A 56078-nucleotide genomic window follows, 5' to 3' on the forward strand; every position below is an offset into this window, starting at 1 on the left:
CTGAGTTCCGGCACGACTGCATCGCCGACCTGCACGGTCATCGCTGCGAGCACGACACCGATCACCGCTGCCGCCGTCGAGGTACCGATGGACCGCATCAGCGTGTTCAGACTGTTCGCCGCCGCGGACTCGTGGAGCGGGACGGAACTCATGATGAGCGCGGGCATGGCCGCGTAGGCGAGACCCACACCGGCTCCGATGACCATCGATGCCGCGATGATGTGCCACAACTCCCGGTGCAGCAGATACGCCGTGAGATAACCGGCGCCCACGAAGACCACGCCGCAGGCGAGGGTGACACGCGGGCCGAACGTGGTGGTGATCCGTGCCGACACGGGGGACAACGCCATCATGACGAGTCCGCTCGGCGCGAGGGCCATACCGGCAGCGACCATCGTCTGCCCGAGTCCGTAGCCGGTTTCGGGTGGCGCCATGAGCAATTGGGGGAACGCGAGGACGTTCGCGTACATCGCGAAGCCCAGCGCGATCGACGCCAGGTTCGTCATCAGAATGGGACGACGGGCGGACAGTCGCAGATCGACCAGCGGCCGGTCCACGCGCAACTCGTACCAGCCGAATCCCAGGAAGACCAGCAGCGCTCCGCCGAGCATGGCGAGGGTGGCCGGCTCCGCCCAACCCCACGAGTTTCCCTTCGTCACCGGAACGAGAAGGAGAATCAGGGCGGCCGAGAGCAGACCCGCTCCCAGGAAATCGAACCGGCCCGGGTTGCGTCGCGGTGATTCCGGGACGAACTTCCATACCGCGGCGATACCGACCGCGCCGAGCACCAGCGAGGCCACGAACAACATGTGCCAGTCGGTGAGCTGTGCGACCAGTGCCGCGAGGGGCAAGCCGATTGCTCCGCCCACACCCATGGTCGCGCTGATCGTGGCCATCGCGCCGGGAACCCGTTTGGCCGGAAGCTCGTCGCGCAGGATGGCGATGCCGAGGGGGATCGCGCCTACGGCGGCGCCCTGGAGAGTCCGACCGATCACGAGGGGCAGGAGTGTGTTCGCCATCGCGCACACCGCGGAACCGAGCACCATCATGCCGAGGCTGACGAGCAGCATCCGGCGTTTGCCGAACATGTCACCGAGCCGGCCGCTGATCGGGGTGACGACCGCACCGGCCAGAAGTGTCGCGGTCACTGCCCAGGACGTGTTCTCCGGAGATGCGTTCACGAGGAGCGGCAGCCGGGGCAGGATCGGCACGATCAGGGTCTGCATGAGGGCGACGCTGATCCCGCACATGGCCAGGACCGCGACGATCCCGGAAGGAGCGGGTTGCTCCCGCGTCGGGATCGGAGTTTCGACGGCCATGCCTCTCCTCGCTCAGGGGCCGGCGAGATCGCGGCCGAAAACTTTAGTGCGCCATATCAACTAGTTGGTCCACCGTGTCTAGCACGGGGATACCGCCGATGCACAACCGGTTTCGGTCCAGCGCACCGGACCGAAGCTCTGTACAGACACGCGAAGACCGCCGGGAAGAATCCCGGCGGCCTTCGGTTGTTCTGTTATCGGTGTCCGTCAGGGCACGGACACTAGGCCCAGGGTGGGGAGGAAGGTGCACGAACGCGGGTCCGCGCCTTCCTTCTGGGTGGTGATGCCACCCGAGACGACCGCTACGACCTGGCCGGCGCCGGTGTCGGCGATGGCGGTCAACGTTGCGGGACCGTCCGGGTTGATACGTGCCTCGTTGGTGAGCGGCTGGGTGCCGCTGCGGCCGTTGGAGACGTTGATCCAGCTCAGGGTCAGGTCCTGTTCGCCAGCGGTAGGCGCGGTGCCGAGCGCGGTGAAGACGAATCCGACCTGACCGGCGGCCGGGCCCGGGGGCGGCAGCTGAGCAGGACCGGCCACTGCGAGCGCGCTGCCCACGGAGTCCTGTCCGTCACCGATGCAATCCTGGCCGAGCGTGGGGTACAGGAACTGCGAGATCACGACCGTGCCCGGTGCCGGAATGTCGGGGCCACCACCGCCGCTGCCGTCCAGGAAGGTGATGACGCGCTGAAGGGTGCCCTTCAGGGACTCCGGAAGCTCGGAATTCGCGAGCAGTTCCTTCGCCTGTGCGAGCAGGTCGTTGCTGCCGTCCGCGACGTCGGCAACATCCGACGGCCCTGCCGCAGCTCCGACGATGGCGGGAGCGAGCGATGCGAGTGCTTCTACCTGCTCGGGGTTCGCCTGGATTTCGGGGATCAGACGTGTCAACGACTCGATGGACAGGTCGGCCGGGACCTCGAACTGCGGGAGTTCGACGAACTGGGTCAGGTCGGGCAGCGCCGGGGGCGCCGGTTGCGCGAAGGCGTGCGACGGCACCGCCAGTCCCGCAGTGGCGGCAAGTGCGCACGCTGTGAGCGCACGCCGCATTCCTCGAGTACGAAGCACTGTTCCCCATCCTTGTCGTTGAAGCACCTGGTAGGCCTGGAAGACCAGCCGGTACTGACGGCTCGAGGCGACACTCTATGGAGTCCCCTCCCGCAGGACAACCCACCGTGCCGAACCCGGGTTGGCGGTTGCCTTCGGGGGAGTGTAGCCACAGTTTGTTCCGAATGGCGGTACCCGGTAGACGGTAACGTGTTTCCTTTGTGACTGTTGTGAGTAGAGATGAGATTGTTACCAGAGTGAATCAGGGTTTCGGAGGGCTGGGTGTTCGCCGGTAGTCTCTAGAGCCGAAGGTCCGGACATCCGGGCCAGGGAACGACGGGAGGCTGCACCGCGGTGCCACGACGAGTTCCTTCGTATCCGGTGCGGTGGTGCGCGGCACTGCTGGTGGTGTCCGTCGCGGCACGACTCGCCTGGACGTTGTTCACGCCCAACGGGATGAACCTCGTCGACCTGCATGTGTATGTGGACGGCTCCGCCGCTCTCCTCGACGGCGACCTCTACAACTTCACCTACAGTCGCTACACCCCGGACTTCCCACTGCCCTTCACGTATCCGCCGTTCGCAGCGCTGGTATTCCTCCCGCTGCACGTAGTGCCGTTCGCGGTGCTCGGCGTGGCGTGGCAACTGCTCACGGTCGCGGCCCTGTTCTTCGTTGTGCGTATCGCTTTCGAACTTGTGATCGGGCCCGAAGCGCGCACGCGGCGGTGGACCGGGGTCGCCCTCGCGTGGACGGCCGTCGGCATCTGGACCGAACCGCTGCGCACCACCCTCGACTACGGACAGATCAACGTCTTCCTGGTCCTCGGCGTCATGGTTGCGGTGCGCAGTTCCCGGTGGTGGCTTTCCGGCGGCCTCGTAGGAATTCTCGCCGGAATCAAGCTGACGCCCGCCATCACGGGCCTCTACTTCCTTGCACGGCGTCGATGGCGGGAAGCCGTGTTCTCTGCCGTCGCGTTCGCGGTGACCGTCCTGGTCAGCGTGCTCACGCTCGGCGAGCAAGGACTGACCTACTTCACCACCCTGTTCGGCGACGCCGACCGGATCGGTCCGGTCGGATCGGTGTGGAACCAGTCGCTCCGCGGCGCGCTGAGCCGCATCGTGGGGGAGGACGTCGAGACCGGACCGCTGTGGCTCGTCGCTGTCGTCGTGTGCGCCGCACTCGCGTTCGCCGCGTGGCGTTCGCTCGGAAAGGACGATCTGCTCGGGACCCTGCTCGTGGTGCAACTCCTCGGTCTGCTGGTTTCGCCGATCTCGTGGGCCCATCACTGGGTGTGGGTCGTTCCGATGCTGATCTGGCTCCTGTACGGCCCGCTGGCCGGGCTCACCGGCACTCGTATCCTCGCCGCGTTCTGGGCCGTCGTGACGCTCGTCGGCGTGCCGTGGGTGCTCAGCAGTGCGCAGGACTCGATCTGGACGGTGGGGCGGCCCGCGCCCCTGGCGTGGCTGGGCACGGTCTACGTCGCCGGTGCGGTCCTCGTCTACGTCTGGATGATCGTGGGCGCGCGGAAGTTGCGGGCCTCGGAGACTGAGCACGCCGCGACGGTTACCGTCGCAGAAGAAGCCTCCGACGCCGCGACCCCTACAGACCGACCGTCTGAGCCAACTGATCGATCCGGCGCGCCATCTCCGCGTCCGATTCGGTGATCCCCCCCGAGGAGTGCGTGCACAGCGAATAGGTCACCTTCCGCCATCGGATGTCGATATCGGGATGGTGGTCCGCCTCTTCGGCGGCCTCCGCGACCTTGTCGACCAGCGCGATCGCGTCGGGGAACGTCGGAGCCTCGATCGTTCGGATCAGGGACGCACCTGCTCGTCGCCAGTGCGGGAGTTCGGACAGTGCCGCGTCGATCTCGCCGTCCGTCAGTAACTGGGCCATGAACCATTCTGGGACGATGCACGGCATGACCGCAACGACACCGCCGACGGGACACGTCGTCGCCGGGGCTGTAGTCCGTGACGGGCGCGTACTCCTCGCTCAGCGGACCCGGCCGCCCGAACTCGCCGGCCAGTGGGAATTGCCCGGAGGGAAGGTCGAACCAGGGGAGAGTGCCGAGGAGGCGCTTCGCCGCGAACTGCGCGAAGAACTGGGTGTCGAGGTCCGCGGCGGAGAACGTTTCGGCGCCGAAGTTCACCTTCGCGGCGGTCTGGTGATGTGCGCGTACCGGGTGCACCTGCTCGACGGAGAACCCCGCGCGCTCGAGCACGCCGCGGTGCGCTGGGTCGATGCCGGTGAACTCGACGACGTGGACCTCGTGGCAGCGGACCGGGTGTGGCTGCCGGACCTGCGGGCGCTGCTCGCCGGCTGAGTTCAGGCGGCGCGCGCCTTCTCCAGGTGCTTGCGGAGTTCTTTCTTGCTCAGGTCGTCGTTCGCGACCTTCTTCATGCGCATGATGACCACGGGGCACTTCACGCAGCGGGTCTTCTTGCGGCAGCACTTCTTCTTCGGCTTCAGGCCGGCGACCTTGCTCGGCTTGATCTTCTTGCCCATGAATCGTCCCGCCCTCGTCGCAGCATCCGGGTGTCAGGTTAGCGTGCCCTTACGGGAACGCAAGAGGCGGTTGTAGACCTCCTGGGAGGGCTGTAACGCTCGCATAACGGCGTCCTCGCGTGGTGAATCTCACGTTCCGGCGTCGTGACCTGGCATTACGGGGAGGGGCCGGAGCAGGCGCCCCCGGAAGAGCGGTAGGATGTTCGTGGCCGCAGTGCCTGCTCGGGCCGTCTCAGGCCGGGTGTGGGCGTATCGCAATCGCGTAGCGGCTTCGAACAATATGCGCCGTACGGGCGAGGTGCCGACCGGGTCCAGTGCCGTGTGGCCGCGGACAACAGCCAGGAGAGCCATCGCGTGAGCACCGCTGATTTTCGGAACGTCGCCATCGTGGCGCACGTCGACCATGGAAAGACCACCCTCGTCGACGCCATGCTGCGCCAGTCGGGCGCGTTCGCCGAACGTGCGGAACTCGTGGACCGGGTCATGGACTCCGGTGACCTCGAGCGTGAGAAGGGCATCACCATTCTCGCGAAGAACACCGCGGTGCACCGTCACCACCCCGACGGCAGCGTGACTGTCATCAACGTCATCGACACCCCCGGCCACGCCGACTTCGGTGGAGAGGTCGAGCGCGGCCTGTCCATGGTCGACGGCGTCGTGCTGCTCGTCGATTCCTCCGAGGGACCGCTGCCGCAGACCCGGTTCGTGCTGCGTAAGGCACTCGCCGCGTCGCTGCCGGTGATCCTCGTGGTCAACAAGACCGACCGTCCCGACGCCCGCATCGCCGAGGTCGTCGAGGAAAGCCAGACCCTGCTGCTCGACCTCGCGTCCGATCTCGACGACGAAGCCGCCCAGGCTGCCGAACTCGCGCTCGGACTTCCGGTGCTCTACGCATCGGGCCGTGAGGGCAAGGCGTCGCGGAAGCAGCCCGAGAACGGCCAAGCGCCCGACGCGGAGAACCTCGACGATCTGTTCGACGTCCTCATGGAGTACGTGCCGGCGCCGAAGGGCGACGTTGCGGCACCGCTGCAGGCGCACGTCACCAACCTCGACGCGTCCGCGTTCCTCGGTCGTCTCGCGCTCGTCCGCATCCACAACGGTGAGCTCCGCAAGGGCCAGACCGTGAGCTGGATGCGCGAAGTCGACGGCGAGCCCGTCGTCACCCGCGCGAAGATCACCGAGTTGCTCGCGACCGTCGGTGTGGAGCGGCATCCCGCAGAGTCCGCCATCGCCGGTGACATCGTCGCCGTCGCAGGTTTCCCCGACATCATGATCGGCGACACCCTCGCGGACCTCGAGAACCCCGTGGCACTGCCCCGGATCACCGTCGACCAGCCCGCGATCTCGGTGACGATCGGTACCAACACGTCCCCGCTGGTCGGGCGCGTCAAGGGCCACAAGCTCACCGCACGCATGGTCAAGTCCCGCCTCGACGCGGAACTCGTCGGCAACGTGTCGCTGAAGGTGCTCGACATCGGCCGTCCCGATGCCTGGGAGGTCCAGGGTCGTGGCGAGCTGGCGCTGGCCATCCTCGTGGAGCAGATGCGCCGCGAAGGCTTCGAGCTGACCGTCGGTAAGCCCCAGGTGGTTACCAAGCAGGTCGACGGCAAGCTGCACGAGCCCTTCGAGGAGCTCACCATCGACACCCCCGAGGAGTACCTCGGTGCCATCACGCAGTTGCTCGCCAACCGCAAGGGCAAGATGGTGCAGATGACCAACCACGGTGCGGGCTGGGTGCGGATGGAATTCCTCGTCCCGTCCCGCGGCCTGATCGGTTTCCGCACCGACTTCCTCACGGAAACGCGCGGCACCGGCATCGCCAACGCCGTGTTCCACGGCTACGCCCCGTGGGCCGGCGAGATTCGCGCCCGCCATACCGGCTCGCTCGTCTCCGACCGGACCGGCACCGTCACGCCGTTCGCGATGATCCAGCTGGCCGACCGCGGCACGTTCTTCGTCGAGCCCGGTGCGGACACCTACGAGGGCATGGTCGTGGGCATCAACCCGCGTCAGGAAGACCTCGACATCAACGTCACCCGCGAGAAGAAGCTGACCAACATGCGTCAGTCTTCCGCCGACGTGATGGAGACGCTGGCCAAGCCCATCGAGCTGACCCTCGAGGCTGCTATGGAATTCTGTGCCGGCGACGAGTGCGTCGAGGTCACCCCCGAGATCGTGCGCGTCCGCAAGGTGCACCTCTCGGCGACCGACCGGCAGCGCGCGCGGTCGCGCGAGAAGGCCCGTAACAAGTAGTAAGGATGTGGCGGTCCCGGCGAGCAGTGTGCTGGCCGGGACCGCCACGTACCGTCTGGTCGACGGGAAGGAAGCCGGAGTGTTGCGTACGCGTGTCCGTCGCCGGTGGCGAGCCGGAGTCCCGGCGCTCCTCGCATCGGCGGTCCTGGTGCTGACGGCGTGTACCGCCGATCCGCCGCCGCCCATCGAACAGGCCGAGCCGACGACTCCTCCGGCTCCGACGCGACCCCGCAGCACCGTGGTCGTGGCGATCGACAGGGTCGATACCGGCTTCAATCCGCATCTGCTGTCCGACCAGTCGCCCGTCGCGAACGCTGTCGCGGGCCTGGTACTGCCCAGCGCGTTCCGGGCCGTGCCCGATCCGCAGAATCCGGCGGCGACGCTGTGGGTACCGGACGAGACCGTGCTGATCTCCGCCGAGGTCACCGAGCAGGATCCCTTCACCATCACGTACCAGGTGCGCGACGAGGCGCAGTGGTCCGACAGCGCCCCGATCGCGGCCGAGGACTTCCGGTACCTGTGGCAGCAGATGATCACGCAGCCGGGAGTCGTCGATCCCGCGGGCTATCGGCTCATCGACGACGTGCGTTCGTCGGGCGGAGGCAAGACTGTCACCGTCACGCTGCGCGAGCCGTATCCGGCCTGGCGCGAATTGTTCACCGACCTGCTGCCCGCACATCTCGTCAAGGACACCCCCGGCGGGTTCCTGAGCGGACTGTCCGAAACGATTCCGGTCTCGGGCGGCAGATTCCACGTCGACGCCGTCGACCGTGGCCGCGGCGAGGTGCTCCTCGAACGCAACGATCGGTTCTGGGGCACTCCCGCTGTGCCCGACGAGATCCTGATGCGCCGCGGGGGCACCGACTCCCAGTTCGCCGAGTCTCTGCGCAGCGGTGACGCTCAGGTGGCACAAGCGCGGGGCGGGGCGGCGTTGCTCGCCCAACTCGACGCGGTGCCCGGCGTCCGCACCGGCGTCCAGTTGCAGCCGCGCACGCTCGACTTCACCCTCAACACCCGTGCGGACGAACTTGCCGACCTGCGCGTGCGCCGGGGGATCCTCGGTCTGCTCGACCCGGAGCTACTCGCACTCGTCGGTGCGGGGACTCAGACCAGCGTCGTCCCGGCACGCGCCCAGGTGCTGGCGCCGTCCGATCCCGGATACGCGCCCACGATGCCGCCGCGACCCAGCAGGGAAGAGGCACTCGGTCTGCTCGCGGAAGCGGGATACATGCCCGTCGCTCCGGAACCCCTGCCCGAGGAACCGCCCGCCGGCGCCGACGGTCCGTCTGCCGACCCGACGTCGTCACCTACCGGCGCACCGCCCGCCCCGGAAGCGGACGACACTCTCCTTCTCCGCAACGGCGAACCTCTGAACTTCGTGATCGGAGTGCCGGAAGACGCCGAGACCACCCTCGCGGTCGCGCGCACGGCGGCCGATGTCCTGCGCGACGCCGGTATCGCCGCGACCGTGACGGAGCTACCCCCGGACGAGTTGTACGGCGAGTCGCTGGTCGACGGCAGCGTGCATGCGGTCCTGGGATGGATGCGGGTGGGGGACGATCCCGCGACCGCAGCGCTGTCCCGGTTCGGGTGTCCGCCGGTGCTGCCCGTCGTCGAGGGCGCTGCCCGCGCCACCGATCCGCCGAAGGCAGAAGGCGGGGACTCCACGAACCCCGGTGCCGAAGCCACGGAGGCCGCCCCCACTACCGGCACCTCCGCGTCGACCGGTGGAAGCTCGGACGACGAAGAAGACGAGATACGGGCAATGCTCGATGCGCCGAGCAACCTGTCCGGGGCGTGCGATCCCGAACTCGAGGAGAAGTTGCTCGCTGCGGTGCGCGGCACCGCAGACCCCCGCGAGGTCATCACCGCCGCGCAGCCCGCCCTGTGGGCGCTCGCCGTGAACCTCCCGATCCTGCAGGATCGCACCGTGGTCGCGGCCGGGCCGGAGATCGACAACGTGTCGCTGGCCGGTTCGGTTCCCGCCGGCATCGTCGGAGACGCACATTTGTGGTGGAGGAGTACACCGTGACAACAGATTTCGTTCAGACGCCGAACGTTGCGGATCGTCGGCTGCTGCTGGTTCACGCCCATCCCGACGACGAGTCGCTCACCACGGGCGGCGTGATCGCCCGCTACGCCGCAGAAGGTGCCGAGGTTACCGTCGTGACCTGCACGCTCGGCGAGGAAGGTGAGGTCATCGGGGACCGCTGGGCGCAATTGGCCGCTGATCAGGCCGACCAACTGGGCGGGTACCGCATCCTCGAACTCGGTCGCGCTCTTGCGGCGCTCGGGGTGGACGGCCCGCGTTTCTTGGGCGGTGCAGGCCATTGGCGCGACTCGGGCATGGCCGGGACACCCTCGGCCGAGAACCCGAGGGCGTGGGTGAACGCCGACGCCGACGAGGCGCTGGAGGCGCTCGTCGCGGTGATCCGGGAGACCCGCCCACACGTCGTCGTCACGTACGACCCGCGCGGTGGGTACGGGCATCCCGATCACATCGCGGTCCACGACCGCGTCACCGCTGCCGTCGAAGTGTCCGGCACCGAAGACTTTCCGGAGGCGGGTGCGCCCTGGACGCCCGCGAAGGTGTACTGGACCGTCACCGAACGCTCGGCTCTGGACGCGGGAATCGCCGCTTTGGACCACCTGCCCGAAGGCTGGCGCATGCCGGAAGCGGACGAGCTTCCGAGTGTGCCCGACGACCAGGTGACCACCGTCGTCGACGTCAGCGGTGTGCTCGACGCGAAACGTTCGGCGATGGCCGCCCATGCGACCCAGGTCGTCCTGGCTCCCGGTGGGGGCGCGTTCGCACTGTCGAACATGGTGGCGCAACCGGTGTTCGCCCAGGAGTACTTCGTGCTGGCCCGGGGGGAACGCGGTCGCGTCGACGACACCGGTCGTGAGGATGACCTGTTCGCCGGCATCGGCTAGTGTGACCTGGGTCATAGATACTGCGGTCCTGGCGCCGCGGTCATAGGTACTGCCGCGCGGGGGCGGCCTCACCGCAGGGGGTTCGATGTACAACTGGTCCGTGCAAAACCAGATCGTCGCGTTCGTGGACTCGCTGCGGCCCTACGCAGGCGAGATCCGCGCGGAGTACTACGACGCCCTCTACCACTTCGCCGATCAGCAGAGTGCCCTGCTGACGATGCTCGGCTACCCGCCCGTCCCGTGATCGCACAGGACCCGGTTGCGCCGCTCGTGGCCGTGTGGCGCACTATCGTGTCATGACGGTCGATCCCGCAACCGGGCTGTCCGGTGGTCCCGCGTCCGTATCCGAACCCGCACCGCGCAGGGGCGTAGTCGCCCTGCTCGTGATCAGCGGCGGGCTGTGCGCCGTACTGTCCGTGTTCTACCTGGGCCTCTATCTCGGCGGGGTGCCGTTCCCCATTGTCATCGTGCTGGCCGCCGTGCTGAATCTTCTCCTGGTGGCAGCGATGCGCACCGAGACGGGATCGCTGGGCCGCGCCGCGCTTCCGCTGGTGGCGTGGGGCGTCGTGTTCCTGCTGTGCCTGGCGGGCGGTCCCGGCGGCGACCAGGTGGTCGTCGCCGACTGGCGCATCCTGCTCCTGCCGGTCGCGGCCCTCGCGCCGGCGGGTGTGTACCTGTTCTCGGTTCGCATCAAGGAGATTTCACGGGCAGTCCGGCCGCCCGAGCAGCGTCCCTGAGCACCGTCGCCACCATGTCCTGCGTCAGCCGCCCGGTGAAGGTGTTCTGCTGGCTCACGTGATAGCACCCGAACAGGTGGAGGGGCTGCCGCGCGTCCGAGACCGGGTCCAGGACGACGTGCGCCCCGTGGGTGAACTTCGGCCGTGGCGTGGGCACCGTCCATCCCGCGGAGGCCAGTACCGGCAGCAGCGACTGCCACCCGAACCCGCCCAGTACGACCACCGACCGCAGGGTCGGTGACAGCAGATCGAGTTCTTGTTCGAGCCAGCGGCGGCACGTGTCCCGTTCGAGGACCGTCGGTTTGTTCGCCGGCGGAGCACAGTGCACCGGTGAGGTGATGCGCGTTCCGAACAGTTCGAGACCGTCGCCGCGGTGCGTCGCGACCGGCTGCGACGCCAAACCCGCCTCGTACAGCGCCCCGTACAGCACGTCACCCGAACGATCGCCCGTGAACATCCGCCCGGTGCGGTTTCCTCCGTGCGCCGCAGGCGCGAGCCCGACGATCAGCAGGGACGCGTCGTCCGGCCCGAAGCCGGGCACCGGCCGTCCCCAGTACTCCTCGTCGCGGAAGGCGGCACGCTTCTCCCGCGCGACCTGCTCGCGCCACGCCACCAGCCGCGGGCACGCCCGGCACTCGACGAGTTCGGCGTCCATCTGTTCGAGGTTGTCCGGTTGCGGGCCGGGCAGCGGGCCCCTCATCGCCGCGTCCAGGTGTCGGCGCAGCCGGGGGTGACCGCCTCGACCAGCGACCATGCGAGTTCCTCGGGAATGTCGATCACCTCGTAGTGTCCTGCCCCGGCCGGCGTCGCGGCGACGACCGTGGCCACGCCTGCCCGGCGCTGGAAGAAGGATTGCCGCACCGTCCAGCCGATGATCCCCTCGGCGTCCAGGCTCACGCGTTGCCGGTCCACTGATCCGCTCCGCGTCACGAGACGACCGGGCACGACGGCGTGGCCGAGTCCGCGATAACGGTCCCATGCGAGTGCGCATGCCCCCGCGAGGAGTCCTACGGCTACCGCGACCGTTGCCGGAAGTGGTAACGAGCGCCCGGTCACCGCCAGAGCGCCGATCACGGCGGCGGCGACAAGACCCGCAGGGACGAGTGCTCGCGTGTACCGACGGCGACGCGCCGCGGGACCGTGGGCGAGCAGCGGCACGTGTACGGGGAGTGGATCGGTGAGCACCTGTGCGGCGACGCGGTGCACGTCGCGTTCCGGCGCCGACGGCAGTACCAGCGACGATTCGCCGCTTTCCGCGGCGACACCCGTCATGATCGCGTCGAGACGCGCGCCGCCGGCGAGCCGGAGAGCGAGCGGCTCACGCAGGTTGACGCCGCGCAAGCGCTCGCGATCGAGGGTCGAATGACGGACCTTCACGAGGCCGTGGCCGATGCGCAGCATGCGCCCGTCGTCGGTCACCCGCAGGTTTCCGTAGAGCAACACGTAACGCACGCAGGCGCCGATACTCGCGATCAGCAGCACGACCAGCGTGAGGACCGCGACCGAGACCGCCACACCGGCAGCCTCGAATGCCGCGACACCGCGTTCGACGCTGCGGGACTCGGCGAGACGCTCGCCCAGCCCGTACTGGAAGGCGATGCCCACCACGGCAGCGATACCGATCAGGCCGGTCGCGGAGAAAGGGGCGTACCGAACCCAGCGCGGATCGAACCGGGCGATCTCGATTTCGGGCGACGTTTCCGCCGAAGGTGCCGTCGCCGCTGCGTCGGCATCGCCGGAGTCGGTGCGCGCCGACCTGTCGCCGAGCAGGGCGTCGCGCAGCGCCGGAACGGAGTCGGCGGCGAGCCCGTTGAGTTCGAACCGGTTGCGGTCGCGGCCGGCGCCGGCGGACTGGCCGGTCCCGATCTTCACGACGGCGAGACCGAGAAGCCGGTGCAGGACCCGTTGCTCGACGTCGACCGACCTGATCCGGCTCCGCGGGATCGACAGTTCCTGTCGCTGGAGCAGCCCGCGCCGGAGTTCTACGTGGACAGGTCCCACGCGGTACGTCGTCGTGAACCACCGGGACAAGCCGATCACCACGAGCACCGCGGCGGTTGCGAGTCCCCAGTACGGGTTACCGCTGCTGCTGCCGAGCACGACCGTGCCGATCAGCACGGGCAGCAGGCGCAGGATCTCTTCGACCGGGTGGACGAGCAGCATGCGCGGGTCGAGCCTCGACCACGATGCCGGCTCGTCGGTCCGGTCGGGCGCGGACACCGCGGCGACCCGGTCCTGGTCGGGGTGCGGATCGGTGGTCACGTCGCGTCGACCCCGTCGCGGCCGGCGATGTCGGTCAGTCGCGCGACTGTCTCGTCCGCGACGGCCACGTCGAGTGCGGTGATCTCGACGGCACCCGCGGACGACGCGGTGGTGACGGTGACGGTGGCCAGGCCGAGCCGGCGGTCGATGGGGCCGCGCTCGGTGTCGACCGTCTGGATGCGCGAGATGGGCGCGATGCGCCGTTCCTGGGTGAACCATCCGGACCGCGTGTACACGGCTGTATCGCTGATCTCCCAGCGGTGGACGCGGTACCGCCACTGCGGCACCACCGCGATGTGCAGTCCGCCGACGACGACGGTCGCCGCAGCCGCGGCGACATGCCAGAGCGTGAGACGGGGATCGACGACCCACCACACGATCTGCGCGACGACGACCGGCACCCACAGCAGAGCGGCGTTGATCGACCACAACAAGCGTGCCTTGTCGCTCGGGCGCCACGCCGGGTCGGCCATTCGAACCGGTGACACCGGCGCCTCGGCCCGCGGCGGCGTCTGTTCCACCGGAGGTTCCGAACGCACCTCGGCATCGCTGTTCACTATGGCCCTCCCATACTCGCCGGGGCCTGTGACGGCGGCCCGACATCCGTGTCGGCATCCAGGCTAGGCTGATGCCGGAACACGAGCCCGGCCCGTCCGGGCCGGAATCGCACAAGGAGGATCGCCATGACCGAATCGTCGGACGCTCTCGACATCGACATCCCTCAGGGTGACGACTCCGAAGCCGATCGCATCGATCAGGCTATTCCTGTCGGTGAGGAACCCGCAGACGTGCCGCCCTCCGACGTGCCCCTCGAAGCCGACCCCGTCGACACCTACGAACAGCACCGCGAAGTGCCGTCGGACGACGACTACCCGCGGGAATAGACCCCGAGGTGGCATGGGCGCCGGGTGAGGCGGATGATCGGCCAATGACCGATTCCGCAGACGACACCGCGCAGTCCGCGATGCTCCCGACGCCCGCCGTGCGTCCCGGGGCGGTACCGCCGCCGGCGCCTTCCGCGATGCGTCGGGCGTTGCGCCGGGCGCGCGACGGCGTCACGCTCAACGTCGACGAATCCGCAGTTCTGTTGCAGGCACGCGGATCCGATCTCGAGGACCTGTGTGCCTCCGCGGCCCGGGTGCGTGATGCGGGTCTGCTCGCCGCCGGACGGCCCGGTACCGTCACCTACTCCCGCAAGGTTTTCGTGCCGATCACCCGGCTGTGCCGGGATCGCTGCCACTACTGCACATTCGTGACGGTGCCGGGAAAACTCCGCGCCGAAGGCCGCGGAATGTACCTCGAACCCGACGAGATCCTCGAGATCGCGCGCCAGGGCGCCGAGTTGGGCTGTAAAGAAGCCTTGTTCACGCTCGGGGACCGGCCCGAGGAGCGCTGGCCCGAGGCTGCGCAGTGGCTCGAAGAGCGCGGCTACGACTCGACGCTGGACTATGTGCGCGCAATGTCGATCCGGGTGCTCGAGGAGACCGGCCTGCTGCCGCATCTCAACCCCGGTGTCATGAGCTGGGCCGAGATGTCGCGGCTCAAGCCGGTCGCGCCGTCGATGGGCATGATGCTCGAAACCACCTCGGAGCGACTGTTCACCGACAAGGGACAGTGCCACTACGGCAGCCCCGACAAGGATCCCGCGGTGCGCTTGCGCGTGCTCACCGACGCCGGGCGTCTGTCGGTGCCGTTCACCACGGGAATTCTCGTGGGTATCGGTGAGACCGTCGCCGAGCGTGCCGACTCGATCCACGCGATCCGGAAGACGCACAAAGCCTTCGGCCATATCCAGGAAGTGATCGTCCAGAACTTCCGCGCCAAGGACGACACCGTGATGCGCGACGCGGACGACGCCGATCTCGGCGAGTTCCTCGCGGCGGTCGCTGTGTCGCGGCTGGTCCTCGGACCGGGCATGCGTATCCAGGCGCCGCCCAACCTCGTCTCGCTCGACGAGTGCCGCGCTCTTCTCGGCGCCGGCGTCGACGATTGGGGCGGAGTCTCGCCGCTGACCCCGGATCACGTCAATCCCGAACGGCCGTGGCCGAACCTCGACACGCTCGCCGCGGTGAGCGCCGACGCGGGTTACGTCCTCACCGAGCGGATCGCAGCCCAGCCGCAGTACGTCCTGGCGGGGCAGCCGTGGATCGATCCCCGGATCACCACGCACGTGCGCGCCCTCGCCGACCCGGAGACCGGACTGGCCCGCGACGTGCTGCCGGCCGGCCTGCCGTGGCAGGAACCCGACATCGACTGGGAGTCGTCCGGCCGGGTGGACCTCAACTCCGAGATCGACGTGAGCGGACGCAACACCGAGTATCGCTCCGACCTGGGCAGTGCGTTCGGTGACTGGGAAACCGTGCGCGAACAGGTGCTCGCCCTCGGTGAGTCGGCTCCGGTCCGGCTCGACAGCGACGTGCTGGCCGCACTTCGCTCGGCCGAGCGCGATCCCGCGGGATGTTCGGACGACGAGTACGTCGCGCTCGCCAACGCGGACGGAGCCGGTCTCGAAGCGCTGGTCGCGCTCGCCGACCAGTTGCGCCGCGACACCGTCGGCGACGACGTCACCTACGTGATCAACCGGAACATCAACTTCACCAACATCTGCTACACCGGTTGCCGCTTCTGCGCGTTCGCGCAGCGCAAGGGCGACGCGGACGCGTTCACGCTGTCGGCCCAGGAGGTCGCGGACCGCGCCTGGGAGGCGCATGTCGCCGGCGCCACCGAGGTCTGCATGCAGGGTGGTATCGACCCCGAGTTGCCGGTGACCGGGTACGCCGACCTGGTACGGGCGGTCAAAGCACGTGTTCCGTCCATGCACGTGCACGCGTTCTCGCCGATGGAGATCGTCAACGGCGTGGCACGCAGCGGTACGTCGATCCGCGACTGGCTGATCGATCTGCGCGAGGCCGGACTCGACACCATCCCCGGAACAGCCGCCGAGATCCTCGACGACGAGGTCCGGTGGGTGCTGACGAAGGGCAAATTGCCGGCCGCCGAGTGGGTGGAAGTCGTCACCACCGCGCACGAAGTGGGTCTGCGTTCGAGTTCGACGATGATGTACGGGCACGTCGACCAGCCGCACCACTGGGTCGGGCATCTGAACGTGCTTCGCGGCATCCAGGACCGCACGGGCGGATTCACCGAGTTCGTGTTGCTGCCCTTCGTCCATCAGTCGTCGCCGCTGTATCTGGCAGGCGCGTCGCGCCCCGGGCCGACGATGCGCGACAACCGGGCCGCGCATGCGCTGGCCCGCGTGATGCTGCACGGCCGGATCGACAACATCCAGACCAGCTGGGTCAAGCTCGGTGTCGCCGGAACACGCGCGATGCTCGAAGGCGGCGCCAACGATCTGGGCGGCACGCTGATGGAGGAGACGATCTCCCGGATGGCCGGTTCACAGCACGGCTCGGAGAAGTCGGTCGAAGAACTCGTCGCGATCGCCGAGGGCATCGGCCGTCCCGCCCGTCAGCGCACCACCGCGTACGCGCCCCGGGGGCTCGACGTCACCGTTCGGTAGCCTTTCGGAGTCCGGGTACTCGCGGGTACACGTCGCCGGGTCAGGGCACCCTAATGCACAGGCGTGCCCGAACAACGGGGGATACTGGACGAGTGGTGAGTGCGCCACGAACGATGGACCGCGCACGGCCGGCGGATCGCCGGTGCGGCCGGGTCGGCGGGCCGACAGAGAGGCAGGGAGACAGCAGTGACGTACACGATTGCGGAACCGTGTGTGGATGTGTTGGACAAGGCATGTATCGAGGAGTGCCCCGTCGACTGCATCTACGAGGGTGGACGCATGCTGTACATCCATCCCGACGAGTGTGTGGACTGTGGAGCCTGCGAACCGGTGTGCCCGGTCGAGGCGATCTTCTACGAGGACGACGTGCCCGACGAGTGGTCCGATTACGTCAAGGCCAACGTCGACTTCTTCGACGACCTGGGTTCGCCCGGCGGAGCGGCGAAGCTCGGCAAGGTCGCCTACGACCCGCCGTTCATCAAGAACCTCCCTCCCATGGGCGAGGAGTAGGTGTCGCTCGATGAACGAACGGGCGGTGCTGCGGTGAAGGCACGCGTACGCCGGTCGGTGGCCGGGAATCTCCCGGACTTCCCGTGGGACTCGCTGTCCGAGGCGAAGGCCAAGGCCGCCGCGCACCCCGACGGGATCGTGAACCTGTCGGTGGGCACCCCGGTGGATCCGGTCGCTCCGGTCATCCGCGATGCACTGACATCGGTCGCCGCGGAACCGGGGTACCCCACCACCCACGGAACCGAGGAACTGCGGGAGGCGGCCGTGGCCGCGCTCGCGCGCCGTTACGGCATCACCGGCCTCGATCCCGCAGCGGTGCTCCCCGCGATCGGGACCAAGGAAATGATCGCGTGGCTGCCCACGCTGCTCGGCCTCGGCGCCGACGACCTCGTGGTCATCCCCGAATTGGCGTACCCGACGTACGAGGTGGGCGGATTGCTCGCCGGGGTGCGCCTGATCCGCGCCGACGGACTCAACCGGCTCGGCCCCGAAGGCGCGGCGCTGGTCTTCGTCAACTCGCCGTCGAACCCCACCGGCAAGGTGCTCGGGCTGGACCACCTGCGCAAGGTCGTCGACTGGGCGCGAAGCCGCGACGCGATCGTCGTATCCGACGAGTGCTACCTCGGGCTGACCTGGGAGGGCGAAGCCCTCTCGATCCTGCACCCGAGCGTGTGCGACGGAGACCATACGAACCTGCTCGCGGTGCATTCGCTGTCGAAGACGTCGAACCTGGCGAGCTATCGCGCCGGGTTCGTCACCGGCGATGCCGAACTCGTCGCCGACCTGCTCGAGGTGCGCAGACACTCGGGCATGATGTTGCCGCTGCCGATCCAGGCGGCGATGACCGCCGCGCTGAACGACGACGAGCACGAGAACATCCAGCGGGAGAAATACCGGGCACGCCGCGACGTCCTGCTCGCTGCCGTCCGCGGCGCGGGCTTCACTGTGGATCACTCGGAGGCGGGCCTGTACCTCTGGGCGACCCGCGGCGAAGAGTGCCGGGCGACTGTCGACTGGTTCGCCGAGCGGGGCATCCTCGTGGCGCCCGGAGAGTTCTACGGTCCCGGCGGCGTGCTGCACGTGCGGATCGCGCTCACCGCCACCGACGATGCGATCGACGCTGCCGCCCGGCGACTGCGCTGACGCTCCGTCCGGTCCCCGGCGCCTACGCTCCGGCGCGGCGGCGTTGCCGTGTGCCCGTACCCGGATCGCCGGTAGATTGAGCGCGTGAGTGCATCCGGCGACGACCCATGGCTGTGGGCGTTCTACGCTGCCGTCGTAGCGCTCACCGCCCTGGCCGCGATGCCCGATCCTCGCTCGTCCCGCGCGGCGGCGCGCGCGTGGTGGTGGCCCCCGCCGATGGCCGCCGTCGTGCTGTGGGGCGTGGTTGCGGTGGCGTCGGTGACGAGGCTGATCGTGCCGTCCCTGGTCGAGTTGTTCCGGCGTGAACCGGTCCGCACGCGCGACGGGGGACAGTGGTGGCGCGTGCTGACCGCGGGGCTGGTCGAGGACGGCGGTGTCGTCGTGACCGCCGCGAACCTTGTCCTGCTCGCGGTGGTCGCCATCGCAGCAGTGCGGATTTGGGGCTGGTACCGCGCGGCCGCGCTCTTCGTCGTCGGACAGATCCTGTGGGGACTGTTCACGACCTTCGTTTCTCCGTCGGTGGGTGCCGGCACCTCCGGCGCCACACTGGCCCTCGCCGCGTCGATCGCGGGGCTCTGGCCGGTGGTCGGGGCGCGGCGGCGATTGCTGCTGGCCTCCTCGGCCACATTTCTTCTCGGGGTGGTGCTCGTGGCGTTCGACGATGCCCACGGTGTCGCCGTGCTGATCGGGATGCTGCTCGGCGCCGTGCTCGGAACCGTGCTGCCGCCCCGGCGTCCGGCGGTGCTCAACTCGGGGTCGCTCGGCGGCGTCACGTCGTGACGAGAGTGCCGGTGCCGCCGGAAGGTATGGAATCCTGTCGCGTGTGTCTGCACTCCTCCGTTCGCTGAATCCACTGGCCGTCGCTCGCGGCGACGACATTCCCGACGCCGTCCGCATCGACGGCCACACCCTCTCCCGGAGCGACGTCCTCGGTGCCGGAACCGCGCTCGCGGCGAGGGTCGCGCGGGCCGAGCGGGTCGCGGTGCTCGCGCACCCCACCGCGAGGACCGTGGTCGCGATCGTCGGCTGCCTTCTCGCGGGGGTGACGGTCGTGCCGGTTCCGCCGGACTCGGGACCGGCGGAACTGTCGCACATTCTGAAGGATTCCGGCGCTCAGGCCTGGGTCGGCGCCGCTCCGGACACCCAGCACCCCGAGGTGCCGCAACTCCCGGTGCTCCCCGTGCGACTCCACGCCCGCGACTGGCACCACGTGCCCGAACCGTCGCCGCGTCGCACCGCGTTCGTGCTCTACACCTCGGGTACCACGGGTGCGCCGAAGGGCGTCCTGCTCAGCCGCGGCGCGATCGCCGCCGGGATCGATGCGCTCGCCGAGGCATGGGACTGGACGGACCGCGACACGCTGGTGCACGGCCTGCCGTTGTTCCACGTCCACGGTCTCGTGCTCGGGTTGCTCGGCCCGCTCCGGATCGGCAGCCGCCTGATCCACACGGGTACTCCCACCCCGGAGGCGTACGCACGCGCACGCGGCACCCTGTACTTCGGTGTTCCGACGGTGTGGTCGCGCATCGTGCAGGACGAGGAGTCGGCCCGCGCGCTGAGCGGTGCCCGCCTGCTCGTCTCCGGGAGCGCCCCGTTGCCGGTTCCGGTGTTCGAGAAACTGCGGGAGCTGACGGGCCTGACGCCCATCGAGCGGTACGGCATGAGCGAGACGATGCTCACCCTGAGTACTCGGGTGGACGGTGAGCGCCGCCCCGGGTGGGTCGGGACGCCGGTCGCGGGCGTGCAGACGCGACTGCGGGACGAGCACGGTGCCGACGTGCCGCACGACGGCGAGAGCATCGGCGTCCTGCAGGTGCGTGGGCCGATGCTGTTCGACGGCTATCTGAACCGGCCCGACGCGACGGCCGCCTCCTGGACCGAGGACGGGTGGTTCGTCACAGGCGACGTGGCGGTCGTCGATGGCGCCGGTTTCTACCGGATCGTGGGCCGCGAGTCGACAGATCTGATCAAATCCGGCGGTTTCCGGGTGGGCGCCGGAGAAATCGAGACGGTGCTTCTCGGCCATCCGTCGGTGGGGGAGGTGGCCGTGGTGGGCCTGCCCGACGCCGACCTGGGGCAGCGCATCGTGGCGTTCGTCGTCCCCGCGCCCTCGTGCCCGGCGGTGGACGAAGGCACATTGATAAGCTATGTTGCAGAACAACTTTCGGTTCACAAGCGCCCGCGCGAGGTGCGTGTCGTGGACGCGCTGCCCCGTAACGCGATGGGAAAGGTGCAGAAGAAGCAACTGGCGTCCGACGCCCCGTGACCGCCGGTCGTACAGCGTTTCGTGCGACTCCGGATCATAGAAAAGACGCCCCAGGGGTTGCGCATGCCGCGGTACGAGGCGGATTCTCTACTGCACGGTATATAGGTTTGTTACTTCGATGGGGGTTCGAGGGATGTCTGTAACGGATCAGATCCGTATAGCGGAGCACGGCCGGGGTGGCGGTCGTCAAAGCGAGGTTCCCAGATTCGTGGTCGACGGGAAGCCTGCGTCGGTACCGCTGCGAGATCTGCCCGCCGTCGCGCGCAAGCTCGTGGCGCACTTCGCCGACAATGTCGCGCCGTGTTCGCTGCGCCCTGGCGAGTCGCTGCGAGGCGACGTCACCGAGGTCACCGTCCGCTGTCTTCGTATCGCGATCCATCTGCTCGACGCCGGAGAGTTGCCGTCGGACTCGGATCTTGCCGACCTGCGCAGCAGCGCCGCGCAATGGGCACGCGCCGGGTTCCGTCTCGAATACATGCTGCGCATCTACCACGAGGGCATCCGCCTGGGCTGGGAACTCGTCACCGAGAAGGCCCGCGAGGGCGACGTCGCCGCGGTCGCCGACGCGTCACGGTTGTGGATGGCGCTCCTCGAAAAGGTCACGGTAGCCGCGACCACCGGGTTCGTCGCGGAACTCGACGCCATTCGGCGTGAACGCGATGTCGCGGCCCAGGAATTGGTGACCGCGCTGCTCAGCGGACAGGACGCGGCATCGGTCGCGCAACGCTCGGGTCTCGAGCTTGCCGACGGCTACACGGTTCTTGCAGTCTCGCTTGCGCGGCACCCCGACGAACGCAATCCCCACGTCCGGCCGGAGGTGGTGGCGCGCCGCACCCTGCGCCGCGTCGAGATCGAACTCGAAACGCTGTGCGAAGGCAAGCATCTGGCGTTGCTCGGCCCGGAGGGCGGCACCGTCCTGCTGCCCGGTTCGTCGGCTACCGCACTCATCGACGAGTTCCGGGAGCGGATCGGCACCGTCGCGGGGGTGGAGGTGACCGTCGCGCTCGTCCACGCGGAGGTTCCGGAGATCCCGTCGGCCGCGAAACAGTCGCACGAACTCCTCGATCTGGTGCGCCGCCTGGGCCGGCCGGCGGGGGCCTACAGCATCGCGGACCTCGCCCTCGAGTATCAGCTCACCCGGCCCGGCCCGGCGCGTAAGCATCTCGCCCGCGTGCTCGAACCGCTCGACGACGCCGCAGAACTCGTCGAGACCCTCGAGACGCACATCGCGCACGATCTCAGCCGGCAGCTCACGGCGCGCACGCTGCACGTGCACGCCAACACCGTCGACTATCGCCTCAAGCGGGTCGCGCAGCTCACCGGATTCGATCCCACCCGGCCGTCGGGCCTGCGGCAGTTGCAGGCCGCTCTGATCGCCCGCAGGCTCGAAGGGCTGTATCCCGAAGCGAGCTGACCTCACCGTCTCGTTACGCATCGGAAGTTCACCCGATACCATGTGGCCTAGTTCACACGGGTCGGGGTGGACGGCCGATCGTGGCGGGAGGGGAACACGTGACGGACGAACCCGGCGCGACGTCGCGGCGTCGGAGAAATTCCGATCGTGCGCGAATGGTTCTGGTGGGGATCGTGGTGGCGGCACTGGCCGTCGCGGCGCTGTCGTTCGTGTCGGGGCAATGGGGGATCGGATGCTCCACGACGGACGAGTACGCGCTTGCGGTGGCGCCTGCGCTGGCTCCCGCGGTCGGTGAGGCGCTCGCTCGTGCCGACACCGGATGCGCGGCCTTCGAGATCACCGCGGAGGAACCCGGCGACGTCGCGAGCAGACTGGGAACCGGGGCCGGCGCGCCCGACCTGTGGATCCCCGAAGGGGGATGGTGGGCGCGACGGGCCCAGGACAACGCTGCCGGTTCGGTGCGAACGATCTCGTTTCCGCTCGCGACGTCGCCACTGGTGCTCGCGGGTGCCCCGGACGCCGTGCCGGTAGCCCCCAACTGGCGGTCGGCACTCGGCCTCGCCGGCCTCGACCTCGGCAACCCCCTGCGCACGGGTACGGCAGCAGCCGTGATCCGGGCTGCCCTCGCCGAAACCGCCGACAACCCGGTCGCCGTGGGGACCGTGCGCTCGGCGCTCGCCGTGCACGCTCAGCGTGAGGGTGCACGCCGAGAGGAACCGCCGACCGGTCAGGCGGCACTCGAGCGCATCGAGGGCGACGACGTCATCGTGACCACCGAGCAGCAGGTGCAGGTGCACCGCCGGACCCGTGAGCGGGACCTCGACGTGTGGATACCGGAGAACGGCACCGTGATGGTCGACTATCCGATCGTGGTGACCGCACCCGACCCGGACCGCAACGCACGTGCGGCGCGCACCGGCGCGGCGCTCGCCGACGCGCTGCACGCGGCGGATGCGCGCGCGATCCTGTCGCGCGAAGGCTTCCGTGACGGAGTAGGACACGCACTGCCCGATATCCGCGGACTGGGAACCGTCCCGGTGCTCGAGCTTCAGGACGACGCGATCATGAGCGAGGCGATGCGAACCTGGACTCTGCTCGCGCTGCCGGTGCGCACCCTGATCGTGGTGGACGTCTCGGAGTCGATGCGGCGGCCGGTGGACGGCACCACTCCGCTCGAACTCGTGGCGCAGGCCGCGCGGGCCGCCGACGACGTGTTCCCTGACAGCGTGTCTGCCGGACTGTGGATGTTCGCCAGCGACATCGGCGTCCCGGGACGCGACTACGTGGAGATCGCGCCCGTTCGCCGCTTCGACACGATGATCGGAAGCGAGACCCAGCGCGAGATCGTGACCTCGCTCGACAAGTGGGTTCCCGACTCCACCGGCACCGGTACGGCGCTCTACGACACCGTGCTCGAGGCCTTCCGTACGGCTCAGGCCGGATACGACCCGAGAGCCGTCAACAGCGTGATCGTGGTGACGGACGGAGGGAACGATGATCCGGGCGGGATCGGGAAGGACGAACTTCTCGCCGCTCTGGGCCGACTCCGCGACCCCGCCCGGCCCGTACCGGTGCTGACCGTCGGAGTGACCGACACCGCCGACGGAGACGTTCTCGCCGAGATCGCGACGGCAACCGGGGGCTCGAGCTACCTGGCGGGCGACCCCAGCGAACTGGCCCAGATCCTCGTCAGTGCCTTGGCAGACCGAAGTCGTCGCTGACCCGTGCGTCCTGCCTGCGATGCCACAGGAAACCGAGTGCGGTGATGAACAGGAACAGGACGAACGTCGACGCGAGCTGAACGCGAGCGTTGCTGTCGGACAGCATCAGGGCGATGAAGCCGATCAGCATCGCCAGGGTGAACCAGCTCAGGTAGGGGAAGGCCCACATGCGCAGCCGCAGCGTTCCCTCTTCCTCGAACCGTCGCCGCAAACGCAGGTGCGCGACCACGATGAAGATCCAGATGGCCAGCAGCGCCGACCCGACAGCGTTGAGCAGGATCTCCAGCAGGGTGTCGGGCAGCAACCAGTTGAGCAGCACGCTCACGAAGCCGAAGAACACCGAGAGCAGAACAGCGTTGCGCGGAACACCACGGTGGGTGAGCTTGCCGAGGAATGTTGGTCCGTCGCCGCCACGGGCCAGCGAGTACGCCATCCGCGAGGTGCCGTACACGTTGGCGTTGAACGCCGAGAGCAGTGCGACCACCACGACGAGTTCCATGAGCCCGGATGCGTAGGGCAGGCCCGCGACGTCCAGCACCGCGATGAACGGAGACGTTTCGCCGCTCGCCGTGGTCCAGGGCAGGACCAGCACCATGATGGAGATCGCGCCGAGGTAGAACAGCGTGATCCGCCAGACCACCGTGCGCACGGCCACCGCGATGGACCGCTCGGGATCCTTGGACTCGGCCGCGGCGATGGTCACGATCTCGATGCCACCGAACGCGAAGGCGACCGCGAGCAGGCCGGCCGCGATTCCCGCCATGCCGTTGGGTGCGAATCCGTCGCCGTCGCCCAGCAGATGCTCGGTCCCCACCGGTTCGGTCCCCGGGAGCAGCCCGAACACCAGCAGGACGCCGATGATCAGGAAGCCGATGATGACAGCGACCTTGAGCGCGGCGAACCAGAATTCGAATTCACCGAAATTCGCGACCTGGGCGAGGTTGATGACCGCGAAGAAGCTCACGAACACCAGCGCGACCGTCCATTGCGGCACCCCCGGCAACCAGGATTGCACGATCGCCGACGCACCGGTGATCTCCACGCCGAGCACCATGATCAGCATGAACCAGTAGAGCCAGCCCATCGAGAAGCCGGCCCAGCGGCCGATACCGATGCGGGCGTAGTGGGAGAACGATCCGCTGACGGGCAGAGCAGCGCCCATCTCGCCGAGCATCCGCATCACGAAGATGACCATGATGCCGGCGAGAACGTAGGAGACGAGCACGGCCGGGCCGGCCGCCTGGATACCGACGCCGGACCCGAGGAACAGTCCGGCACCGATCGCTGAGCCGAGTCCCATCATCGTCAGATGCCGGACTTTCAGTCCGCTCCCGAGGTCCTCGGGATCGTCCGTTTGTGGAACTTGGCTCACTATCTTCCTCAGTCGTTGGCGTGCAGTGCGGCGTTCAGTTCGACGCCGGTGCCCTTGTTGGGCACGACCTCGACGGCACCGCTCACAGAGTTGCGGCGGAGCAGCAGGTTCGACGCTCCGCTCAGGTCCTTGGCCTTGACGACCGTGCCGTCCGGGCCCGTCACCTTGGTGCCGGCGGTGACGTACAGGCCGGCCTCGACGATGCAGTCGTCGCCGAGCGAGATGCCCACACCGGCATTCGCGCCGAGCAGGCAACGCTTGCCGACGGAGATGACTTCCTTGCCGCCACCGGACAGCGTGCCCATGATCGACGCGCCGCCACCGACATCGGAACCGTCGTCGACGACGACTCCCGCGGAGATCCGGCCCTCGACCATCGAGTTTCCGAGAGTGCCGGCGTTGAAGTTCACGAAGCCCTCGTGCATCACGGTGGTGCCGGAGGCGAGATGGGCGCCCAGTCGCACGCGGTCGGCGTCGGCGATGCGGACTCCCGTCGGCACGACGTAGTCGACCATGCGCGGGAACTTGTCGACACCGAAGACGGTGACGGGTCCGCGGATGCGCAGACGCGATCGGACGGTCTCGAAGTTCTCGACCGCGCACGGGCCGTAGTTGGTCCACACGACGTTGGCGAGCAACCCGAAGATGCCGTCCAGGCTCTGTCCGTGCGGCTTGACCAGGCGGTGGGAGAGCAGGTGCAGACGCAGGTACACGTCGTGCGTGTCGACCGGCGGCGCGGACAGATCTGCGATCGTGGTGCGCACCACGACCTGGTTCACGTCCCGCGCCTCGTCGGCGCCGGCAACGAGCGCCAAGTCGGACGGGATGTCGGTGCCCTCGAGCCGCACCGTTCCCGTTTCGGCGTATTCGCCCAGCGTGGGCGCCGGATACCAGGTGTCGAGAACGGTCCCGTCGGCCGCAATGTTCGCGATGCCTACTGCTGCTGCTCCGTGTGCACTCACGGTCGAGAATCGTACTTGAGCCCAGGATCGGGCCGATCAGGCCCTGGGAAAACCCGACGCGGCCCGCGCGGGAGACACCGTGCTCCGTATCGTTCACGTATGGCCGTACCGCACCTGGACCTGCATGCCGATCCGATCGAACTGACCGCCGCCCTCGTCGATATTCCGAGCGTGTCGCAGGACGAGACGCTCATCGCCGATGCGGTCGAGAAGGCGCTGCGCGAGCAGACCGACGGGTTCGAGGTCGTGCGCAGCGGCAACTGCGTGCTCGCCCGTACCCACCGCGGGCTCGGGAGCCGGGTGATGCTGGCCGGGCACCTCGACACCGTGCCCATCGCCGACAACGTGCCCTCCCGCCTCGACGGTGGCGTGTTGTGGGGCTGCGGCACCTCGGACATGAAGGCCGGCGACGCGGTGTTCTTGCATCTGGCGGCCACGATCGCCGACCCGGCGCACGACCTGACCCTGGTCATGTACGACTGCGAGGAGATCGCGGCGACCTACAACGGTCTCGGACGGATCGAGCGTGACCTGCGCGACTGGCTGGACGCGGACGTCGCGATTCTCGGCGAACCGACGGGCGGCGAGATCGAAGCCGGGTGCCAGGGCACGTTGCGGGTGCGGATCACGGCCGACGGTGTCCGCGCGCATTCCGCGAGGTCGTGGCTGGGGGAGAACGCGATCCACAAGCTCGCTCCGGTGCTCGAGCGGCTTGCACGCTACGAGGCGCGCTCGGTCGATATCGACGGGTGCGTGTACCGCGAGGGACTGTCGGCCGTGCGTATCGGCGGTGGCGTTGCGGGCAACGTGGTTCCCGACGCGGCCGAACTCGATGTGAACTTCCGATTCGCGCCCGACCGCAGTCCCGACGATGCGCTCGCCCACGTCGAGGAGGTCTTCGCCGGCCTCCCGATCACGATGGAAACGACCGACATGTCGCCCGGCGCGCTTCCGGGCCTGTCCCACCCGGCTGCGGCGGCCCTCGTCGACGCTGCCGGTGGCAAGTTCCGGGCGAAGTACGGCTGGACGGATGTGGCGCGCTTCGCGGCGCTGGGGATACCGGCGGTCAACTACGGTCCGGGCGACCCGAATCTCGCCCACAAGCGCGACGAGCACGTCGAGGTTCAGCGCATCACCGACGTCACCACCGTTCTGCGCGACTACCTGACGCGATAGCGTTGCCGTCATGCCCGGAGACAACAATTCTTCCTCCGATCGGGCCGGCTCGCGCGACGATGTCGTGCAGCGTGGCCCCGTTCAGTTGCGCGGCGAGCGCGCCCGCGACACCACGACCCGCGATCAGCGGTTGCTGGACCGGCGGGGCCCGTCCGATTGGGTGCATACCGACCCGTGGCGGGTGCTGCGCATCCAGAGCGAGTTCATCGAAGGTTTCGGAGCACTGGCCGAGGTGCCGCGCGCGGTGGCGGTGTTCGGTTCGGCCCGCACTCCCGTCGACCATCCCGACTACGAGGCCGGGCGGCGGCTCGGTGAAGCGCTCGTCGAGGCGGGGTACGCCGTGGTCACCGGCGGTGGCCCCGGGGTCATGGAGGCCGCGAACCGCGGCGCATGCGAAGCCGGGGGCTTTTCGATCGGGCTCGGCATCGAGCTCCCCTTCGAGCAGCGTCTCAACGACTGGGTCGATCTCGGCCTGAACTTCCGGTACTTCTTCGCGCGGAAGACGATGTTCGTCAAGTACGCACAGGCTTTCGTGTGCCTGCCGGGCGGCTTCGGCACCATGGACGAGCTGTTCGAGGCGCTCACACTCGTCCAGACCGGCAAGATCACCCGTTTCCCGATCGTGCTGTTCGGCACCGAGTACTGGTCGGGGCTGGTCGACTGGCTGCGGGCGACGATGGTGCGGGAGGGGAAGATCTTCGAGTCGGATCTCGATCTGCTGTCGGTGACCGACAGCGTCGACGAGGCGGTCCGGATCATCCGCGAGGCACATCGCGGCAACGAGGAGACCCTGCTGTTCGGAGAGGAGACGTCGTGGTGAGCGAACCGCGGCGGGTATCGGTGTGCGTGTACTGCGCGTCGGGACCGGTCGACCGCAAGTACCTCGAGCTCGCCTCGGCACTGGGAACGGAGATCGGCCGGCGCGGGTGGCAGCTGGTATCCGGCGGCGGCAACGTGTCGATGATGGGCGCTGTCGCCGAGGCGGCCCGTGAAGCGGGTGCGCACACCGTCGGCGTGATCCCCAAGGCGCTGGTGCACCGGGAAGTGGCGGACGTCGACGCCGACGAACTGATCGTCACGGAGACGATGCGGGAGCGCAAACGCATCATGGAGGATCGCGCCGACGCGTTCGTGACGCTGCCCGGCGGCATCGGCACGCTCGAGGAACTGTTCGAGACGTGGACCGCCGGGTACCTGGGTATGCACGACAAACCGGTCGTGATGCTCGACCCGCTCGGGCATTTCGACGGACTCCTCACGTGGCTCGAGTCGATGGTCGACACGGGCTTCGTGGCGCGACGCGCGCTCGACGGGCTTCACGTCACGTCCGATCTGGAGGACGCTCTGGACCGATGTGCGGAGTCGAGCGGGGAGCGCTGAGGGACCGAATCGACCATTCGTTCCCTACTCTCCGGTAAGTTCGGGAGGCGTTGCCGCCGTAGTCCCGACAGACCCGACGTCGCAGTGAGGATCCGCCAGTGAAAACCGCCCCCGCCGAGAGCACATCGACCATCTCCCTTCCCGGTCTTGTGGCCGCGCTGCCCGGGATGCTCCCCGACCTGCCGAGTCTGTTGCGCGGCGCGGTCGGGATGACCCGGAAGCCGACTGCGCGGGAGACCATCGGATCGGTGTTTCAGAAGCAGGCCGCCCGCCGGCCCGACAGCCCGTTCCTGCGGTTCGAGGGCGACACCCTGAGCTACGGCGAAGCCAACGCGCGGGTGAACCGCTACGCCAACGTCCTGACGGCGCAAGGTGTGCGCACCGGAGACGTCGTGGGCATTCTCATGGAGAACAAGCCCGAGGCGCTGCTGCTCGCGCTCGCCACCGTCAAACTCGGTGCCGCGGCAGGCATGCTCAACAACAACCAGCGCGGCGAGGTGCTCGAGCACAGCCTGTCGCTGCTCGACTCCCGCGTTCTCGTCGTCGACGAAGAATGCGCAGAGGCCCTCGAGACTCTCGACTCCGAACCGCAGGCCGGGTCGGTGATGCGTCTCGCCGAACTCGACGCACTCGCCGCGGACGCCGACTCGGCGAACCCGGCAGTGACGGAGACGCTCTCGGCGTCCGAGATCGCGTACTACATCTTCACCTCCGGAACCACCGGCTTGCCCAAGGCGAGCCGGATGTCCCATTTCCGCTGGCTCAAGTCCATGTCGGGACTGGGCAGTCTCGGTGTCCGGTTGCGCCGCAACGACACTCTCTACTGCTGCCTGCCGCTCTATCACAACAACGCGCTGACGGTCGCGCTGTCGTCGGTGCTCGGTGCGGGTGCGACCTTCGCACTGGGCAAGAAGTTCTCGGCGTCGAAGTTCTGGGAGGACGCCGAGCGCAACGGGGCGACGGCGTTCATCTACATCGGTGAGTTCTGCCGTTACCTGCTCGGGCAGCCCGAGCGCCCCGGCGATCGCGACCACGGCATCCGGCTGATGGTCGGCAACGGCCTCCGAGCCGAGATCTGGGACGAATTCACCGAGCGCTTCGGCATCGACCGGGTCGCGGAGTTCTACGGCGCGAGCGAATGCAACATCGCCTTCATCAACGCGCTCAACCAGCCGCGCACCGCGGGCGTATGCCCCTTGCCGTACGCGGTTGTCGAGTACGACCCGGAGACCGGTTCGGCCCGGCGAGACGCGAACGGACGACTGGTTCGCGTGGGGCGCGGCGAGGTCGGGCTACTGCTCGCGAAGATCACCGACCGTGCACCGTTCGACGGGTACACCGACCCCGACGCCACCGAATCCAAGCTCGTCCGTGACGGGTTCGGGGACGGTGACGTGTGGTTCGACACCGGCGACCTCGTCCGGAGCCAGGGCTACATGCACGTCGCGTTCGTCGACCGGCTCGGTGACACGTTCCGCTGGAAGGGTGAGAACGTCGCGACCACGCAGGTCGAGGGTGCGATCTCGTCGCACGACTCGGTTTCGGGTGTCGTCGTCTACGGCGTCGAGGTGCCGGGTACGGACGGACGCGCGGGCATGGCAGCAGTGACATTGAAGGAAGGCGCGGAACTGGACGGTGCCGCGCTCGCGGAGTCCCTGCATCGTTCCCTGCCGGGATATGCGGTCCCGCTGTTCGTCCGGGTCGTCGAGGAGCTCGAGTACACGTCGACGTTCAAGAGCCGCAAGGTGGACCTGCGCGAGCAGGGGTACACCGACATCGGGTCGGACGAGCTGTTCGTCCTCGCGAGCCGCAGCGAAGGCTTCGCGCCGATCTTCGAGGGGTACGTCGACGGGGTGGCACGAGGGGATCTGCCGAAGCCCTGAACGGGCCGGACACCGGGAGGGCCCGAATCGGTGCTCGTGTCAGGATGAAGGCATGAGCGGCTCCGCTGTCGATGTTCCCGAGCATCCGCCCGTCACACCCGGCGACGACGTCCCGACCCCTCCGGGACCTCTACCGCCGACGCTGTGCGGGCGTCCTGTCGCGACCGATCGCGCACTCGTCATGGCGATCGTCAACCGCACACCGGACTCGTTCTACGACCGCGGCGCCACCTTCAGCGACGACGCGGCGCTCGCGGCCGTCGACCGCGCCGTCTCCGAGGGTGCCGACCTGGTCGACATCGGCGGGGTCAAGGCCGGCCCCGGTGACGTGGTCGACACGGCGGAGGAAATCCGCCGCGTCGTCCCGTTCGTGGCTGCGATCCGCGAGCGGTACCCGGACGTGCTCATCAGCGTCGATACGTGGCGCAGCGAGGTGGCGCGTCGCGCGGTCGCCGAGGGCGCCGACCTCATCAACGACACATGGGCCGGGGCCGACCCGCAGCTCGTCGAGGTCGCGGCCGAACTCGGCGCCGGCATCGTGTGCTCGCACACCGGGGGCGCGATCCCGCGTACCCGGCCGCACCGGGTCCGGTACGAAGACATCGTCGCGCAGGTGACCGGCGAGGTCGTCGCGGCGGCCGAGAGCGCGGCGCGAGCGGGTGTCGCGACCGATTCGATCCTCATCGATCCCACCCACGATTTCGGGAAAAACACCTATCACGGGCTCGCTCTGTTGCGGGGCGTGGAAGTTCTTGTAAACAGCGGGTGGCCTGTGCTTATGGCGCTGAGCAATAAGGACTTCGTAGGCGAGACTCTGGGTGTCGAACTCGAAGACCGGTTGGAGGGCACCTTGGCAGCGACAGCATTGGCCGCAGCAGCAGGAGCGAGAATGTTCCGGGTACACGAGGTCGCGGCCACCCGCCGGGTGGTCGATATGGTGGCGGCCATCGCGGGCACACGTCCGCCGGCCCGCACAGTGAGGGGGCTGGCATGAGCGCACCGACTCGCATCTGGACAGAGGCGAACAGCTGGGACCAGCCGACATGGACCGTCGCCGAACTCGAACGGGCCAAGGCGGGACGCACCGTGACCGTGGTGCTGCCCGCGCTCGACGAGCAGGAAACCGTCGCGGGGGTGATCGACACCATCCACCCGCTGCTCGGCGGACTCGTCGACGAGCTCGTGGTGCTCGATTCCGGATCGACCGACGAGACCGCGGCCCGCGCGCGTGCCGCGGGAGCGCGCGTCGTCTCCCGCGAGGAAGCAGTACCCGGACTCGCCCCGGCACCGGGCAAGGGAGAAGTGCTGTGGCGGTCGCTCGCCGGCACATCCGGCGACCTCATCGCGTTCGTCGACTCCGACCTGATCAACCCCGATCCGGCGTTCGTACCGAAACTGCTCGGACCGCTCCTGCTCGGCGACGGCATCCATCTGGTGAAGGGCTACTACCGCCGTCCCCTCCGGGTCGCCGGGGGAGAGGACTCGAACGGGGGAGGACGCGTCACCGAACTCGTCGCCCGGCCGCTCCTCGCGGCCCTGCGACCCGAGCTGACCTGCGTGCTCCAGCCACTCGGGGGTGAATACGCCGGCACTCGGGAACTGCTCGAGGCGGTGCCGTTCGCGCCCGGGTACGGCGTGGAGATCGGGCTGCTGCTCGACACCTACGACCGCCTCGGACTGAACGCGATCGCGCAGGTCAACCTCGGTGTGCGTAAGCACCGCAACCGGCCGCTGTCCGAGCTGGGCGCGATGAGCCGGCAGATCGTCGGCACGATGCTCGGCCGGTGCGGAATCCCCGACTCGGGCGCACCGCTGACCCAGTTCCTCGTCGAGGGTGAGTCGTTCGTGTCGTTCGACACCGATGTGAACCTCGAGGACCGTCCGCCGATGAAGACCATCACCGGCTGATCTTCTTCGCACGGCCCGCCGACCTCGAAGCCGTCGGCGGGCCGTGCCAAGATCGGTACATGGTGACGGTTCTGGTGTACGTGGTCGTCATGGTGGTTGTCGGCGCCGTGCTGTTCTTCATCGCTTCCGCTGTGTTCGGCCGAAGCGAGGTTCTCGCGCCGATCCCGCCCGGCACGACGACGACGGTGCTCCCGGCAGCCGACGTCACCGGCACGGACGTGCGCGACCTGCGTTTCCAGCAGACGTGGCGGGGCTACAAGATGAGCGAGGTCGACTGGGCCCTCGACCGTCTCGCCCGCGAAATCGACGATCTGCGTGCCGAACTCGCACGGACCGCCGGAGAGCCGCTGCCCGGGGAAGACTCCGCGCCCGAGCTGCACGCGGCGCCCGAGAACGCCGCCGACATCGAGGACACCGCCGACACCGAGGACGACGGCGCCGGGGACGCGTCCGGCGACGAAGCGGTCACGGAGGAAGTCCGCGTCGTCGACCACCCGGAGAAGCCGTGAACGACGACGGACTCGTGCGGTGCCCGTGGGCTGTCGACCGCCCGGGGAGCACGATCTACCGCGACTATCACGACGAGGAGTGGGGGCGCGAACTCCACGGCCGCGACGCGCTGTTCGAGCGACTCGCCCTCGAGGCATTCCAGTCGGGCCTGTCGTGGCTGACGATCCTGCGGAAGCGAGCGGCGTTCCGTGAAGCTTTTGCCGGCTTCGACGTCGATGTCGTCGCCCGCTTCACCGAAACGGATGTCGACCGGTTGCTCGCGAACGCGGACATCATCCGCAATCGCCGCAAGATCGAAGCGACGATCGCGAACGCACGAGCGATCCTCGAACTGCCCACCGATCTCGACACTCTGCTGTGGTCGTTCGCGCCCGCACCCGCGCGGCGCGCGCGACGTCCGAAAAGTGTCGAATCGATTCCGGCGGTCACGGAGGAGTCCACCGCAATGGCCCGTGAACTGAAGCGACTCGGACTACGTTTTGTGGGCCCCACCACTGCATATGCGTTGGTGCAGGCCACCGGAATGGTCGATGATCATCTCGCCGGGTGCTGGGTGTCGCAGGCCCGAGAAGGGGCACGACCGGCCCTTACGGCGGAGTCAGCTACCCGACGCACACCGCAATAGGGAAGAATGGGATAGCGCGCATCATCGAGGTCGGTGGTGCAACCACACGGTAACCCACGCGCCCGGCGGTCGGGTGCAGATTTGGAGGGAGCAGAGGATGGCGGCCATGAAGCCCCGGACCGGGGACGGTCCCCTCGAAGCAACCAAAGAGGGACGAGGAATCGTCATGAGGGTTCCACTCGAGGGCGGCGGACGTCTGGTCGTCGAGCTCACGCCGGAAGAGGCTGCGGCCCTCGGCGACGAACTCAAGAGTGTCACCAGCTGATCGGCCCCTCTTCGGGCAACCCGGGCCCCGCGCTCCTCGGCGCGCGGGGCCCGGAGCTGTCCGTACCGGGAACGGGTGAGGAGTCCGCGTGCTCGATGCCGTCATAGACCTTCTCGCGTGCCCGCACTGCGACGGTTCGATGGATCTCGACGATGCCGCGGTGCTGTGCGAACGCGGCCACAGCTTCGACGTGGCGCGCCAGGGTTACGTCTCTCTGCTCACCGGATCCGCCACGCCGTTCACCGGCGACACCGCCGACATGATCGCGGCGCGCGGCGACTTTCTCGACACGGGGTATTACGACCCCGTCCGCACTGCCGTGGCGTCCGCGTGCACGAGTGCCGCCGGCGACGACTCCCGCATTCTCGAGGTCGGCGCCGGAACGGGCCAGTACCTCGCAACCGTCCTCGACGCCCTGCCCGCCGCGCGGGGCATCGGACTGGACGTATCCAAACCCGCCGTCCGGCGTATCGCGCGCGCTCACCCGCGCGCGGGTTCGGTGCTCGCCGACGTGTGGCGGCAGCTACCCGTGCGGTCGGGGTCGCTCACCCACGTGCTGTCGATTTTCGCGCCGCGGAACGCTGCCGAGAGTCATCGGGTACTCGCGCCCGGCGGTGTCCTCGTCGTGGCGACGCCCACGACGGAACACCTGCGCGAACTCGTGTCGCTGCCGGGGATGGTCAGCGTCGACGAGCACAAGACCGAACGGTTGTCGGCGGCGCTGTCGGGGTTGTTCGAGCGCACCGCGCGGATTCCCGTGCAGTTCTCCGCGGCGTTGCCGCGTCGAGCACTCGCGGACCTGACGGGAATGGGCCCCTCGGCCCATCACCTGTCCGCCCCGGAGCGCACGGACCTGCTGGCAGCGCTCCCGGACCCGTTCGAGGTCACCGTGTCCGTCACGGTGTCGACATGGACCCGGCGGGACGACGTGACGGTGCCCGGCGGGCACGGCGACACCGCTGTCAGGGGCGGTTGATCACACCCTGGTAGACCGTGAGGGTCTGCCGGGCGATCTGCGCCCACGAGAACTCGGAGATGGCGCGGTCACGACCTGCCCGGCCGTACTCGGCGGCACGGGCCGCGTCGCCGGCAACCTCGTTGAGGGCTGCGGCGAGTGCCCGCTCGTACGCCTGCGGCTCGTACGAGTCGTAGTGCACCAGGACGCCCGTGACGCCGTCCTGCACGACCTCCGGGATACCGCCCACGTCCGACGCCACCACGGCGGTCTCACACGCCATCGCCTCGAGGTTGACGATGCCGAGCGGTTCGTAGACGGACGGACACACGAACACGCGCGCGGCGGAGAGGATTTCCCGCACCGACTCGACGGGAAGCATTTCCTGTACCCAGAAGACGTTCCCGCGCGCCGCCTGGAGTTCGGCGACGGCACGTGCGGTCTCGGCGGCGATCTCGGGAGTGTCGGGGGCGCCCGCACACAACACCAACTGGATGTCGGGGTCGAGGTGATGCGCCGCGGCGATCAGGTGCCCGACGCCCTTCTGCCGCGTGATACGCCCGACGAAGGCGACGATCGGACGATCGGGATCGACCCCGATGCGCTCCAGCGCCGACTCGGTGCCCGGTTCGGCCGGGCCGGGATGCCACGTCGTCGTGTCGATCCCGTTGCGCACGACGTGCACGCGAGCGGGGTCGACGAACGGATAGGCGTCGAGGACGTCGAGCCTCATGCCTTCGCTCACCGCGATGATCGCGTCGGCGTACTGCACGGCGTTGCGTTCCGACCACGAGGAGATCCGGTAACCGCCGCCGAGTTGCTCGGCCTTCCACGGCCGGCGCGGTTCGAGCGAGTGCGCGGTCAGTACGTGCGGCACGTCGTACAGTTCGGCTGCCAGATGCCCGGCGAGACCGGTGTACCAGGTGTGCGAGTGAACGACGTCGACGCCCGCGGCCGCGTGAACCATGCGCAGCTCTGCCGACAGCGTCGTCAGAGCGGGATTCGCCCCTGCCAACGCGGGGTCGGGCGCGTGCACGGTCGCGGTGTCGCGGGGTGCGCCCATGCAATGCACGTCCACAGTGCACAGTCTCCGGAGCTGCGCGACGAGCTCGGTGACGTGAACACCCGCACCGCCGTACACTTCCGGCGGATATTCCCGCGTCATCATCGCCACCTGCATCGCCTCAAACTATCGGGCCGTTCGAGTTACAGCCAATCGATCCCCGCCGCAGGCGCGAATGCGGTTCAGGACTTCACGAGGCGCGCGATCGCGGCCGATGCTTCCGCCAGTTTCGCCTCGCCTTCCTCGCCTCCGAGTTTCGCGGCGTCCACGACGCAATGCCGCAGGTGATCGTCGATCAGGTTGAGTGCGAGGCCTTCCAGGGCGCTGGTCAACGCAGCGATCTGGGTGAGGATGTCGATGCAGTACTGCTCCTCGTCCACCATGCGGTGGATGCCCCGGGCCTGCCCTTCGATCCGCTTGACGCGCGCGAGATATTTCTTCTTGTCGCCGATGTAGCCGTGGGTGTGGCAGGAGCCGCCGTCCTCGGTGGTCTCGGTCACCGGGATAAGTGAGTCGTTCATAACACCCATTCTATACCCCAGAGGGGTATATACCCTGGCTGGACGTTGTGCGCTCGTGTCCGGAACCTCTCGCCGGGCGGGACGGAGATCACGCTTCGCTGGCGGCAGTGTTGGGCGACCGATAGGTTGGGCGTGTGAGGAGCCAGCCACATGTGCTTGGAATCGTGCTTGCCGGCGGCGAGGGTAAGCGTCTTTACCCTCTGACCGCAGACCGTGCGAAGCCGGCAGTGCCCTTCGGGGGCGCATATCGCCTGATCGACTTCGTGCTCAGCAACTTGGTGAACGCCGGTTACCTGCGCATCTGCGTACTCACGCAGTACAAGTCGCATTCCCTCGACCGCCACATCTCTCAGACGTGGCGTCTGTCGGGCTTCACCGGGGAGTACATCACCCCGGTGCCGGCCCAGCAGCGACTCGGACCGCGCTGGTACACCGGTAGCGCCGACGCGATCCTGCAGTCGCTCAACCTGGTCTACGACGAGGACCCCGAGTACATCGTGGTGTTCGGCGCCGACCACGTGTACCGGATGGACCCCGAACAGATGGTGCGTCAGCACATCGAGTCCGGAGCCGGTGTCACGGTGGCGGGTATCCGGGTGCCGCGCAACGAAGCCTTCGCGTTCGGATGCATCGACAGCGACGAGCAGGGCCGCATCACCCAGTTCCTCGAGAAGCCTGCGCACCCACCGGGGACGCCCGACGACCCCAATGTCACCTTCGCCTCCATGGGCAACTACGTGTTCTCGACGAAGGTTCTGGTCGAAGCGCTGCGTGCCGACTCCGAGAACCCCGATTCCGATCACGACATGGGCGGCGACATCATTCCGGCACTCGTCGCCGACGGCGTCGCACACGTCTACGACTTCAACGACAACGTCGTTCCCGGCGCGACCGAACGCGACCGGGCCTACTGGCGCGATGTCGGGACGCTCGATGCCTTCTACGACGCGCACATGGACCTGGTGTCGGTCCACCCGATCTTCAACCTCTACAACCGGCGCTGGCCAATCCGCGGCGCCGCGGAGAACCTGCCGCCCGCGAAGTTCGTCCAGGGCGGTCTCGCCCAGGAATCGATCGTGGGTGCTGGGAGCATCCTGTCCGCCGCCACCGTCCGCAATTCGGTGCTCAGCTCCAACGTCATGGTCGAGGACGGCGCCACCGTCGAGGGCAGCGTGCTGATGCCGGGTGTCCGGATCGGCAAGGGCGCGGTGGTGCGACGCGCGATCCTCGACAAGAACGTGGTGGTGGGCGACGGCGAGATCATCGGCGTCGACCTCGAGCGCGACCGTAAACGATTCGCTGTCAGCGGCGGCGGCGTGGTCGCCGTCGGCAAGGGCGTGTGGATCTGACCGGAGCTGTGCGACTCCGCGGGCCGGTGCGACCCGACGGGCCGGGAGTCGTGCGGCCCGTCGGGCTCAGCTGAGACGCACCGCGCACAGGAGCCCGTCTCCGAGCGGCAGGACCACCGGAGCGAGCCGTTCGTCGTCCGAGACCGCCCGTGCTGCCTCTCGGACGGCCAGCACGGTCGAATCGCGTGCGGACGGATCGGCGACCCGGCCGCCGAGCAGCGCGTTGTGCAGCACGATGACGCCGCCCGGCCGCAGCAGACGCACGCCCTCGCGAACGTAGTGCGGGTGGTCCGACGGGGTGGCGTCGACGAACACCAGGTCGTAGCCGGAGTCGGCCAGTCGCGGCAGTACGTCGAGCGCACGGCCGTTGATGAGCCGCGTGCGGGAAGCGACGACACCGGCATCGCGGAATGCGAGCTTGGCAGCCCGCTGATGTTCGGGTTCACTGTCGATCGTGGTGAGGACGCCGTCCTCGCGCAGGCCGTGCAGCAACCACAGCCCGCTCACTCCCGCACCTGTACCGATTTCCACCACGGTCTTCGCGTCCAGCATGCGGGCGAACATCGCGAGAGCAGCCCCCACCGACGGGGACACCGGATCCGCGCCGAGATCCTCGGCGCGTTCCCGCGCGACGGCGAGCTGTTCGTCCTCGACGACGATGTTCTCCGCGTGGGTCAAAATGCGGTCTGCATTGGTCTGCACGAGACCGAGGCTATCCGCGCCGGGATGTTTGTGCGGGCAGGCTCGCAGATGTGGGCAAGGATGTGGCGATGTTTTCTCAGCTTCGTTTCAGGTAACTCACACGACCAGCACATCCCCATAGGAAAGACTCGGGTCACGAAGTCGAAGGCCGGCAGGACACGGAGCTTCGGTGGAGTAGGCCTCATGGGACCCTGGTGGTGAGGAACAAACCTCAGGGCCCGGATGTTGAACTTTCCACCACTGTTCCGCGTAGCGGTCCCGAAGAGGAGGATCCAGCGATCCACATGCCCGAATCCCGCACCGTTCTCCCGCCCGATGCCGTCCCGTTCGACGAAGCCTCCCTGGAAGACCTGAGCGGAACCGCGGTGTTCGACGCGACGGGAGATCGTGCGTCCATGCCCTCGTGGGACGAACTCGTCCGCGAGCACGGCGACCGCGTCTATCGGCTGGCTTACCGGCTCTCGGGTAACGCACAGGACGCCGAAGACCTCACCCAGGACACGTTCATCCGTGTCTTCCGTTCACTGCAGGACTACCAGCCCGGCACGTTCGAGGGCTGGCTCCACCGCATCACGACCAACCTTTTCCTCGACATGGTGCGTCGCCGGAACCGCATCCGGATGGAAGCGCTGCCGGAGGACTACGATCGGGTCCCGGCCCAAGGGCCGAACCCCGAGGAGATCTACCACGACGCGCGACTCGGCGCCGACCTGCAATCCGCCCTGGATTCGCTCGGTCCGGAGTACCGCGCAGCGGTGGTGCTCTGTGACATCGAAGGTCTGTCCTACGAAGAAATCGGTGCCACACTGGGGGTGAAACTCGGGACGGTGCGCAGTCGCATCCACCGAGGTCGCCAGGCACTCCGCGAGTACCTGCGCGAGAATGGGAAGGCCGAAGTCGTTCGCGTCGATGCGGGGTAGCCGCCGGGAGGTTTTGATGACGATGGTGCAGCCACCTCGCAGGTTCGGTTCCACGGAGCACTTGGCTAGCGAGGCGGTTGCCGCGTACGTCGACGGCGAACTCCGGATGGCGCCGTACCTTCGGGCTGCACAGCATCTGGCGGAATGCCCCGAGTGCGCGGCCGAAGTCGAGGCGCAGCAGCAGGCCCGTCGCGCACTGCGTGCCGCCGCCGAGGACGCACCCGAGATGTCGAGTTCCCTCCGGGGCGCACTCTGCAGCATCCCCAGCCACCTCTTCGACGTCCCCGGAGCGGATCGGACCCGGAACGGCGCAAAGGCCCCCGAGGTCGACGCAGCGCAGTCCGAGGCGTGGTTCGCAGCGCGGCGATGGGCGATCCGTCGCAGGCGGTGATCGGCAGGAAGGTCACCACAGCCCGGCCGGTCGGAGACCGGTCGATCACAGGGCACCCGAGGCCATCGGTGATACTGGGCTCTGTGACGGACCTACACGGGGGAGACGGGTACGCGTGACCGCGGATTCTGTGGAGCACAACGGCCGACGCGCGAGCGACGACACCGACCTTCCGGACGCCTCGTCCGGAAGGCAGGAACAGGCGAACGGCGCCATCGAGCGCCCCGCCGACGCGCCGCGTCTCGACCCGCGACCGGTGTACCGGCCCAGGGTGGACCCCGCCGCCGAGCGCGTCTTCGGGCGACCGGCCGGTACCGAGGGCCCCTTCGGGACGACACCCGGCGCGCGGGCGTCCGAACCCGAAATCCGGCACGCCCCGCCGACCGACGCCATCCTCGCCGAGGCATACGGAAAGCCGGACGCGGCGGACGAGACGCTGCAGCGGCCGCCCTCCACACCCGACGACGGCTCCGGGGACGAGCCGGTCCCGTCCGACCCGTGGCGCGACCCCGACTCCGCCGTCCGGCTCGGTGCGCCGCTCGAAGCGGAGGACGAAGAGGATCTGCCGCCGGCCCCCAAGCTGACTCTGCGTGAGGTCCTGTTCGACCGTCGCGTCGAGCCCCGCGCCCTGGTCTCCCTCGCAGCGCTCGCACTCGCGATCGCGGTCGTCGGCGGGCTGGCCGTGGCGGTGGTGACGTCCGACAACGGCTCACTCACCAGCCGAGGCGTGTCGCTGTCGCAGGTCGCGTCGGACGGGGAAGTGCCCGCCGGGACCGTCGCGCAGGTTGCCGACGCCGTTCTGCCGTCGGTCGTGTCCATTCAGGTCACCATGGGTGAAGAGGCAGGAACAGGCTCCGGCGTCGTGATCGATGGAGCCGGATACATCGTCACCAACAACCACGTCATCTCCATGGCGGCGACCAATCCCGACGCGAAGGTTCAGGTCACTTTCGACGACGGCACCAAGGTCCCCGCGACGGTCGTGGGACGGGACATCAAGACGGATCTGGCGGTACTTGCGGTCAAGGACGTCGACAACCTGGTCGTGGCCGAACTCGGGCGATCCGAGGACGTGCAGGTCGGTGAGGACGTCGTCGCCGTGGGTTCCCCGCTCGGCCTGAGCAAGACCGTCACCCGCGGCATCGTCAGCGCGCTGCACCGGCCCATGCGGCTGAGCGGCCAGGGCACCGACACCGACGCCGTGATCGACGCGGTCCAGACCGATGCCTCCATCAATCCGGGTAACTCCGGTGGGCCGCTCGTCGACATCGAAGGTCGCGTCATCGGCATCAACTCCGCGATCAAGTCCGAAACCGGCGGGTCCGTCGGTCTCGGCTTCGCAATCCCCATCGACGACGTGACCGAAGTGGCGGGGGAACTCATCCGCAACGGTGAGATGCGCCATCCGGAGATCGGTGTCAATGCCCGCTCGGTGGTCAACGAGGTCGCCAGCGGGGCAGAGGTCGCGAACGTCCAGAGCAACAGCCCGGCACAGCGTGCGGGAATCGTCGAGGGCGACGTGATCGTGCGGGTCGGCGGCCGCGAGGTCACCACCGCCGACGAGCTCGTGGTTGCGGTGCACGCTCAGGAGATCGACCAGCCCGTGACCGTCCAGATCGTCCGGAGCGGACGTCTCGTGGACATCGAGGTCACCCCGGAATCGGACTGACGTCCCGGTTCCGGAGGTGCTTCCGGTGTGAGTTGAGCCCGCTCGCGCTGAATTCCGGCAGGAAACACGTAGTCTTGACCCGTGTTCGGCAACATCGGTTGGGGTGAATTCGTAGTCCTCCTCGTGGCGGCCCTCGTGGTGCTCGGTCCCGAGAGGCTGCCAGGTGCTGTCTCCTGGGTGACCAAGTCACTGCGACAGGTGCGCGATTACGCCTCGGGCGCACGGGATCAGCTGAAGGAAGAGCTGGGTCCGGAGTTCGACGATTTCCGTCAGCCGCTCGCCGAACTCAACCAACTCCGCGGCATGACCCCCAAGGCCGTCATCACCAAGCACCTGCTCGACGGTGACGGTTCTCTGTTCAACGACATGGGCAAGACACCGGGTGCGCCGGTAAACGGATCGTCGCCCTCGACGCCCAACCTGACGAAGCCCCTCGCACGCGACGAGAGGCCCCCGATCGATCCGGACGCGACGTAGGTCGTCGCTCCGCCGGAGTTCCCCGGCCCGGACTTTCCACGGTCGCCGCAACATCGTTGCGGCGACCGTGTGCGTTTACAGGTGCCGGGTGGTGTCGATCCCCAGCGACATGCCGGCCAGTCCACGCTTGCGCACCGCGAGCTTGTCGGCGATCTCCGACATCGCGATCGCAGGCGCCGACTCCGGAGCCGACAGCACGATCGGCGTTCCGGCGTCACCGGACTCACGGACGGCGGGGTCGAGCGGGATCTGGCCCAGCAGGGGCACTGTGGCCCCGACGGCGCGGGTGAGGCGCTCCGCGACGGCCTGGCCGCCACCGGTGCCGAACACGTCCATGCGCGTCCCGTCCGGCAGTTCGAGCCACGACATGTTCTCCACGACGCCCGCGATGCGCTGGCGCGTCTGCAAGGCGATCGAGCCTGCACGCTCGGCCACCTCGGCCGCGGCCTGCTGCGGGGTCGTCACGACCAGGATCTCGGCACCCGGGATCAGCTGGGCCACCGAGATCGCCACGTCACCGGTGCCCGGGGGCAGGTCGAGAAGGAGCACGTCGAGGTCGCCCCAGAACACGTCCGCGAGGAACTGCTGGAGCGCGCGGTGCAGCATCGGGCCGCGCCACACGACCGGGGTGTTGCCCTCGGTGAACTGCGCGATCGAGATCATCTTCACGTCGTGCGCGACCGGCGGCATGATCATCCGCTCGACCTGTGTCGGCTTCGCAGAGGTGCCCAGCATGCGGGGGATCGAGTGGCCGTAGATGTCGGCGTCGAGGACACCGACCGACAGGCCGCGTGCGGCCAGCGCCGCCGCGAGGTTCACGGTGACCGACGACTTGCCGACGCCTCCCTTACCGGACGCGACCGCATACACGCGGGTCAGCGATCCGGGCTGGGCGAACGGGATGACGGGCTCGGCGGAGTCACCGCGGAGGGACTTGCGTAGTTCGGTGCGCTGCTCGTCGTTCATCACGTCGAGAGTGACGCGGACCGGGCCGACTCCCGCCACGTCGGCGACCGCCTTGGTGACGCGATCGGTGATCTCGGTGCGCATCGGGCATCCCGAGGTGGTCAGGTACACCTCGATATCGACGCTGCTGTCGTCGCGGATCTCGATGCTCTTGACCATGCCGAGATCGGTGATGGGTTTCCGGATCTCGGGATCCTGTACCCGGGCGAGTGCACTGCGGACGTCGGACTCACTGACTGCCATGACGCCCATGGTAGGTGGGTGCCTGTCAGTGGATGCGCGGCAGGTCGGCCGGACTCGGCGTCACACCGGTGGAGTAGGCCGCCGACCACGCAAGCACGTTGGCGACGTAGGCCATCGAGTTGTTGTACCGGTGGATTGCCTTCGTCGCATGGCCGAGGTTGTGCATGTCGAGGCCACCGTCGCACAGGTACCGCGCGGTCGTGAGCGTCGAGTCGTAGAGGTTCTGCGGGTCGGCAACGCCGTCGCCGTCGCCGTCGCCCGCGTACTGATTCCAGGTCGTGGGGATGAACTGCATGGGCCCCACGGCGCGGTCGTACACGGCGTCGCCGTCCAGAACGCCGCCGTCGGTGTCCGCGATGGTGGCCTGGCCCGGGAGGCTGCCGTCGAGGGGCAGGCCGATCACCGGTTCGAAGAGGTTGCCCTTCTCGTCTGCCTTGCCGCCGTTGGCATGACCGGATTCGACCTTGCCGATACCGGCGAGCAGTGTCCAGTACATCCCGCAGCCCGGGTTCTCCTCGGACAGGATGCGCTCGGCATTGCGGTATGCGTCGAAGTTGATGCCGGGGATACCGAGAGGCCCCTCGGTAAGCACCTTCGTCTCGGGTGCGGGCGCCGGCTGGGATGCGGACTTCGGTGCCAGCGCCGGTGCCGGGGCGGGCTCGAGCATGATGGACTGCGCCACGGATACGGCTTCGGGGACCTGGGGGAGCGTCTCGGGGACTGCGTTCCCCATCGTGGTCGCCTGGGCGTCCTGGTGGACTCCGAGCAGCGCACGCGGTGATGCACCCGCAGTTGTCGCGGCGGCGGCAACGAGGCCTACCGGTACCAAACCTGTCATCGCGATCACTGAATTGCGGCGGATCTTGGAATCCGTCGGTCTGGCGTGCCGGCCCACTCGTACCTCCCTCGGGCGAATCTCGAACCCGAGATGCCTCCGTTATTTACGGGGCTGACAGTACACGGTTCGTAGCCGTTCCGTTATTTAAACGTGATGTAACGCCTGGTTTAGGGGTGTGCCAGAGGGGTTTGTGCCGTTGAGGCGGCTCCGCGGTTATCCAAGTGTGACCCGCGTCATAATATGGGCGGCGTGTCGCCTCGGGCCGCGCTGGGTACCTGCACGCCCCCGGCAGAAGGTCCGCCGGGCAGTGTCTTGCTACGGGCAGTGTCTCGGTACAGGCAGTGCCCCGTTACGGGGTCATTCGCAGAAGGCGGGTACGAGGCAGGGAACCGGCGGAAGTTCGGGCAACTGCGGCAAGGGCGGAAGGGCCGGCGCCGGAGCGTCGCCTCCGGGCTCGCCGGTCTCGTCTGCTGCGGCCGGGTCGCCGGGAGCGCTCTGCGGGGCCGGAACGGGTGCCGGAGCGGCGATGTCGGAGGCGGCCGGAAGGGGCCGCGCCGGAGCCGGCGCCAAGGCGGACTCGGCGACTTCGGCGCCCTTGGCATACGTAGCCGACCACTCGCGCACGTTCGCGAGAAACTCGGGCGACCCGTTGAACAGTGCGACCGCGCGCGCCTCCCCGTCCGGCTCGCGAAGCCGGGCGCCGTCCGCGCACATCCAGGCGCTCGCGGCCAGCGTGGCGTCGAACACGTTCTGGGCGTCGGCGTTTCCGTCTGCGTTCCCGTCCGCGCGATGCTGCTCCCAGGCAGCGGCGGGGAGAAGCATCGGGCCGAGGGCTCCGGTGGGTGCGACGACGGGCGTGGTCAGCGTGCCGAGGATGTCTGTGCGTCCACCGTCGGCGTGCTGGGACGCGAGGCGCCCGAGCGCGGCGAGCAGGTGCCACGGCATTCCGCATTCCGGACTGTCCACGGCCATCTGCATTTCCGCGGCCCGGTACGCGTAGTAGACGAGTTCGGGAATTGCGGCCGGACCCTCACCGAATACGGAGGGGACGGCCCCGGCGGGTGCCGCTGGTGGGCGCTGGAGCACCGGATCGGACGGTTCGCCCGGGGTGCGGAACGTGATCGGCGACGCGGGTTCGGCAGGTACGAGGCCGACGGCGGTAGCAGGAGCCGTCAGCGCGGCCGCAGCGGGCTCCGGTACGTTCTCGGCGACGCTCGGTGCTGCCGACGACGCCGTCGCAGCCAGTCCGGCCGCCACGATCACCGGAATCGCCAATGTCGCCGTCCAACGCACCCGACCGCCCCCTTCTGTATCCGTCTGCCACATCGGTTGGTGTTGTGACGAACGTTACATAACCGGGTCGGCTTATGTGTAATTCCGGGTGTCAGCGCCTGGGCGTGCGTCCCTTCCCGGAACCGGATGCCGCGTCGTCCTCGTCCTCGTCGACGAGCAGCGACCGGAGATCGTCGAGTTCTCGCCGCAGGTAGTCGCGGGTCGCCACCTCGCCCACCGCGAGGCGCAGAGCAGCGAGTTCCCGTGCGAGGAACTCCGTGTCGGCCTTCGTCTGCTCGGCCCGGGCCCGGTCCTCCTCGAGCGACACCCGGTCGCGGTTCTCCTGCCGGTTCTGAGCCAGAAGGATCAGCGGTGCGGCATACGCAGCCTGGGTCGAGAACGCGAGATTGAGCAGGATGAACGGGTAGGGGTCCCATCGCCCGACGACCGCCGTCATGTTGAGGGCGATCCACACCACCACGAAAATGGTCTGGATCGCCAGATACCGCCCGGTGCCGAGGAAACGCGCGACGCGTTCGCTGACCCGTCCTACTGCCTCCACATCGAAGTTCCAGCGGAACCGGGACGACTGCGGTGTCTCGAGACGCGATCGGCCCTGCGAGAGTCGGTCACTCATCCTTCGGTCTCCTCGTCACGCCAGTCCTCGGGCAGCAGATGGTCGAGCACGTCGTCCACGCTCACCGCCCCGAGCAGGTGCTGCTCGTCGTCGACCACCGGACCGCACACGAGGTTGTAGGTCGCGAAGTAGCGGGTGACGGTCGTCAGCGCGTCCCCGGGATCCAGGCGCGGCAGATCGTTGTCGATGATGCCGCCGATCAGAGTCGCCGGGGGCTCGCGCAGTAATCGTTGCAGATGGACGCAGCCCAGATACTTGCCGGTGGGTGTCGCGGTCGGTGGCCGCACCACGAAGATCATCGAGGCGAGCGCCGGAGTGAGGTCCGGGTGCCGTGCCCGCGCCAGTGCTTCCGCGACGGTCGTCGCGGGACTGAGTGTGACCGGCTCGGGGGTCATCAGACCACCGGCGGTGTCGGGGGAGTGTTCGAGCAGGCGCCGCACCGGCTCGGAGTCCTCCGGGTCCATCCGCTGCAGGAACGACTCCGCATCCGTTTCGGGCAACTCGCCGAGAAGGTCGGCGGCGTCGTCGGGATCCATCGCTTCGAGCACCGACACCGCACGGTCGACACCCAGTTCGGTGAGCAACTCCGTCTGGTCGTCGGACGGGAGTTCCTGCACGATATCGGCGAGCCGCTCGTCGTCGAGGGCCACCGCGACCTCGGTGCGCCGTTTGGCGGGCAGATCGCGCAACGAATTGGCGACGTCGGCGGGCCGCATGTCCTCGAACTGCATGAGCAGTTGCGCGACACCCTGGCCGGGCAGGGACAGTGCCTGCTGTGTCAGACCGTGGACGTGCGGCCATTCCACGATGTGGATGGGGGCACGCCGCGCGAGCCGGCCGCGATGCCGGCGCACCGCAACCCGCGCGACCACCCAGTCCCGGGTGCGCGTGAGCTCGATGCCGAGGTCCACGACCACGGTGTCCACACCGATCAGGTCGGGCAGTTCCGGGTCGTCGACGCGCACTTTCGAGTCGAGCACCTGTGCCAGTGCCAGCACCTCCGAGGGGCGCTGCGTGAACCGGCGCAGACTGACGTTGCCGGTCACGAGCGTGACCGATCCCGGTTCGATGGCCGTGACCCGCAGCATCGGGACGAAGATGCGTTTTCGCGTGGGCAACTCCACGACGAGTCCCAGGACGCGTGGTGCTTGACGACCGACGCGGATCGTGAGGACCACGTCGCGCACGCGGCCCACGGATTCCCCGTCGGGCCCGAGAACTACCAGACCCGTGAGCCTTGCGACGAAGACCTTGCTCACTGCTGCCAAGAGGTCACTCCCAACCGTATCGGTGCCGCGCGGAGCTCAGCATAAAAGCGGCCCCGGGCGGTGCGGACACACCGTCCAGGGCCTCTCGGCCACTGCGGACGGACGTTCGCGGTGGGCCGCATGAACCGTAGTCATCGTACGCATCGTCGCCCCGGCTTCCCGTGCGTCGGCATCGATCGGCAAAACCGATGCGCGTCGCCGGTTTCATGCAGCGGACGAGGGGTAGCCCGTGCACGTCTCATTCCTTCGTGATGGAGAAAGGACGGCCATGGCCGAACGTGTAATGCGAGCGAATCGAACGCCGGTCCAGCTTGCCGCAATGGTTTTCGGCGTGGTGTTTCTGCTGGTGGGGATCCTCGGGTTCATCCCGGGAGTCACCACCGACTACGACACCATGACCTTCGCAGGCCACCATTCCGGAGCAATGCTGCTCGGAATCTTCGAAGTGTCGATTCTCCACAACATCGTGCATCTGCTCTTCGGTGTCGCCGGACTGGCCTTGGGCCGGACGATCTCCGGCGCCAAGGCGTATCTCATCGGTGGCGGTGTCATCTACGCAGTCCTGTGGATCTACGGCCTCCTGATCGACAAGGACAGCGCAGCGAACTTCGTGCCGCTCAACACGGCGGACGATTGGCTGCACTTCGTGCTCGCGGTCGCGATGATCGCACTCGGGGTGCTGCTGCCGCCGCGCCGCCGCGCCGCCGTCTAGACGCGGGAAGGTTTGTTTGTCAGCGGGCCGACGTACGGTGTCGGCCCGCTGACGGACGTGCTTCCCGCGTCGTTCGGGATCGGTCCGGAGAACGTCATGAGCAGCACTCTGAGTGAAACACACTCTGTCCCAGGCGGAATCCCGCTCCTCTCGAGCTTGCGGGAGGTCGCCGACTTCGTCGCGGGAAACCCGGATATCCATGTCCGGTACTCCAAAGGTCCCGCCGCCGACGAGGCCGCGGGTCCGAGCCGGGACTACGAAGCCGGTGTCACGTTGCCCGGCTTGTCCGTGACCACCCTCGCCCCGGAACCGTGGTGGCCGGGACCGCTGGAGGATTGGCTGGCGCGCCGAATCTGCAAGTACGGCGAACTCGGTGAAGAGGACGGCAGATTCGCGTGGTTGCTGGAAGGAACGGTCGTGGGCCGGGGACCCGATCACGAGCCGCTGCTGACCGACATCCGTCCACTCGCACGACTGGGTCGTGCCGTCCTGGAAGAGGCGTCGCGCCGGTACCACGAGCGATTCGCAGTAGGGAACGATTCCCGCCGCGACACGTGAGGGCGCATTCGCGGTCCCCGAACGCCGATCTCTGTGGTCCCGAACGCCGGTCTCCGCAGCGGTAGCATGAGCACCGCCATCGGGCCGGGGGCCCGTGGCTCGTGTCGTTTCCGAACGTGGAGGTCTGTGCGGTCATGTCGTTCTCTTTCAGGCCCCGGCGGTCGGTACTCGCGGTTCCGGGTAGCAGCCGCAAGATGATCGACAAAGCCAAGGGTCTGCCCGCCGACGAGATCTTCCTCGATCTGGAAGACGCGGTGTCGCCGCTCGCCAAGGCCGAGGCCCGCACGACGATCGTCGAAGCGCTCAACGAGGACGGGTGGGGAGACCAGCTCAAGGTTGTCCGGGTCAACGACTGGACCACCGATTCGACGTACCTCGACGTCGCCGAAGTGGTCGGGGGCGCCGGTGCACATCTGGACGCGATTCTGCTGCCGAAAGTGCCTGACGCGAGCCATGTCCACGCGCTCGATCTCCTGCTCACGCAGGTGGAGAAGGCGCACGGACTCGAGGTCGGGCGCATCGGCATCGAACCCCAGATCGAGAACGCTCTCGGCTTGACCAACATCGACGCGATCGCCACTGCGAGTCCGCGCGTACAGACACTCGTGTTCGGGCCCGCGGATTTCATGGCGAGCATCAACATGCGCACGCTTGTGGTGGGGGAGCAGCCCGACGGGTACGACCGTGGCGACGCGTACCACCACATCCTCATGACGATCCTGATGGCGGCGCGCGCTCACGGCCTGCAGGCCATCGACGGCCCGTACCTCCAGATCCGTGACGTCGACGCGTTCCGTCGTTCCGCACAACGGACCGCCGCGCTCGGTTTCGACGGAAAATGGGTACTGCACCCGAGTCAGATCGATGCCGCGAACGAGGTTTTCAGCCCGCGGCAGCAGGACTACGACAAGGCCGAGATGATCCTCGACGCGTACGAATGGCACACCTCGGCGGAAGGCGGAGCGCGCGGTGCCGCGATGCTCGGCGACGAGATGATCGACGAAGCCAGCCGCAAGATGGCACTCGTCATCTCGGCCAAGGGGCGAGCGGCAGGGATGTCTCGCACCGAAACGTTCGAGCCTCCCCGCGGCGAGTAATCGTGTTCTCGCCGCCGGTCCGGGCAGAATGGACAGCGGGCGTGCCGGTGAAGACGGCACGCGGCCATCGAGAAGGAGCCGAATACTCATGACCAACCCCATCGGACCTGGCGGCCGTCAGGTGCCGGGCCTTCCGGAACCCCCGACCGGCTGGCCGGTCGGGTCGTACACGACCTACGCCGAGGCGCAGCGCGCCGTCGACCACCTGTCCGATCAGAACTTCTCCGTCGAGGACGTCACGATCGTCGGGGTGGATCTCATGCAGGTCGAACGGGTCACCGGACGGCTGACGTGGCCGAAGGTCATCGGGGGCGGAATCGTCTCCGGCGCCTGGCTCGGTGTGTTCTTCGGTTTGCTGCTGGGCATCTTCTCCACCGACTTCCTCGGCCCGCTGCTGGTCGGTCTCGTGGGCGGCATCATCTTCGGCCTGATCTCGGCCTCGATCCCGTACGCCGCGACCCGTGGACAGCGCGATTTCTCGTCGACGATGCAACTCGTCGCGGGGCGGTATGACGTGCTGTGCAAGCCGAGGACGGCCGAGCAGGCCCGCGACCTGCTCGCCAAGCTCGCGCTGTAACCCTCGGTGCGGGCCGGGCGGCGACGAGGGCTGCACCGGCCCGGCCCGCGCCACTAGTGTCGGTCGTATGCCCGATCTCGATTCGGTGGCCGACAGGCTCTACGGTCTCGATCCCGGTGACTTCGTCTCCGCCCGCGACGAATGTGCGGCGGAAGCCCGCCGGGCGGGCGACCGTGAACTCACCGCCGCTATCGGCAGGCTCCGGAAGCCGACGGTGGCGGCATGGATGGTCAATCTGCTCGCACGCGAACGCGGGGACGAACTCGCAGCACTTTTCGATCTCGGTGACGCACTGCGCACCGCGCAACGGCGGCTGTCCGGCAGCGACATGCGTGCGCTGTCGGCGCAGCGGCGCAAGGTGGTGGCAGCGCTCGAGAGGGCGGCGGCCGACCTCGCGGACGACCACGGGCGCCGTGCCACCGAGGGCGCCCTCAGGGAAGTGAGCCAGACGCTCAACGCGGCGCTCGCCGATCCCGAGGTGGCCGACGAGGTCCGCGCGGGAAGACTCTCGTCGATAGTCGAGCACAGCGGGTTCGGTGACCTGTCCGCCGTGCCGTTGACGCTCGTGCCCGAGACCTCAGACGACGACACGCCGGAGGCGCCCGCGCCCGAGCGGCCCAGGACCTCCGGGAAACGGACCGCCGCATCGAAACGCGGCCGGAGCGCCGGCGCGCGCGAGACGGCCGAGAAAGCCGCACGCGACAAGGCGGAACGTGAGGCACGACAGGCGGAAGTCGACGCGGTCGCAGCAGAGGTGGAGTCGGCGCGTGCGTCGGCCGAGCAGGCGCGATCTGCGGCCGGGGACGCCGATGCCGAGCTCGAACGATCCGAACGAGAGGTCGCCGACCTGCGCCGGAAACTCGACCATGCCGAGCAGCAACGGCAGTTCGCACGACGAGCCGTGGCCCGCGCAAAGAAGGAAGTGACGTCTGCGGAGCGGGTGGCGTCCGCCGCCGAGACGAAACTCGTTCGCTTGCAGAACGCGACACGGTGATGAGACACCGCTGCGGTGCCGACGCGTCCGTGCCGCAGGCCGAATACCCGGTCGCGGGGAGGAGCCGGCGCGGGCTAGGGTCCCGGGATGGGTGAAAACGCAGAGCCGCAGGTGCGGGTCCTCGAGTCGGAGGCCGAACTGGTGCAGGCGATGGCATTGTTCCGGACAGCGATGGTGGGACTGCCGGCACCGACCTATCCCGACGGGACGATCCACGACTATCTCGAACCCGGCCGTACCTTCGGAGCGTTCGTGGACGGTGTCCTCGCCGGCACGGTCGATGCGTTCTCGGGGGAGATCGTCCTTCCCGGCGGCGCGAGGGTAGCCCACGCCGCCGTCACCCACATCGGCGTGCTGCCCACCCACACACGCCGGGGAGTCGTCACTGCGCTCGTCCGGCAGCAACTGCGCGACGCGCGTACCCGCGGCGACGTGGTGGCGACACTTCGGGCCTCCGAGGCGACGATCTACGGCAGGTTCGGGTACGGGATCGCCTCGTGGTCGGTGGAGTCCGAGGTGGACCTGCGCCGGGCGGCCTTCCGGCCCGGTGCGCCGGAAGGCGGCCCCGTTCGGCTGCTGACCGGATCGGAGGCATGGGATCTGTTGCCGCACATTCACTCCCGCCACCTTCCCCTTCGTCCGGGCACTCTCGAACGGTGGTCGCAGTGGTGGAACTCCCAGAGAATGCGTGCGCAGTCGACCTCGGGGGCCCGTTACGTTGCTGTTCACGGGCAACCCGGACACGAGGACGGGTTCGTGCGCTACCGCCCCAGCACCGCCGACCCGCACGACTGGTTCACCAGCGAGACCCCCACGATCGTCGTCGACGATTTCTTCGCACCGTCCGTGGAAGCGCACGCCGGCCTCGTGCGCTTCTTGCTCGGCCTCGACCTCGTCGCCCGCGTGAGATTCGCCGAACTGCCCACGGACGATCCGATGCCCTGGCTTCTGCGCGACCACCGTGCGGTACGCACCCGGTCGATCGAGGACGAGACGTGGCTGCGGGTGCTCGACGTGGAGCGGGCACTGGCGTCCCGCGTCTATACGGGAGACGGGACGGTGACGCTCGGCGTCGTCGACCCGATGTTCCCGGAGAACGAGGGTACGTACACGATCTCCGCCGACGGCGCGGCGCGAAGCGACGGGCAGGCCGATCTGCGGATCGGTGTGGCCGAGCTGGGGTCGCTCCTGCTGGGCGGCGTCGCCTGTCGCACGTTGGCCGCGGCGGGCCGGATCGAGGTTCGGCACGCGGACGCGGTGCCGGTCGCGGACCGGCTCTTCGGATGGGTCCCGGCACCGTTCGCCGGTACTTCTTTCTGAGCGACCCGCACCTCCCTCCCGGCGGCATGCGCCCAAAGCCCGTTTTGCTCCGCTTGTGCGACCCCAAGCGATATTGTCGATTTCGGTGACACAAGTCACTGTCTCGGCAGTGCGGGCGGAGGCGGTATGCGACGGAAGTGGGCAAGACACGTCACGGCCGGCGCCGTTGCTGTGCTTGTCGGAGCCGGTCTGACGGCCTGCGGAAACAACAGCAGCGGTACCGTCCTGAGTTTCTACACGGCAGCGGACGGTGCCGAGCAGTACGCGCAGGCAGCGGCCGTGTGTACCGAGCAGGCTCAGGGGCGCTACACGGTCGAGCAGCGGACGCTGCCGAAGAACGCAGACGACCAGCGCCTGCAGCTGGCGAGACGGCTCACCGGCGGCGATGCGAGTCTGGACCTGATGACGCTCGACGTGGTCTGGACCGCCGAGTTCGCCGAAGCGGGATGGGCTCTACCGCTTCCTCCCGACATTGCGGCCGACGTGACCGAAGGGACCCTCCGAGGGCCTCTGGAATCGGCCACCTGGCAGGACGTCCTCTACGCCGCACCGCTCAACACCAACACTCAACTGCTCTGGTACCGCCAGGATCTGATGCCGGACGGGCAGCCGCCGCAGACATGGGACGAAATGATCGAGATCGCGAGCGGCCTCGCCGAGGAGGGGCTACCGAGCTGGATCGGGGTCACGGGACGCCAGTACGAAGGTCTCATGGTGTGGTTCAACACCCTTCTTGCCAGCGCCGGTGGGTCCGTCGTCGCCGACGACGGCACCACCGTCACACTCGAGGACGGCGATGCGGCGGAGACCGCCCTCGACATCATGAAAAGGGTGGCGACCGCGCCGGGAGTCGACCCCTCCCTGAACCAGGCCGACGAAGCGGCAGTGCGACTGGGGATGGAGAGCGGCCGCACGGCGTTCGAAGTGAACTGGCCGTTCGTGCTTCCCGGGATCCTCGAGAATGCCGCCGACCTGCCGTTCATCGACGAGAACGGCAATGTCACCACCGAGAACACCGGCAACACGGTCCTCACCGTCGACGGGGAGCAGAACTTCCTTCCGGCGCCGTACCCGTCCGTGATTCCGGGTGAGCCGGCGAAGGTCACGATCGGTGGATTCAACATCGCCGTGGCGCGGACGAGCACTCATCCCGACCTCGCCTTCGAGGCAATGACGTGCCTGCGCAACGAAGAGAATCAGCGCAACAACGCCATCGGCGGTGGCGTACCGCCGACTCTGGAAGTGCTGTACGACGACCCGGTTTTCCAGGAGGCGTATCCGGCGTGGCGGGAGGTGCGGGCCAGTCTCGAGAACGCGGCCGTACGCCCCGCTTCGCCTGCATACCAGAGTATTTCGACGCTGGTGACCTCCATCCTCAACCCGGTGGACCGGATCGACCCGCCGAAGACCGTCGGCGAACTCGCCGAACAGGTCCGCAAGGCGGTCAACTCGGAAGGGCTGGTTCCGTGACGGCAGTCGAATCGCAGAAACAGAGCGACGAGCAGGACGACAGCGCTCGCCCGGCGAAAGTTGCTCTGTCCGAAGGGAAGAAGGCAGAGCGGCGCCTCGGTCTCTGGCTCGTCGCACCCGCTGCTCTGGTGATGGTCGCGGTGACGGCCTACCCGGTCGCCTACGCCGTGTGGCTGAGCTTGCAGCGTTACGACCTTCGCTTCCCCGACGACCGGACGTTCGTCGGCCTGTCGAACTATGTCGATGTGCTCACCGACGGGTTCTGGTGGCAGGCGTTCTTCGTCACGCTGGGGATCACCGTGGTCTCGGTGGCGATCGAGTTCGTCCTCGGCCTGGCAATCGCTCTCGTCATGCAGCGCACGATCCTCGGCAAGGGACTGGTACGCACCGTCGTGCTCATCCCGTACGGCATCGTCACCGTCGCGGCCGCCTACAGCTGGTACTACGCGTGGACGCCGGGAACCGGGTACCTTGCGAACCTGTTGCCGGACGGCAGTGCGCCGCTCACCGACCAACTCCCGTCGCTGGCGATCATCGTGCTCGCGGAGGTCTGGAAGACCACACCGTTCATGGCGTTGCTCCTGCTCGCAGGGCTCGCCCTGGTTCCCGACGACCTGCTCAAGGCCGCGCAGGTGGACGGCGCGGGAGCGTGGACCAGGCTGATCCGCATCATCGTGCCGCTGATGAAACCGGCGATTCTCGTCGCGTTGCTGTTCCGCACACTCGACGCGTTCCGGATCTTCGACAACATCTACGTGCTCACGCGCGGCTCCAACGGCACCGGCTCCTTGTCGATCCTCGGCTACGACAACCTGTTCAGGGCGTTCAACCTGGGTATCGGATCTGCGATCAGCGTGCTGATCTTCGTGTGTGTGGCCATCATCGCGTTCGTGTTCATCAAGTTGTTCGGTGCGTCGGCGCCCGGGTCGGACGAAGGGAAGCGGTGACGATGGCGGATACCCGCAACAAGACCGTGTCGTGGTCCGCGGTCAACGTGCTCGTGCTCCTCTACGCGCTCGTGCCGGTGCTGTGGATCGCCAGCCTGTCGTTCAAGCCGCCCGGCACCATCCAGGACGGCAACTTCATCCCGCAGCAGTGGACCCTCGACAACTATCGGGGCATCTTCAAGACCAACGCGTTCACGAGCGCGTTGATCAACTCCATCGGGATCGGGCTGATCGCGACGTTCATCGCCGTGATCCTCGGGACGATGGCGGCGTACGCCGTCGCCCGCCTGGACTTCCCGGGCAAGAAGGTGCTGGTCGGGGTCGCCCTGCTCATCGCGATGTTCCCGCAGATCTCCCTGGTCAGCCCGCTGTTCGAGATCATGCGCAGCATCGGGTTGTTCGACACCTGGGCCGCGCTGATCATCCCGTACATCACCTTCTCGCTCCCACTCGCGATCTATACGCTCTCGGCCTTCTTCCGGGAGATCCCCTGGGAACTCGAGAAGGCCGCGAAGATGGACGGCGCCACCCCGGCGCAGGCGTTCCGGAAGGTGATCGCGCCACTGGCTGCACCGGGAATCATCACCGCCGCGATTCTGGTGTTCATCTTCTGCTGGAACGACCTGCTGTTCGCGATTTCGCTGACATCGACGGAGCGATCGATCACGGCACCTGCGGCGATCGCGAACTTCACCGGGGCTTCGCAGTTCGAGGAACCGACCGGTTCCATCGCCGCTGCCGCGATGGTCATCACCATCCCGATCATCGTGTTCGTACTGATCTTCCAACGTCGTATCGTCGCCGGACTGACGTCCGGCGCGGTGAAGGGGTGAGCGTCATGGCCGAGATCGTGCTCGACAAGGTGACGAAGGAATACCCTGACGGCGCCAAAGCCGTCCGCGACGTGGATCTGACGATCGCGGACGGCGAATTCATCATCCTCGTGGGCCCGTCCGGTTGCGGAAAGTCGACGACGCTGAACATGATCGCCGGCCTCGAGGACATTTCGAGCGGTGAACTGCGGATCGCGGGTGAACGCGTCAACGAGAAGGCTCCGAAGGACCGCGACATCGCGATGGTGTTCCAGTCGTACGCCCTGTATCCGCACATGACGGTGCGCGAGAACATCGAGTTCCCACTGACTTTGGCGAAGCTTCCGAAGAGCGAGATCGCGGAGAAGGTCGACGAGGCCGCGCGCATCCTCGATCTCACCCAGCATCTCGACCGCAAGCCCGCCAATCTCTCCGGTGGTCAACGGCAGCGAGTCGCCATGGGACGAGCCATCGTTCGCAACCCCAAGGCGTTCCTCATGGACGAACCGCTGTCCAACCTGGATGCGAAACTCCGGGTGCAGATGCGGACGGAGATCGCCCGGTTGCAGAAGAGGCTGGGCACGACCACCGTGTACGTCACGCACGACCA

57 protein-coding genes (2 of these 57 cut by a window edge) are annotated in these 56078 nt (G+C 68.1%); 40 read left to right on the forward strand and 17 right to left on the reverse strand.

Annotated elements, in window-relative coordinates; genetic code table 11:
• Both ACLQ3J_RS08875 and ACLQ3J_RS08880 read right to left on the reverse strand, forming a co-directional pair.
• A protein-coding gene (locus ACLQ3J_RS08875) for an MFS transporter (RefSeq protein ID WP_425902883.1) crosses the window boundary here: on the reverse strand, positions 1 to 1319 show its 5' portion. 121 nt of this gene lie to the left of the window's left edge; the window shows 1319 of its 1440 coding nt (coding positions 1–1319); the start codon lies at positions 1317 to 1319; the stop codon falls past the left edge of the window.
• 207 nt (positions 1320 to 1526) lie between these two features.
• Entirely contained in the window at positions 1527 to 2363 is an 837-nt protein-coding gene (locus ACLQ3J_RS08880; protein ID WP_169621717.1) for a hypothetical protein, read from the reverse strand.
• A gap of 351 nt (positions 2364 to 2714) precedes the next feature.
• Between ACLQ3J_RS08880 and ACLQ3J_RS08885 the strand changes: the two genes are divergently transcribed.
• Complete coding sequence (locus ACLQ3J_RS08885; RefSeq protein WP_296551731.1) at positions 2715 to 4025, forward strand: mannosyltransferase; 1311 nt, start codon at positions 2715 to 2717, stop codon at positions 4023 to 4025.
• Here the strand turns inward: ACLQ3J_RS08885 and ACLQ3J_RS08890 are convergent.
• Complete coding sequence (locus tag ACLQ3J_RS08890) at positions 3961 to 4257, reverse strand: 4a-hydroxytetrahydrobiopterin dehydratase (protein ID WP_169652596.1); 297 nt, start codon at positions 4255 to 4257, stop codon at positions 3961 to 3963. The genes ACLQ3J_RS08885 and ACLQ3J_RS08890 overlap by 65 nt on opposite strands.
• Before the next feature lie 25 nt (positions 4258 to 4282).
• Between ACLQ3J_RS08890 and ACLQ3J_RS08895 the strand changes: the two genes are divergently transcribed.
• Positions 4283 to 4687: a (deoxy)nucleoside triphosphate pyrophosphohydrolase gene (locus ACLQ3J_RS08895; protein WP_425902884.1), complete on the forward strand. Its 405-nt coding sequence runs from the start codon at positions 4283 to 4285 to the stop codon at positions 4685 to 4687.
• Between the two features lie 2 nt (positions 4688 to 4689).
• On the opposite strand, the gene ACLQ3J_RS08900 is transcribed toward ACLQ3J_RS08895, so the two are convergent.
• Positions 4690 to 4869, reverse strand: a complete 180-nt coding sequence (locus ACLQ3J_RS08900) for a hypothetical protein (RefSeq protein WP_169621621.1) — start codon at positions 4867 to 4869, stop codon at positions 4690 to 4692.
• A gap of 354 nt (positions 4870 to 5223) precedes the next feature.
• Here ACLQ3J_RS08900 and typA point away from each other — a divergent pair, with 354 nt between their 5' ends.
• The 5 genes from typA to ACLQ3J_RS08925 all read left to right on the forward strand — a co-directional run bounded on the left by typA (position 5224) and on the right by ACLQ3J_RS08925 (position 10793).
• Positions 5224 to 7122 carry a translational GTPase TypA gene (gene typA / locus ACLQ3J_RS08905; RefSeq protein ID WP_169652597.1) on the forward strand — a complete coding sequence of 633 codons (1899 nt, stop codon included), beginning with the start codon at positions 5224 to 5226 and terminating at the stop codon, positions 7120 to 7122.
• A gap of 79 nt (positions 7123 to 7201) precedes the next feature.
• A complete protein-coding gene (locus ACLQ3J_RS08910) occupies positions 7202 to 9154 on the forward strand; it encodes an ABC transporter family substrate-binding protein (protein ID WP_425903156.1) in 1953 nt (650 codons plus the stop codon).
• Complete coding sequence (gene mshB, locus ACLQ3J_RS08915) at positions 9151 to 10056, forward strand: N-acetyl-1-D-myo-inositol-2-amino-2-deoxy-alpha-D-glucopyranoside deacetylase (RefSeq protein ID WP_425902885.1); 906 nt, start codon at positions 9151 to 9153, stop codon at positions 10054 to 10056. The genes ACLQ3J_RS08910 and mshB overlap by 4 nt, the downstream gene beginning before the upstream one ends.
• 85 nt (positions 10057 to 10141) lie before the next feature.
• Positions 10142 to 10300 carry a hypothetical protein gene (locus ACLQ3J_RS08920; protein ID WP_169621624.1) on the forward strand — a complete coding sequence of 53 codons (159 nt, stop codon included), beginning with the start codon at positions 10142 to 10144 and terminating at the stop codon, positions 10298 to 10300.
• 52 nt (positions 10301 to 10352) lie between these two features.
• Positions 10353 to 10793 (forward strand): hypothetical protein, encoded by a 441-nt coding sequence (locus ACLQ3J_RS08925; RefSeq protein ID WP_169621625.1) that lies wholly within the window; start codon positions 10353 to 10355, stop codon positions 10791 to 10793.
• Here the strand turns inward: ACLQ3J_RS08925 and ACLQ3J_RS08930 are convergent.
• The 3 genes from ACLQ3J_RS08930 to ACLQ3J_RS08940 all read right to left on the reverse strand — a co-directional run bounded on the left by ACLQ3J_RS08930 (position 10747) and on the right by ACLQ3J_RS08940 (position 13528).
• Positions 10747 to 11493, reverse strand: a complete 747-nt coding sequence (locus ACLQ3J_RS08930; RefSeq protein WP_425902887.1) for a uracil-DNA glycosylase — start codon at positions 11491 to 11493, stop codon at positions 10747 to 10749. The genes ACLQ3J_RS08925 and ACLQ3J_RS08930 overlap by 47 nt on opposite strands.
• The gene (locus tag ACLQ3J_RS08935) at positions 11490 to 12956 is read right to left on the reverse strand and encodes a PH domain-containing protein (RefSeq protein ID WP_425903158.1); all 1467 of its coding nucleotides are present in this window, start codon (positions 12954 to 12956) and stop codon (positions 11490 to 11492) included. The genes ACLQ3J_RS08930 and ACLQ3J_RS08935 overlap by 4 nt, the downstream gene beginning before the upstream one ends.
• Positions 12957 to 13051: 95 nt before the next feature.
• A complete protein-coding gene (locus ACLQ3J_RS08940) occupies positions 13052 to 13528 on the reverse strand; it encodes a PH domain-containing protein (RefSeq protein ID WP_169621626.1) in 477 nt (158 codons plus the stop codon).
• 210 nt (positions 13529 to 13738) lie between these two features.
• On the opposite strand from ACLQ3J_RS08940, the gene ACLQ3J_RS08945 reads away from it, so the two are divergent.
• The 8 genes from ACLQ3J_RS08945 to ACLQ3J_RS08980 all read left to right on the forward strand — a co-directional run bounded on the left by ACLQ3J_RS08945 (position 13739) and on the right by ACLQ3J_RS08980 (position 23629).
• Positions 13739 to 13939: a hypothetical protein gene (locus ACLQ3J_RS08945; protein ID WP_169621627.1), complete on the forward strand. Its 201-nt coding sequence runs from the start codon at positions 13739 to 13741 to the stop codon at positions 13937 to 13939.
• Positions 13940 to 14019: 80 nt separating this feature from the next.
• Positions 14020 to 16575 carry a bifunctional FO biosynthesis protein CofGH gene (locus tag ACLQ3J_RS08950; RefSeq protein WP_425903160.1) on the forward strand — a complete coding sequence of 852 codons (2556 nt, stop codon included), beginning with the start codon at positions 14020 to 14022 and terminating at the stop codon, positions 16573 to 16575.
• A gap of 186 nt (positions 16576 to 16761) precedes the next feature.
• Positions 16762 to 17085, forward strand: coding sequence for a ferredoxin (fdxA, locus tag ACLQ3J_RS08955; RefSeq protein WP_072699889.1), 324 nt, complete (start codon positions 16762 to 16764; stop codon positions 17083 to 17085).
• Between the two features lie 57 nt (positions 17086 to 17142).
• On the forward strand, positions 17143 to 18228 hold the full coding sequence (gene dapC / locus ACLQ3J_RS08960) for a succinyldiaminopimelate transaminase (RefSeq protein ID WP_425903162.1): 1086 nt from the start codon (positions 17143 to 17145) through the stop codon (positions 18226 to 18228).
• 84 nt (positions 18229 to 18312) lie between these two features.
• A complete protein-coding gene (locus ACLQ3J_RS08965; RefSeq protein ID WP_296551729.1) occupies positions 18313 to 19008 on the forward strand; it encodes a rhomboid family intramembrane serine protease in 696 nt (231 codons plus the stop codon).
• Between the two features lie 43 nt (positions 19009 to 19051).
• A complete protein-coding gene (locus ACLQ3J_RS08970) occupies positions 19052 to 20494 on the forward strand; it encodes an acyl-CoA synthetase (RefSeq protein WP_425902888.1) in 1443 nt (480 codons plus the stop codon).
• Between the two features lie 208 nt (positions 20495 to 20702).
• Complete coding sequence (locus tag ACLQ3J_RS08975; RefSeq protein ID WP_296551727.1) at positions 20703 to 21908, forward strand: PucR family transcriptional regulator; 1206 nt, start codon at positions 20703 to 20705, stop codon at positions 21906 to 21908.
• Positions 21909 to 22063: 155 nt separating this feature from the next.
• Positions 22064 to 23629 carry a substrate-binding domain-containing protein gene (locus tag ACLQ3J_RS08980; protein WP_425902889.1) on the forward strand — a complete coding sequence of 522 codons (1566 nt, stop codon included), beginning with the start codon at positions 22064 to 22066 and terminating at the stop codon, positions 23627 to 23629.
• Here ACLQ3J_RS08980 and ACLQ3J_RS08985 read toward each other — a convergent pair.
• On the reverse strand, positions 23598 to 24932 hold the full coding sequence (locus ACLQ3J_RS08985) for an amino acid permease (protein WP_425903164.1): 1335 nt from the start codon (positions 24930 to 24932) through the stop codon (positions 23598 to 23600). The genes ACLQ3J_RS08980 and ACLQ3J_RS08985 overlap by 32 nt on opposite strands.
• Positions 24933 to 25009: 77 nt before the next feature.
• Positions 25010 to 25963, reverse strand: a complete 954-nt coding sequence (dapD, locus tag ACLQ3J_RS08990) for a 2,3,4,5-tetrahydropyridine-2,6-dicarboxylate N-succinyltransferase (RefSeq protein WP_169621631.1) — start codon at positions 25961 to 25963, stop codon at positions 25010 to 25012.
• Positions 25964 to 26062: 99 nt separating this feature from the next.
• On the opposite strand from dapD, the gene dapE reads away from it, so the two are divergent.
• The 10 genes from dapE to ACLQ3J_RS09040 all read left to right on the forward strand — a co-directional run bounded on the left by dapE (position 26063) and on the right by ACLQ3J_RS09040 (position 34686).
• Positions 26063 to 27139, forward strand: a complete 1077-nt coding sequence (dapE, locus tag ACLQ3J_RS08995) for a succinyl-diaminopimelate desuccinylase (protein ID WP_169652602.1) — start codon at positions 26063 to 26065, stop codon at positions 27137 to 27139.
• A 10-nt stretch (positions 27140 to 27149) separates the two neighbouring features.
• On the forward strand, positions 27150 to 27959 hold the full coding sequence (locus ACLQ3J_RS09000) for a TIGR00730 family Rossman fold protein (protein ID WP_425902890.1): 810 nt from the start codon (positions 27150 to 27152) through the stop codon (positions 27957 to 27959).
• A complete protein-coding gene (locus ACLQ3J_RS09005; RefSeq protein WP_425902891.1) occupies positions 27953 to 28519 on the forward strand; it encodes a TIGR00730 family Rossman fold protein in 567 nt (188 codons plus the stop codon). Before ACLQ3J_RS09000 ends, ACLQ3J_RS09005 begins: the two co-directional genes overlap by 7 nt.
• Positions 28520 to 28617: 98 nt before the next feature.
• Entirely contained in the window at positions 28618 to 30402 is a 1785-nt protein-coding gene (locus ACLQ3J_RS09010; protein ID WP_425902892.1) for a long-chain-acyl-CoA synthetase, read from the forward strand.
• Between the two features lie 52 nt (positions 30403 to 30454).
• The gene (gene folP, locus ACLQ3J_RS09015; protein ID WP_296551724.1) at positions 30455 to 31396 is read left to right on the forward strand and encodes a dihydropteroate synthase; all 942 of its coding nucleotides are present in this window, start codon (positions 30455 to 30457) and stop codon (positions 31394 to 31396) included.
• A complete protein-coding gene (locus ACLQ3J_RS09020) occupies positions 31393 to 32310 on the forward strand; it encodes a glucosyl-3-phosphoglycerate synthase (protein WP_169621636.1) in 918 nt (305 codons plus the stop codon). The genes folP and ACLQ3J_RS09020 overlap by 4 nt, the downstream gene beginning before the upstream one ends.
• Positions 32311 to 32369: 59 nt before the next feature.
• Positions 32370 to 32819, forward strand: a complete 450-nt coding sequence (locus ACLQ3J_RS09025; RefSeq protein ID WP_169621637.1) for a DivIVA domain-containing protein — start codon at positions 32370 to 32372, stop codon at positions 32817 to 32819.
• Positions 32816 to 33445, forward strand: a complete 630-nt coding sequence (locus tag ACLQ3J_RS09030) for a DNA-3-methyladenine glycosylase I (RefSeq protein ID WP_425902893.1) — start codon at positions 32816 to 32818, stop codon at positions 33443 to 33445. Before ACLQ3J_RS09025 ends, ACLQ3J_RS09030 begins: the two co-directional genes overlap by 4 nt.
• 97 nt (positions 33446 to 33542) lie before the next feature.
• Positions 33543 to 33710, forward strand: coding sequence for a DUF3117 domain-containing protein (locus ACLQ3J_RS09035; RefSeq protein WP_006554284.1), 168 nt, complete (start codon positions 33543 to 33545; stop codon positions 33708 to 33710).
• 88 nt (positions 33711 to 33798) lie between these two features.
• Positions 33799 to 34686, forward strand: a complete 888-nt coding sequence (locus ACLQ3J_RS09040; RefSeq protein ID WP_425902894.1) for a putative RNA methyltransferase — start codon at positions 33799 to 33801, stop codon at positions 34684 to 34686.
• Here ACLQ3J_RS09040 and glgA read toward each other — a convergent pair.
• Together glgA and ACLQ3J_RS09050 are read right to left on the reverse strand one after the other, a co-directional pair.
• Entirely contained in the window at positions 34673 to 35845 is a 1173-nt protein-coding gene (gene glgA, locus ACLQ3J_RS09045) for a glycogen synthase (protein WP_169652605.1), read from the reverse strand. The two genes, ACLQ3J_RS09040 and glgA, sit on opposite strands and share 14 nt — an antisense overlap.
• A 65-nt stretch (positions 35846 to 35910) precedes the next feature.
• Complete coding sequence (locus tag ACLQ3J_RS09050) at positions 35911 to 36249, reverse strand: metal-sensitive transcriptional regulator (RefSeq protein WP_296551716.1); 339 nt, start codon at positions 36247 to 36249, stop codon at positions 35911 to 35913.
• Positions 36250 to 36383: 134 nt separating this feature from the next.
• Between ACLQ3J_RS09050 and glgC the strand changes: the two genes are divergently transcribed.
• Complete coding sequence (gene glgC / locus ACLQ3J_RS09055; protein ID WP_169621642.1) at positions 36384 to 37598, forward strand: glucose-1-phosphate adenylyltransferase; 1215 nt, start codon at positions 36384 to 36386, stop codon at positions 37596 to 37598.
• A 66-nt stretch (positions 37599 to 37664) separates the two neighbouring features.
• On the opposite strand, the gene ACLQ3J_RS09060 is transcribed toward glgC, so the two are convergent.
• Positions 37665 to 38300: an O-methyltransferase gene (locus tag ACLQ3J_RS09060; protein WP_169652606.1), complete on the reverse strand. Its 636-nt coding sequence runs from the start codon at positions 38298 to 38300 to the stop codon at positions 37665 to 37667.
• Positions 38301 to 38584: 284 nt separating this feature from the next.
• Here ACLQ3J_RS09060 and sigE point away from each other — a divergent pair, with 284 nt between their 5' ends.
• From sigE to tatB, 4 genes are all read left to right on the forward strand, one after another.
• Positions 38585 to 39220 (forward strand): RNA polymerase sigma factor SigE, encoded by a 636-nt coding sequence (gene sigE / locus ACLQ3J_RS09065; RefSeq protein WP_240952358.1) that lies wholly within the window; start codon positions 38585 to 38587, stop codon positions 39218 to 39220.
• A 16-nt stretch (positions 39221 to 39236) separates the two neighbouring features.
• Entirely contained in the window at positions 39237 to 39611 is a 375-nt protein-coding gene (locus ACLQ3J_RS09070; RefSeq protein ID WP_169621644.1) for a zf-HC2 domain-containing protein, read from the forward strand.
• 115 nt (positions 39612 to 39726) lie between these two features.
• The gene (locus ACLQ3J_RS09075) at positions 39727 to 41280 is read left to right on the forward strand and encodes a trypsin-like peptidase domain-containing protein (RefSeq protein WP_425902895.1); all 1554 of its coding nucleotides are present in this window, start codon (positions 39727 to 39729) and stop codon (positions 41278 to 41280) included.
• Between the two features lie 81 nt (positions 41281 to 41361).
• Complete coding sequence (tatB, locus tag ACLQ3J_RS09080) at positions 41362 to 41757, forward strand: Sec-independent protein translocase protein TatB (protein ID WP_169652608.1); 396 nt, start codon at positions 41362 to 41364, stop codon at positions 41755 to 41757.
• Positions 41758 to 41832: 75 nt separating this feature from the next.
• On the opposite strand, the gene ACLQ3J_RS09085 is transcribed toward tatB, so the two are convergent.
• The 5 genes from ACLQ3J_RS09085 to ACLQ3J_RS09105 all read right to left on the reverse strand — a co-directional run bounded on the left by ACLQ3J_RS09085 (position 41833) and on the right by ACLQ3J_RS09105 (position 46981).
• On the reverse strand, positions 41833 to 42966 hold the full coding sequence (locus tag ACLQ3J_RS09085; protein WP_206037053.1) for an Mrp/NBP35 family ATP-binding protein: 1134 nt from the start codon (positions 42964 to 42966) through the stop codon (positions 41833 to 41835).
• Positions 42967 to 42991: 25 nt separating this feature from the next.
• Entirely contained in the window at positions 42992 to 43861 is an 870-nt protein-coding gene (locus ACLQ3J_RS09090) for a lytic murein transglycosylase (protein WP_296551712.1), read from the reverse strand.
• A 300-nt stretch (positions 43862 to 44161) separates the two neighbouring features.
• Positions 44162 to 45097, reverse strand: a complete 936-nt coding sequence (locus tag ACLQ3J_RS09095) for a hypothetical protein (protein WP_169652609.1) — start codon at positions 45095 to 45097, stop codon at positions 44162 to 44164.
• Between the two features lie 91 nt (positions 45098 to 45188).
• The gene (locus tag ACLQ3J_RS09100) at positions 45189 to 45713 is read right to left on the reverse strand and encodes a DUF1003 domain-containing protein (RefSeq protein ID WP_169621650.1); all 525 of its coding nucleotides are present in this window, start codon (positions 45711 to 45713) and stop codon (positions 45189 to 45191) included.
• Positions 45710 to 46981, reverse strand: a complete 1272-nt coding sequence (locus ACLQ3J_RS09105) for a magnesium transporter MgtE N-terminal domain-containing protein (protein ID WP_169621651.1) — start codon at positions 46979 to 46981, stop codon at positions 45710 to 45712. Before ACLQ3J_RS09105 ends, ACLQ3J_RS09100 begins: the two co-directional genes overlap by 4 nt.
• A 268-nt stretch (positions 46982 to 47249) precedes the next feature.
• Between ACLQ3J_RS09105 and ACLQ3J_RS09110 the strand changes: the two genes are divergently transcribed.
• From ACLQ3J_RS09110 to ACLQ3J_RS09155, 10 genes are all read left to right on the forward strand, one after another.
• Positions 47250 to 47693, forward strand: a complete 444-nt coding sequence (locus ACLQ3J_RS09110) for a DUF4383 domain-containing protein (RefSeq protein WP_169621652.1) — start codon at positions 47250 to 47252, stop codon at positions 47691 to 47693.
• 96 nt (positions 47694 to 47789) lie between these two features.
• On the forward strand, positions 47790 to 48251 hold the full coding sequence (locus tag ACLQ3J_RS09115) for a DUF6098 family protein (protein WP_296551709.1): 462 nt from the start codon (positions 47790 to 47792) through the stop codon (positions 48249 to 48251).
• 134 nt (positions 48252 to 48385) lie between these two features.
• Positions 48386 to 49348 (forward strand): HpcH/HpaI aldolase/citrate lyase family protein, encoded by a 963-nt coding sequence (locus tag ACLQ3J_RS09120; RefSeq protein ID WP_169621654.1) that lies wholly within the window; start codon positions 48386 to 48388, stop codon positions 49346 to 49348.
• A gap of 88 nt (positions 49349 to 49436) precedes the next feature.
• Positions 49437 to 49925, forward strand: coding sequence for a general stress protein (locus ACLQ3J_RS09125; protein ID WP_169621655.1), 489 nt, complete (start codon positions 49437 to 49439; stop codon positions 49923 to 49925).
• 67 nt (positions 49926 to 49992) lie between these two features.
• Positions 49993 to 50919 (forward strand): hypothetical protein, encoded by a 927-nt coding sequence (locus ACLQ3J_RS09130; RefSeq protein WP_425902896.1) that lies wholly within the window; start codon positions 49993 to 49995, stop codon positions 50917 to 50919.
• 87 nt (positions 50920 to 51006) lie between these two features.
• Positions 51007 to 52239: a GNAT family N-acetyltransferase gene (locus ACLQ3J_RS09135; protein ID WP_169621657.1), complete on the forward strand. Its 1233-nt coding sequence runs from the start codon at positions 51007 to 51009 to the stop codon at positions 52237 to 52239.
• Between the two features lie 126 nt (positions 52240 to 52365).
• The gene (locus ACLQ3J_RS09140) at positions 52366 to 53709 is read left to right on the forward strand and encodes an ABC transporter substrate-binding protein (RefSeq protein ID WP_169621658.1); all 1344 of its coding nucleotides are present in this window, start codon (positions 52366 to 52368) and stop codon (positions 53707 to 53709) included.
• Between the two features lie 65 nt (positions 53710 to 53774).
• Positions 53775 to 54656 carry a carbohydrate ABC transporter permease gene (locus ACLQ3J_RS09145; protein WP_169621727.1) on the forward strand — a complete coding sequence of 294 codons (882 nt, stop codon included), beginning with the start codon at positions 53775 to 53777 and terminating at the stop codon, positions 54654 to 54656.
• Between the two features lie 2 nt (positions 54657 to 54658).
• A complete protein-coding gene (locus tag ACLQ3J_RS09150; RefSeq protein WP_169621659.1) occupies positions 54659 to 55489 on the forward strand; it encodes a carbohydrate ABC transporter permease in 831 nt (276 codons plus the stop codon).
• Positions 55490 to 55494: 5 nt separating this feature from the next.
• Positions 55495 to 56078, forward strand: partial view of an ABC transporter ATP-binding protein gene (locus ACLQ3J_RS09155; protein ID WP_425902897.1) — the beginning only. 589 nt of this gene lie beyond the right edge of the window; the window shows 584 of its 1173 coding nt (coding positions 1–584); the start codon lies at positions 55495 to 55497; its stop codon lies beyond the right edge, outside the window.

The organism is Rhodococcus sp. DT1 (assembly GCF_049844875.1).
GTDB lineage: Bacteria > Actinomycetota > Actinomycetes > Mycobacteriales > Mycobacteriaceae > Rhodococcus.

Excerpts from the sequence above, each read along its gene's own strand:
- ACLQ3J_RS08880 (WP_169621717.1), bottom strand. The coding sequence starts at position 2,363 with ATGCGGCGTGCGCTCACAGCGTGCGCACTTGCCGCCACTGCGGGACTG.
- ACLQ3J_RS08890 (WP_169652596.1), bottom strand. The coding sequence starts at position 4,257 with ATGGCCCAGTTACTGACGGACGGCGAGATCGACGCGGCACTGTCCGAA.
- ACLQ3J_RS08895 (WP_425902884.1), top strand. The coding sequence starts at position 4,283 with ATGACCGCAACGACACCGCCGACGGGACACGTCGTCGCCGGGGCTGTA.
- ACLQ3J_RS08900 (WP_169621621.1), bottom strand. The coding sequence starts at position 4,869 with ATGGGCAAGAAGATCAAGCCGAGCAAGGTCGCCGGCCTGAAGCCGAAG.
- ACLQ3J_RS08920 (WP_169621624.1), top strand. The coding sequence starts at position 10,142 with ATGTACAACTGGTCCGTGCAAAACCAGATCGTCGCGTTCGTGGACTCG.
- ACLQ3J_RS08925 (WP_169621625.1), top strand. The coding sequence starts at position 10,353 with ATGACGGTCGATCCCGCAACCGGGCTGTCCGGTGGTCCCGCGTCCGTA.
- ACLQ3J_RS08930 (WP_425902887.1), bottom strand. The coding sequence starts at position 11,493 with ATGAGGGGCCCGCTGCCCGGCCCGCAACCGGACAACCTCGAACAGATG.
- ACLQ3J_RS08935 (WP_425903158.1), bottom strand. The coding sequence starts at position 12,956 with ATGCTGCTCGTCCACCCGGTCGAAGAGATCCTGCGCCTGCTGCCCGTG.
- ACLQ3J_RS08940 (WP_169621626.1), bottom strand. The coding sequence starts at position 13,528 with ATGGCCGACCCGGCGTGGCGCCCGAGCGACAAGGCACGCTTGTTGTGG.
- ACLQ3J_RS08945 (WP_169621627.1), top strand. The coding sequence starts at position 13,739 with ATGACCGAATCGTCGGACGCTCTCGACATCGACATCCCTCAGGGTGAC.
- ACLQ3J_RS08950 (WP_425903160.1), top strand. The coding sequence starts at position 14,020 with ATGCTCCCGACGCCCGCCGTGCGTCCCGGGGCGGTACCGCCGCCGGCG.
- ACLQ3J_RS08980 (WP_425902889.1), top strand. The coding sequence starts at position 22,064 with ATGGTTCTGGTGGGGATCGTGGTGGCGGCACTGGCCGTCGCGGCGCTG.
- ACLQ3J_RS08985 (WP_425903164.1), bottom strand. The coding sequence starts at position 24,932 with ATGATGGGACTCGGCTCAGCGATCGGTGCCGGACTGTTCCTCGGGTCC.
- dapE (WP_169652602.1), top strand. The coding sequence starts at position 26,063 with ATGGCCGTACCGCACCTGGACCTGCATGCCGATCCGATCGAACTGACC.
- ACLQ3J_RS09000 (WP_425902890.1), top strand. The coding sequence starts at position 27,150 with ATGCCCGGAGACAACAATTCTTCCTCCGATCGGGCCGGCTCGCGCGAC.
- folP (WP_296551724.1), top strand. The coding sequence starts at position 30,455 with ATGAGCGGCTCCGCTGTCGATGTTCCCGAGCATCCGCCCGTCACACCC.
- ACLQ3J_RS09020 (WP_169621636.1), top strand. The coding sequence starts at position 31,393 with ATGAGCGCACCGACTCGCATCTGGACAGAGGCGAACAGCTGGGACCAG.
- ACLQ3J_RS09025 (WP_169621637.1), top strand. The coding sequence starts at position 32,370 with ATGGTGACGGTTCTGGTGTACGTGGTCGTCATGGTGGTTGTCGGCGCC.
- ACLQ3J_RS09035 (WP_006554284.1), top strand. The coding sequence starts at position 33,543 with ATGGCGGCCATGAAGCCCCGGACCGGGGACGGTCCCCTCGAAGCAACC.
- glgA (WP_169652605.1), bottom strand. The coding sequence starts at position 35,845 with ATGCAGGTGGCGATGATGACGCGGGAATATCCGCCGGAAGTGTACGGC.
- ACLQ3J_RS09050 (WP_296551716.1), bottom strand. The coding sequence starts at position 36,249 with ATGAACGACTCACTTATCCCGGTGACCGAGACCACCGAGGACGGCGGC.
- sigE (WP_240952358.1), top strand. The coding sequence starts at position 38,585 with ATGCCCGAATCCCGCACCGTTCTCCCGCCCGATGCCGTCCCGTTCGAC.
- ACLQ3J_RS09070 (WP_169621644.1), top strand. The coding sequence starts at position 39,237 with ATGACGATGGTGCAGCCACCTCGCAGGTTCGGTTCCACGGAGCACTTG.
- ACLQ3J_RS09085 (WP_206037053.1), bottom strand. The coding sequence starts at position 42,966 with ATGGCAGTCAGTGAGTCCGACGTCCGCAGTGCACTCGCCCGGGTACAG.
- ACLQ3J_RS09100 (WP_169621650.1), bottom strand. The coding sequence starts at position 45,713 with ATGAGTGACCGACTCTCGCAGGGCCGATCGCGTCTCGAGACACCGCAG.
- ACLQ3J_RS09110 (WP_169621652.1), top strand. The coding sequence starts at position 47,250 with ATGGCCGAACGTGTAATGCGAGCGAATCGAACGCCGGTCCAGCTTGCC.
- ACLQ3J_RS09115 (WP_296551709.1), top strand. The coding sequence starts at position 47,790 with ATGAGCAGCACTCTGAGTGAAACACACTCTGTCCCAGGCGGAATCCCG.
- ACLQ3J_RS09120 (WP_169621654.1), top strand. The coding sequence starts at position 48,386 with ATGTCGTTCTCTTTCAGGCCCCGGCGGTCGGTACTCGCGGTTCCGGGT.
- ACLQ3J_RS09125 (WP_169621655.1), top strand. The coding sequence starts at position 49,437 with ATGACCAACCCCATCGGACCTGGCGGCCGTCAGGTGCCGGGCCTTCCG.
- ACLQ3J_RS09130 (WP_425902896.1), top strand. The coding sequence starts at position 49,993 with ATGCCCGATCTCGATTCGGTGGCCGACAGGCTCTACGGTCTCGATCCC.
- ACLQ3J_RS09135 (WP_169621657.1), top strand. The coding sequence starts at position 51,007 with ATGGGTGAAAACGCAGAGCCGCAGGTGCGGGTCCTCGAGTCGGAGGCC.
- ACLQ3J_RS09140 (WP_169621658.1), top strand. The coding sequence starts at position 52,366 with ATGCGACGGAAGTGGGCAAGACACGTCACGGCCGGCGCCGTTGCTGTG.
- ACLQ3J_RS09150 (WP_169621659.1), top strand. The coding sequence starts at position 54,659 with ATGGCGGATACCCGCAACAAGACCGTGTCGTGGTCCGCGGTCAACGTG.